Here is a 57,671-nt window from a genome sequence, read left to right on the forward strand (position 1 = left end):
TGATCTGGTGGATGAATTTGTCGATTTCGACAAGGTCGCGAATTGCCCGGATATGGGCCTGTATATTTCTGCCACCAATGTTGAAACGGGCCGGGCACGCGTCTTTCACCGAGAAGAGGTGTCATTGGATGTGGTTATGGCGTCCGCCTGTTTGCCCAACATGTTCAAAGCGGTTGAAATCGACGGCGTGCCTTATTGGGACGGCGGTTACATGGGCAACCCGGTGTTGTTTCCCTTTATCGATCACTCGACATCAGCGGATATTATGATTGTTCAGATCAACCCGCTGATGCGCCCGGGTACACCGAAAACTGCGCGTGATATTCAGAACCGGTTGAACGAGATCACTTTTAACGGCTCGCTTCTGCGTGATTTGCGCACGATTGACCTGATCCACCGCCTGATCGATGATGGCGCACTGAACGAAGAAGAATATCGTGTAATGAACATGCACATGATCGACGGCTGCGAAGACATGTTGGAACTGGATGCGTCGTCTAAAATGAATTCAGAATGGGCGTTTTTGGTGCATTTGCGCGATCTAGGCCGCGCGCATGCTGACAAGTGGCTCACGGCCAACTTTGACAAGATCGAGGTCGAAAGCACGCTGGATCTGAGCGCATTGTTTGGCGGCGTTAGTGCTGTTCACGGGGCTAACATGGTCGAACTGCGCGCGCGCAAAGGCTGAGGATCAAAAGCAAAAACCACGGCGATTCAAACGTCCGGCCGTGCACTCGATTAGGGTGTTGGATCTATGCGCGTGCGTTGCCCATTCGTATGCCCAACTTCGACGTCACCTAAACAACCGCGCAAACAGCGGCGCGCCAAGGATCACCACAAAGATGCGCAACACGTGGTGGGCAATGACAAAGGCCACATCAGCCCCCACGATCAACGCAAGCACGGTCAATTCGGCCTGACCACCCGGCGCAAAGGCCAACAGCGCGTCCATACCGGGCGCAAGGCCAAAGCCATAGACGGCCTCGACAAAGATCAGCGTCAGGACGATTAGAATGACGCAAAACCCAAGGCCCGCTGCGATATCGCGGCGCACCTCTGTCATGGTGATGCCCGAATATTTTACGCCTACTGTCATCCCAATAAAGAACTGCGCCGCCCAAATCGCCTCGGCGGGGGCGCGGTGTTGCAACAGGCCCAAAACGGCAAACAAAGCCGCCATGATAAGTGGCCCAAGGATCGACGCGCCAAACATGCCAATCCGTTTTGCGCCTTGCCATCCGACAAGCGCGCAACCGACCATCAACAGCAGTTGCGTAACAGGCACATCCCGTGCAGGCGCGCCGGGGGGCTTGGATAGATCCGCATCCCAAAACCCTTGCAAGATAAAGGGTAAGGCCACCACGATTACCATCACGCGCGTCGCATGGATCAGCGACAGCGTGCGGGGATTGCCGCCTGCTTCTTCTCCGAAGACCAGCATGTCCTGCAAACCGCCGGGCATGGTAGAATAATAACTGGTGGCAAAATCATACCTCCAGATGCGCATGAAATAAGGGACGCCGATCAAGCCAATGCTTAAAACCATCAGCGGGATCAGCAAAAGCGTGGGCCACATGCCCGCCATTGACCCAAGCAAGACAGGCGTAAAGGTTGCCCCAACAGCGACGCCCAGAATGGTGCGCATGCCTTCGTTCAGCGGCTTGATGCCTTTCATCTTTACGCCCGCAAGTGCGGCAATCAGGCAGGCGGTGATGGGCCCAAGCAGCCAAGGTAAGGGCAAGCCGGTAAGGTGAAACAGCGCCACACCAAAGGCCGCAATCCCAAAAGTCAGCGCGATGCGCATCATTGGCCAAGCACCTTAAGGCGGTGGATCAGTGATGTTTGCAAATGGGTTTCGGCGGCTTGGTCCGCAGCTGCGGGGGCTGCGGCCTCGATGGCGTCTAGAATGGCGGTGTGCTGGTCGCTGAGAATTGCTATGTGGTCGGCCTCTAGGCGGTGCAGGGCCTCACGTACAGGGGGGCTGGACAAGTTTAGCGTTTCAGCCACATCGGTTTCGCACAACCGCGCGCAGGGCGCGTAAGCGCCAGTGTGAATGGCGTCTCGCCGTTTGGCATAGGCGGTTTCGCTTTGGCTCATGTCTGGGGTGGTCATGGCGTACCTTTGGTGGTGTGTCCCCTTGGATACGACGCACAATCTACGCCGTTGCCCCTTTGCTGTCAAAGTTCCAAACGGGGCGGCTGTTAGTAATCTTTTTCGATAAAGATACCGACGCCTGTGTTGCTGTCCGCCGAAACCGAACCGCGCACGGTGACGTTAGGCGTGAGGTCAATGTTCAAGGACACTTCTGCGCCATTTTCAGCCCCCACAGTCACATCTGTATAGACATTGTCGGATAGGTATTTACCTGCGCGTAGGGCTGCGCTGCCGTCATCGCTGGTGGTGACATCTAGATCGTCTAGGCCGAATGATCCGCGCAGTTGCGACACCAAGCCTTCGCCTCCGCGTCCGGCCAATTGGGCGACAGCGTTCGCCAGTTGCAGAGCCTGAAAGGCGGATAATTGCGAAATGTCGCGCCCAAAAAAGATCTGCGCCAGCACTTGATCCTGCGGCGCTTCGGGCGAGGATTCAAACGACACTGTCGGATCAGCCACTGGTCCGTCGACGACGATTTCAGCCGTGCCGATCGTGGTTGTTGTGGCGGCGACGAACCGGACGATGGGTTCAAAACGTCCTTGCAGTTGTACGCGGCCTTCGGTCAGGTCAAAGCGCTTGGTTAAGATGTTTAAGCGCCCACGGATCAGGTCTATTTGTCCGGTCGAAATGGTATCCGCCGTGCTGCCGGTAATTCGCAAAGTGCCGCCCAATTCGGCGTCCAAGCCGCGCCCGCGTATAAAAATGCGCGCGGGGGCGTTGATGGTGACATCAAGCGGGAAGGGCGTGCTTGTGCCACTGCTTTCTGCGGCGGCTTCTTTGATCAGCCCGGCACGCCGTCGTGTGCTCATTTGCGGGCGGGTTTCGCCGATGTGGGTGATGTCAGGGATCGTTCCAAGGGTTGAAACGGTGCTGTTTGGCACCTGCACATTGGTTTCGCCAACGTTGATTGTGCCGGCAATGCGCGCGCCGCCCGTCAGGGGGCCGTTCAGGGTCACGCCGCCGTTCAGCAGACTAGTGTAAAGCACCTTGTCACTGACGACCACATTGTCGAGCGCAATGGCTAGTTGCGCCGGGAAATTTCCTGCAAGCGTCAGAGGGCCGCTTACCTGCACTGCGCCGCCGTCGGTGAATTGGCCACTAAAGTCGAGCGTTGCGCGTTCACCATTCAGATCAACTGCACCGCTAAGACCACCAAGGGTTATGGGCAAGTTCGGCGTGACGACGCGGGTGCCTTGGGTTGAGATGCGCCCCCGGACAGAAGACAGGGCAGCGGGGCCATCTATCGTCAGATCAAAACCCGCAAGGCCCGCGATGCTGCGCGGCGAGATGAATGGGTTGATCAGGCCAAGTTGCGCCTGTCCCGTTGCATCGAGTTCCAGACGGCCCGAAGTGCCAACCAACCCTTGGACCTGCGCCGTGGTGCCCGAGGGGCCATTCAGGTTTGCATCAACGTCAAATCCGCGTGCCACTTGTGTGGCTGTGCCGTTTACGGTGGCTACCCCTGACAGGCGCGGCACAAGCGCGCCGATATTGGGCATGCGTAGGGCATAGTTGGCTGTGTTACCGATGTCTCCGAAGGTGCCGTTGATGGTGCCTGTACTGGAATAGGGGCCGTTCAGATCGGTTGCCACCTGCCAGCCTTGGTCGATTTGCGCCAATGTGCCGTTAATCGCCAAAGGCCCGGACACGCCGGGGGCCAGTGGGGCCACGTTTGGAACCGCGAGTTGGAATGCAGTGGCAAGGCGTGATGCCAAATAGGTGCCGGACACGGTCGCTGTGCTGGAATAGGGGCCATTGATGTCGTTGGCAAAGCGCCAGCCATCGCCTTCTTGTTGCACATTGCCAGTCAGTGAGGCGGCACCATTAATACCGGGCGCAAGGGCTGACACGTCAGGCAGGTTGGCCGCATAATCAGCGCTTAGCGTGCCATCGATATACCGCCCATCCGCCGTGATATCAGCGTTATAAGGGCCAGAGGCCGCAGTGGTGAATTCCCAACCGTTCGGCACTTGTTGCACTCTGCCACCAACCGTTGCAGCGCCCGCTATGCCGGGAACAACGCTGGACACATCAGGCAGACGCGCGGCATAGTTTGCCGCCAAAACACCGTTGATCAGGCGCCCGTCTGCATTCACCTGCGCTGCGTAAGGGCCGGATAGGGTGGTGGCAAATTGCCAACCATTGGGCAACTGCGCGACATCGCCGTTTAACGTGAGAGCGCCGGGAATGCCTTTGACGATCGGATCAAGCGAGGGCAAAATCGCCGTGTATTGCGCATTCAACGCCGCATCCGCAAAGCGCCCAGAGGCGGTGACGGTGCTGGAAAACGGACCTTGGATATCGCTGTCAAAGGTCCACGCGCCATCCCTTTGCGCTGCTTGCGCGGTGAACTGCGCGCCGCCCGTGACTTGTGGCACGATGGGGTTCAGGTCGGGCACATCCGCGTTCAGATCAATGTCGATTTTGTCGCCGTCGATGTTGGCCGTAAAGTCCGCCGTGGCATCCAGTGGCCCAGCCGCGTGCGCCGCCACGTCCCAGATTTCGCCAACCTGTTGCGCGGTGCCGTTCAGGGTCAAGGGGCCCGTCAGCGTGTCCACAACCCGACTTGCATCATCAAGGGCAAGGTCAAAACGCGCTTGGGACGCACCGGTTTGCAACTGCGCAGCTATGTCGGCAGCAAGGGCCGGATTGTTCAGGGTTAAACGGTCGACGAATGTGCCGGTTTCATCACGGCGTGCGGCCAGATTGACCGCCGTTTCGCCTGCCAACACAGCATCGGCTTGTGGGATGCCAATGGCCAAATCCTGCGTGGTGCCTGACAATGACAGCTCAAAAAAACCTCCAAGGGCGGCACTGCCGCTGGCCACGATATCGCCCGCACCTGTCAAACCCAAACCTGCCAGATCGGCAAAGGCCGACAGATCGGGCGTGTCGATGTTCACATCAAATGTGGATGCAAAATCTTCGGACAGGCTTTGGACCTCAACATTGCCAACTAGCGTGCCTGCCGTTCCTGTCAGGGACAGGTTTTCAAGCTGCAAGGGCGCGTCATCGCCGTAGGTCACGTTCAAACCACCGCTGATCACCGACCCGACGGCGCGGGCGATGGCCGGATCGGTGAAATCAAGGCCCGAGGCATTCAGATCGACGCGTGCCGCCAATTCGCCGATGCTATTGACCTCGCCCATCAAGGTGCCATCCACGCCGAAGGTCATGCTGCGGACTTGTACGTCGGTTTGGTCCAGCCCCAAAATCGCAACCGATGCCATCAGCGCTTCGCCTTGATCGGCGTCATAGCTGACAACTAGATCGGCCTGATCGATGCGAGTTTCGTCGCCCCCGGCCGGTAAAAGAACCGGGTCGCCATCGGGGTCAGAAATCTGCCCCTGAATGTCCAACAAGGTCGGCCAGCCATCGCGGTTTAGGGCGGCTTGCCCATTCAGGCGCAGCGCGCGTGTGTCCAGCGCAAATTGCTTAAGGGTCAACGCGCCATTTTCGTCTTGGCTGCCTTGGGCGTTCAAGCGGACATCGGGGCCAAAGAACGCGGCGTATTGCGGCAAAAACAACGCGGTGACATCGCCGGCCAAATCGGCGTCAAAGGCCAATGGGCCGTCTTCTTCGGATTGCAGGGCCAGCGTACCGGACAAACGGGGCGCATCATCTGTACGTAAATCAAGGGTAGCTGCGAAATCACTCAGCAGCCCCTCGCCTAGGACTTTTAGGTCAAGGCTTGGGCGACCGGGCACATCTATCAAACCAGAGAGCAGGCCGTTTTCATCTTCGGACACGTCCAAATCAAGCGACAATGCGCGGGTGTCGTTGGCATAGCTTGCATTGACTGTGAAACGAGCGCGCGTTCCATCAATGCGCTTTGCCACCAGATTGGCGTCGCCTGCGCCGTCGGCCAGCGTTGCAGCGCCTGTCAGCGACATCTCGACCGCTTCGCCCAAAATCGGCGCGCCCAAAGCCACCACATCAATGGACAATGCGCCAAGTTGTAGGGACGCAGGCAGATCAGGCAAGGAAAAGGGCGTGGCCTCGGCGTCGGGCACGTCGATACCCGGTTCTGTGATGGGCAGGCGGGGCAGGTCGACCCGGGCGGCGCGCAGCAATTCAACGTCGATTGCGCCGCGCAGCAAGGCGCTGCGGTTCCACGTCAGCGCCACATCGTCAAGCGTCAGCCAAATGCCTTCGCTGTCGGCAATGGTGATCTGGGTAATGCGCGCCGTGCTTGATAGGGCCCCTGAAAAGCCATTGATGCGCACAGTGCGCCCATCCCCGCCCAAGGCGTTTTCCAGCAGCCCTGCGATGACACCGCGATCTTCGTTGTCGTCTTGCGCATGGGCTGCGAACGGAAGCATCAAGCATAGGGCGAGGGCAAGAATGTAACGCATCAAAAAGCCTGTCCTATGCCGATGTAAATCTCTAGTCCTGAACTGGTGTCCGACCCTGAACCGGGCAGGGCCGCATCAAATCGGATCGGGCCGATGGGCGTATCATAGCGCACGCCTGCGCCATATCCTGTGTGCCATTCGCCAGAGCTGTCATAGAAGGCTTCGGGGCCGATATAGCCCACATCGTAAAAGCCGACGATGGATAGGTTCTTGTTGCTGGTCTTGACGCGAACTTCGCTTTGTAGCCCGACAAAGGACCGCCCGCCGATGGTGACGCCGGGGCTGAATTCGACGCCAAGGGATTGGTATTCCTGACCACGTACAGAACCCGAACCACCTGAAAAGAATAGTAAATCAGCGGGCGCATTGGTCAGGCTTGGCCCGGCGACGGACCCAAGTTGACCGCGCAAAGCTAGGGTGACGCGACTGCCAATCTGACGGTACGTGCGCAGGTCAAGCTTTGTCACCACCCCGTTGTCCGTGCCGCTAAGATTGACAAATGGCGTCACGCTGGCCTGCGCGTAATAGCCCGCAGTCGCATCCAATTTGTTGTCGCGTCGATCAAAGGTTGCGGTCACAGGGAACGTTAAAATCGTGTAATCCCGATCGCCCAGATCGTCGCGGGTTGTCGAGCGCCGCAGGCCGATCCCGTAGTTGTATTCGCGATCCTCTGAGGCGAAATAATTGGCTCCCAGTTCCAGCCGGATGGTGCGGGAAAACAAATTTGGATCGTCACGTTGTTCGATTTCGCCCAGCAAGAACGCCTCGAGGTCGGTGCGAAACGTGGCTGGACGGCTCAGAATGCCGGTCAGACGGAAATCGACGCCATCGGTGTCGCCGCCACTTAGGCCTTCGATTTCGCCATCAATCTGTAACCGTTCGGCCCCGCCAAAAATATTGCGGTGCAGCCAAAGTGCACTAAGGCTTAACCCATCCAGCGTGCTGAATTCAGCCCCAAAGCTATAGCGCCGCGGCAGTTGGTCGGTGATGGTGGCAATGGCATCCAAAGTGCCGTCGGGATTGGCGGTTTCAGCCTCGCTTAGGGAGGCGGCGGCGAACGTGCCGGTGCGACGCAGGCGGGTTTCAACCTTGGTGATGACGTCGGGGTCAAAGACATCGCCTTCGGGCCAGCCCATGATTTCTCGGATGCGTTTTTCGCGCACCGTGCTGCCGCCTTCGATCGTGATTTTACCAAACTGCAATTTGGGGCCGGGATCGATCGTGACAGACGCGCTGAGCGTTTTTTCAGGGTTGTTTGCAGTGATTTGCTGGCTGGCAACGCTGGCCTTGGCGTGTCCGACGTGTCGCCAACCTTCGATCTGCGCAGAGGTGCCTGCGCGTAAGGCGGTGACGCTTGCGACTTGGCCTGAATTCAACCCTTCCGTTGGCTCAACATCGGGGGCCTGCGGCGTGATTGAAACCGTGCCAAAGGTAAAGACCGCGCCGGGTTTCACATTTATGACGACGTTTGAAATGACAGCAGGGGCGTCAATAGGCGGGATCGAAGCCGCCTCGCGGCCATCCACAAGAATGTTGATTTCAGGGGCAAAGTATCCTTGATTGTAAAGCACCCCGATCAGGGTGCTGTAATCCGCCTGCGCCGCCCCAAGGATATCAATGGATTGAGGCGGGTCGGTTTCGTCATCATTCGTGTTCAGCAACCCGGCCGTCAAGCTTGCGCCGCGCAATTGATCCGCCACCGCATCCGGGGCATTCACAGCAACATCAAAGGCCAAAGCCTGCGTGACGCCGCCTGTCACAAGCAGCAGCGATATCACTCCACGACCAATTCCAAGAAACATCTAGCAGCACCCCACTGCGTGTGTTCCGCAGCTTTCGGCAGACAATGCCAAAATCTGCCAAAATGTTCCAGCGAATAACTACATATAGTGGATAAATCGCGGTATTTTGCCTGTAGCTAGGTTTTGATGTAACCCGCCACCACTTGCAAAAGCCGATAGGCCGTGGCGGCGTCATTTTCGACCACGGCTATGAAGTCTTCTTCGCTGATGCGCAGGCAGGTCAAGTCAGACCGTGCGCGCATGTCCAGTGCGCGCGGTTCGCGCCGGATCAGGCCCAATTCGCCCACCAACGCGCCTGCGCCGACTGTGGCAATCAGCTTGTCCTCGACACCGGGGCGGGGCAGCAGCAAATCCGCTTCGCCGTCGATGACCATATAGGCGCCATCTGACGGGTCGTCGCGCTTGCGGAACACATATTCGCCGGGCTGTGCGCTATACCAGCGCGCGCCAAAGGCTAGCAGGCGCAACTGTTTGCGTTTGAGGCCCGCAAACAAAGGCGCGCGGCTAAGTGCGTCCAACTTACGTGCAAGGTCAGCCCCGACCTCAGAGTCAGCCCCGGTTTGCTGCGTTTCAGCCCCGACCAAGTGGCCCTGTTGGACTTCGATGTGCAAATCGAACACGCCTTCGTCTTCGAACCCGTCATTCAAAAAGACCAGCGTCGCGTCGGGCAGCAGTTTGCGCAGATTGGCAATCAAGGCTTCGCGGGTGTCGGTGTCGTAACTGGCCATCGCGCGATCAAGGATCAATAGATCGGGGCGTTTGATGGTGGCACGGCTGATCGACAACGGTTCAGCAAAAAGCGCGGGTAGATTGGCGCCACCAAGGGCGATCGGCACGTCAAAAACCAGTTCCAGCACCAATGGGCTGACGCCTTCGTCGGCCAAAACTTGCACGACCACGCGGCGCAGCTCTTCTCCGCGTGTGCCTGCCTCTTCGGACACTTTGCCGAACAACACGTTTTCCAGAACCGACAGGCCCTGCACATATGAATGGGCTTCGATGGGGACGAACAAGTCGTCCATTTGGGCACGCAAGGTGTCGGCATGTTGGGTGCGCATTTCAAGGATACGGTCCATCACTTCCTGTGGAAAAGATGGGCCAACCTGTTCGGCCGTCACGCTGGCAGGGACGGACAACAATAGGGCTAAATCCGTGTCGGTGATGTCCGATCCGGGCGGTTTGCGGTTCACTAGATCAAGGGCGGCGTCATAAACGTCGACCTCAAGGCCGACTTTGCGAAACAACGGGTGATCGGTACCATTTGCGCCAAAAATCTGGCGCAGCATTTCGATGATATTGCGGGCAAGCAATTCCAGATTATCTGCCAAATCCAATGCATGCAGTTGGCGCAGGAAATCCAGTTTGGCTGCGATGATCTGTGGCGTGATCTTTTCGCGCGGGGTGGCATACAGCAGGTTTTCTGCAATCGGCAGGGCTGGGTTATAGGTGTTGGCATCGAAAGGATGCACAAATTGCGCCAACCCGGCGTCTTTGATGGCGGCGTTCACTTTTGGGCGCAGGGCGATCAGTGCTTTGGTCAGCTCTTGGTGCTTGTCCGCGTTATAGGCTTGATCAAGGGTGCGCCGCGTCAACACATCACCGCTGCCAGTGCCGTCAATAAGCGTGTACCACCACGCCAGCAGCGATTTACGGTCTTCGACACCCGCCAATGTTGGGTCCAGCCACTTGGCCTTGAGCATATCGGCGCTGTTGCCTGCTCTGATCGCTTCGCGGGCAAAACTGTTTTCTTCGCCTTCGCCTATTGGGGAAAAGCGCACCGGCATCATAACGTTCTGCCCATAGCTGCCCTTGAACAGAACGGGGCGTGAATTGGCGTGGCCGATGCGCTTGGCGATGCTGGCTTGATGCAGGGTTTTGATGTCGTGGCCCGATAGGGTGACGGAACCGCTGGTGGGTAGGGTTTCGCGAGTTAGGACTTCGGCCAGTGCGCGGCGGTCTTCGTCATTGTCGGCGCTGATGCCCACGACAGAACCGGCGGGCAAAGTGACGCTGATGTCTTCGATCACAGGGTTGCCGTCGCCGTCGCGCACGGTGACCTGATCTAGGACGATATCGCCATTCAGGCGGGGGGCATCAGGGGCCGGGCCGTAAAACAAATCGTCCGCGATCATGTTGTCGGGCGCGAAACGTTCCGTGATCGTTTCCCAGCGCAACGACATGTCGGCAGATTGGTTGTAGTAGGCCAACAGCTCTTTCCACGGGCTCGACAAATCCTTGTAAGCGGCCAATGCGGCGACCAATGCGCCGATGGTGACTTGCCCTTGGATGACCAGGTAACCGCCGATGGAAAAGAAGAAAAAAGGCGTCAGCTGTGTGATGAAGTTGTTGAGAAACTTCATAAAAAATTTCTTTTGGTAGATCTGGAAACGGATGTCGAACAGCCGGCCCAAACGGTCCCCGATCATCGCCATCCGATACCGCCAACCCCCGTTGACCCGTAAGGTCGATGCGCCTACCGCGCCTTCGCCAATTTCGGCCGCAAGCGCGCGCACCTGAACCACACGGGCTTTGTTCAGCAGGTTGATCTGCTTTTGCAGCTTTGGGATTAACCATGCCTGAACCGGGATCAGCGCAATAGCGGCCAAGCCAAAAGCAAAGGATTGCAAAAACAAGAACCCAAGGATGGTTAGCATCTGCCCGGCCTGCAACACAGGCTGCGCGACGGCGTCGCCCATCAGCCCCCCCATGGGTTCGCTTTCGGCCGTAACCATGCTGACCAACTCGCCTTGGCTGGTGCGTTCGAAATAAGGCTGGGGAAAACGCAAAATACGCGCGATCAAGGTGTAGCGGAAGCGGCGCAAGAGACGTTCGGCCAGAACGCCTTTCATCGTGTTGATGCGCATTTTCATCAGGCCATGGAACATAACAGCCAGCAAAAAGGCGCCGCACAGGATCATAAGATAGTTGATCTGAGTAAACTGCATGCCAAAGGCTGTGATTGTCGAACCGCCTGCACCGATCGCGTCATTGATGATCCGTTTGGGCAATTCCAGCGTCAAATAAAGCAGCGGAAACAGCGTAAGGGTGACCACCAAAAGGATCAGCTGATCCCGCTTTGAATATTTCCAGATAAAGGCAAAAAGGGAGGGTTCGATGGCTTATGTCCCGAAACTGGCAACGGGCGGCGCGCCCGCACACAATCTAACCGTGGCGCTCGGAGTAAATCAATGCCTTGTGAAGTGCCGTTCACTTTAACCCGCACATGGATTGCCCCGAACGCATTGCCATCCTAGGATGCCTTTGATCCGCTAGCCAAAGGACGATCCTTGACTGACCCTGTGCTTTTAACCCTCGTTCTGCTTTTTCTGTTGCAGATCAAGCATATGTTCGCGGATTTTTATCTGCAAACACCGCGCATGCTGCGTGATCGAGGGGTGTATTTGCACGTAGGTCGATTGCAGCATGCAGGTCTGCATGGGGTCGGATCTTTGGTCGCGATGGTGTTGGTGGGGGTGCCTGTCAGGCTGGCCTTGGCGGTCAGTGTGATCGAATGGGCGGTGCATTTTCATATCGATTGGGTCAAGGGATTGTGGTCTGATCACACCGGTCACGGACCGGACGAGGCCGGGTATTGGCGCGCTTTTGGTGTGGATCAAACGGCGCATCATTTGACGTATCTGGTGATGGTTTGGGCTGTGCTGCTTTAGAGCCAAAACTCTGCGACAAAAACGTATGGCCGATACAGTGTCGGCACTCATGGAAAACTTCGCGCAAACCTTGAAGCGGAAACCGACGTTGCCCTATCATCTGCGTGGAAGACGCTTGATGAAAGTGCGGCTGGCGATCATTCCTGTCTGGCCCCATTGACACGACCACCCGCGCTGGCCTTCATGGCAAAAAATCAAAGAAAGAGACCCGAACGATGCGAACACGTGCCGCCGTAGCCTTGGAAGCTGGCAAACCATTGCAAATCATGGAAGTGAACCTTGACGCGCCGCGCGCCGGGGAAGTCTTGGTTGAGATCAAAGCCACCGGGCTGTGCCACACGGATGAATTCACCCGGTCTGGTGACGACCCCGAAGGCATCTTTCCCGCGATTTTGGGCCATGAGGGTGCAGGCGTTGTGATCGAAGTGGGGGAAGGTGTGACCAGCCTTGAAGTGGGTGATCACGTCATCCCGCTTTACACGCCCGAGTGCCGCGAGTGCGAGTACTGCCTGAACCCAAAAACCAACCTGTGCCAAAAAGTGCGCGCGACCCAAGGTCAAGGGTTGTTGCCCGACGGTTCGACGCGGTTTTCGATGCTCGATGGGACGCCGATTCATCACTATATGGGCTGCTCGACCTTTGCCAATCATACTGTCGTGCCCGAAATTGCGCTGGCCAAAGTCCGCAAAGACGCGCCGTTTGACAAGATTTGCTACATCGGGTGCGGCGTGACCACAGGCATAGGTGCGGTGATCAACACCGCCAAAGTTGAGATCGGGTCGCGGGGCATTGTGTTCGGGCTTGGGGGCATCGGTTTGAACGTGATCCAAGGGCTTCGTCTGGCCGGAGCGGATCAGATCGTTGGGGTGGATTTGAATGAAGGCAAAGTCGAGATGGCTAAGCGCTTTGGCATGACGGACTTTGTGAATCCGTCAAAAGTTGACGGTGATTTGGTGGCGCATTTGGTTGAGCTGACCAAAGGTGGTGCGGATTACACCTTTGATGCGACCGGTAATGTCGACGTGATGCGCACGGCACTTGAAGCGTCACACAAAGGGTGGGGCGAAAGCATCATCATTGGTGTTGCGCCTGCGGGGGCCGAAATCTCGACCCGCCCGTTTCAGTTGGTGACGGGGCGCAGCTGGCGTGGGACCGCGTTTGGCGGTGCGAAGGGACGCACAGATGTGCCCAAGATCGTGGATTGGTACATGGACGGCAAAATCGAAATCGACCCGATGATCACTCACAAGCTGACGCTGGATCAGATCAACGAAGGGTTTGATTTGATGCATGCCGGCAAATCGATCAGGGCCGTGGTCGAGTTTTAAGGTAAGGCGTACCTGTGGTGCGCCATCGCAGGGCGGAGGACACCTCCGCCTTACAAAGTTCACGCCACGTTATTTAAACTTCATGTGTTTCCCGTGCAGCCTGCTTGTTAGGCTGCGCGCACCGGCGTGCCTTAGGAGGGCGATATGAAGCTTGTTGTGAATGGCGCAGAATACGATGTGGATGTCGAAGACGACATGCCCCTGTTGTGGGTTTTGCGGGACGAGCTGAACTTCAAAGGCGTGAAATACGGATGTGGTGTTGCAGCTTGCGGAGCTTGCACCGTGCACATCGACGGGGTTGCTGTGCGATCTTGTCAGGCTTTGGCAGCAGACGTCGATGGCGAGGTCACGACAATCGAAGGTCTTGGAACCCCTGACGCGTTGCACCCACTTCAAGCCGCTTGGATTTCGCATCAGGTGGCACAATGCGGTTACTGTCAGTCCGGGCAAATCATGCAGGCAGCGTCGCTATTGACTGATATTCCTGATCCTTCGGACGCCGACATTGACGGCGCAATGAGCGGAAACTTGTGCCGTTGTGGCACGTACACCCGCATCCGCGCGGCTGTCAAAACCGCCGCTCTGACCCTAAAGGAAAACTAAGCGATGAGCCGCTTTGGAAAAATCGCCCGTCGTAGTTTTTTGGTTGGTTCGGCAGCTGTCGTCGGTGGGGTCGCTTTTGGCTATTTTATGTACAAACGCCCTGTGGCGAACCCGCTGTTGGATGATTTGGCCGAAGGCGCAGCAGGGCTGACGCCTTACGTGCGCATCGACGCAACTGGTGTCACGTTGATCACGCCGCGTGCAGACAGTGGGCAGGGGGCGTACTCTGTGCAAGCGGCCTTGATTGCTGAAGAACTCGACGTTGATTTGGATCAGGTTCGCGTCGATCCCGGTCTGCCAAGCCCTGCCTATTACAACACCGCCTTAAGTGCCGAGGCAGCCCCGTTTCGTGCAACGGATGACAGTGTCATGGCCAATTCTGCACGCGGCGTGATGGATGCGTTGATGAAGTTCTTGGGTCTGCAAATTACCGGTGGTTCGACCACCGTGCCTGACAGCTTTGACAAGCTGCGCATGGCCGGTGCCGTGGCCCGCGAAACGTTGAAGGCGGCAGCGGCTCAGACGGCGGGGGTTGAGGTTAGTACCCTAAAGACAGCGCGTGGGCAGGTGGAATTACCCGACGGAAAAACGCTCAGCTATGCAGAGCTGGCCCCGATTGCCGCGACCTTAAACCCAGTAAATGACGTGACCTTGCGCGACCCAAAAACGTGGCGCTTGATCGGAAAACCGATGCAGCGTGTTGATATTGTGGCGAAATCCACCGGCACACAGACCTATGGTATCGATTTTGAACCTGACGGCGTGATGCACGCAACTGTGCGCACCAATCCGCGCCGTGGTGGGGGCATAAACAGCCATGATGCGCGCACTGCGCTGGGCATGCGGGGCGTTGCGCAAGTGGTTGAAATCACTAGCGGGATCGCCGTTGTCGCAGACAACACGTGGCGCGCAATCCAAGCGGTCAACGCGATCGAAATAGATTGGGGCACAGCACCCTATCCGCCAGAGATGGACGCACATTGGCAGGTACTGTCGGACAGTTTTGTGCCCGACCGTGTCGACAGCACGCGTCGCGATGATGGTGATGTTGACGCTGCGTTGAATGGGGCCGCTGTGATCGAGGCCGAGTACCGCGCGCCCTATCTGGCCCATGCGCCGCTAGAACCGATTACGGCCACGGTGCAGGTGAACGCCGACCGTGTGGATGTCTGGACCGGCACGCAAATCCCGCGCTTTGTGCAGAAGACAGTCGCCAAAATGACGGGCATGGATATGGACGATGTCTATGTCCACGTACTGATGATGGGTGGCAGTTTTGGGCATCGTCTTGAAGATCGGGTTGTCAAGGAAGCTGTTGAAATTGCACTGCAACTGCCGGGCGTCCCGATTAAGCTGACCTATTCCCGAGAAGAAGACATGACCCACGACGACACCCGTCAAATCGCCATGGCGCGTGGGCGCGGCGTGGTGCGCGATGGGCAGGTGGACGCGTTTGATCTGGGCATCGCCATGCCCTCGGTTGTTGCCAGTCAGATGGGGCGGCAGGGGTTGCCCGTACCGGGGCCGGACATGCAGATCGTGGCTGGGGCTTGGGAACAACCTTTTGAGATCCCGAACTACCGTGTGACCGGCTACCGCGCGCCAGAGTTAGCGCCGATATCGTCATGGCGATCTGTGGGCGCGTCCACAAACGGATTTTTCCATGACGTGTTTTTGGATGAGTTGATCCACGCTGCTGTCGCTGATCCGATGCAGGAACGCATGCGATTGTGTTGGCATGATCCATCGCGCAAGACCCTCGAAGCCGTGGCCGAAATGTCCAATTGGGGCGGTGCTTTGGGGCCCAATCAGGGGCGCGGCGTTGCGTTTTGCATGTCCTTCGGCGTGTCCACCGCCGAGGTGATCGAAGTGACCAACACCGACGACGGTATTCGTATCGACAAAGTTTGGGTCGCGGCCGAGGTGGGCAAAGTGGTGGACCCCGTGGCGTTTGAAAACATGGTGCAAGGCGGCATTGTTTGGGCGCTTGGGCACGCGATGAATTCAGAAATCACCTATAATGACGGGATGGTCGAACAGCAAAACTTTTGGGATTCCGAAGGTCTGCGCATGTATCAAATGCCCAAGATTGAAGTCCGCGGGTTGGAAAACGGTGAACACGTGCGTGGCATGGGCGAACCAATGGTGCCACCCGCCGCTGCCGCCTTGTCCAACGCGATCTTTGCGGCGACCGGGCAACGCATTCGCGAGATGCCGATGAATAAATTCATCGACTTTGTCTGAGGGATGTACATCAGTTGCACACTGCAGGCGGTGACCACGCAAAGCGTATGGCTTCACAAACATCTGTGGGATCAGACGGGCGTGGTGGCCAAACTTCGCCGGCTTGCGTTTCCAAAGATGCGCATTGCTGCAAGTTTTTGTGCCAATCAGACAAGGTTCAAACTTACCCATCTCAAAGATCTATTGAAGATGACCTCTTTATTCTTAGTGAACTCGTGAATTTGGAAACCGTTCTTGGCCAACCTGTCATTGAGTGCTGCGCAATCAACTGCGGATCAGCGAAACTAGGTCGATTGTGGTAACCTGTATTGGGTGGCTTCATTTAACAGTAGATGTGGATATCTGCGGTATGGCGCATTTTGACGCCGGTTGGAGCAGGGACCATCCAGCCTATCAGCTTTTGGTAATTTGAATGACATCCGATCCAGCGGCGATGGCGGCGGACACGCCTTCTTGGGAGTCTTCAAAGACCAAGGTCTTGGTAGCCGAGAACCCCAATCGCTGTGCGGCATGAACAAAAATGTCCGGTGCTGGCTTTGCCGGGAGGCCATCAGAGATTGAAACAATGGTGGCGAAGTAATTCAGCAATTTCACGGCTTGCAATGAGGCCGTTGCGACTTCGGTCTCCGCGTTGGTTCCGACCGCCATGGGATAGGCTCCGGCCAAAGTACGAACAAGTCGACCCGTTTCGGCAATCGGCGACACCCCAGTCGTCGCGTTGATAAACGCGTCAATGCTTTGCTGGGCTGCCAAGGCAATGTCTAACGGCCCGGAATTCTCTGAACCCAAGGCGGACAAGGTCGAGTAGCGATCAAGGCCTGTCCGCTGGTCGTACCAATCGCGGTCCAAATCATGACCCTGCGCGCGCACGGCAGTTCTAAGGGACTGGAAATGCGCCTCGCCACTATCGACAAGGGTGCCATCGCAGTCGAAAATTACCGCGCGGTAGCCGCCTTTGATGATTTCAGAATGCCAATCTTGCGATGCGACGTGTCGCTGGGTTCCAGCGGAAAACAAGATGCTATCCATAACGGTTACATGTTCCAACTTTATGCAGCCACGAGACGCGCAAGATCTGCATTGAATTGAACCGCGACAGTATCACCTTGCGCAAAGGGTTTTTCCGTCACACCACTGATCACAAAAAGCGACCCGATCGCGCTTTCGACGGTGTATTGGATTTCTTTCCCAAGATAGGCCGCATAGCTGACCTCGCCCTTGATCCCCGGTTGGTTGGGCGTAGCAAGACGCAGATTGTGCGGACGCAGTACCATTTTAGCGGGGCCTTTTTGCAAACCGCCGTCGCGGACTTTGTATTTTAGATTGTCCATGATGACGGTGGCTTCGCCGCTTGCCACGCTTTCGATGTTACAATCGGCAAGATTGGCGTCGCCGATGAAGTCAGCGATGAATGCCGACTGTGGGGCCTCATAAAGGTCGCTTGGCGATCCTTCCTGCGCGATCTCTGCGTTCTTCATTACGATGATGCGGTCCGAGACGGCCATCGCCTCTTCTTGGTCGTGGGTCACGTAGACGGCCGTAAGGCCAAGGCGTTGTTGGATTTGGCGAATTTCTTCGCGCACGTGACGGCGCAGTTTCGCGTCTAGGTTTGACAGCGGTTCGTCTAACAGCAGAACTTCGGGTTCCAACACAATTGCACGCGCCACTGCGACGCGCTGTTGCTGACCGCCCGACAACTCACTTGGCAAGCGGTCGCCAAAACCAGCTAGGCCGACCAATTCTAGCCCATGTTCTGCTTTTTCAGCGGCTTCCGCCTTGGGTACGGATTTGACTGTGAGGCCGTAAGCCACGTTCTGACGGACGGTCATATGAGGGAACAAGGCGTAGGATTGAAACACCATCGACACTTTGCGGTAGGTTGCTGTCAGATGCGTGACGTCTTCGCCGCCGATGTGGATTTTACCAGCGCTGGCCATTTCGAGGCCCGCAATCAGGCGCAACGTGGTGGTCTTGCCGCATCCCGATGGGCCAAGCAGGGTCACAAGCTTGCCGGGGTCAATGGTCAGATCAAGGCTTTTGAGGGCCGTGACATCACCAAATTTTTTGACGACGCTCTCAAAGCGGACGGAACCAGGGGTGGATATTGTCATAAGTTTCTCCGGGTGTTTGGCCTGGTTTCAAGCCGCTGATTGGACGCGATCGGTGCGGCGCAGACGGCGCGATCCGACAAGAAGTTGTAGCAGCAGGATCACTGCAAGCATGGTGATGATCAGGACGGCTGAATAGGCAATCGCAAGGCCAAATTCGCCGTTCTCAACCCGGCCCACGATGAACGAAGTCGCCATGTTGTGCTTGGCACTGACCAAGAAGATGACAGCACTGACAGACGTGATCGCACGCACAAAGCTGTAGGTGAGTGCTGCCAAAATGGCAGGCCCCATCAACGGTAGGATCACGCGTCGCACTGTTGTAAAGCTGTTGGCCCCAAGGGTGATCGACGCTTCATCAAGGCTTTTGTCCAGCTGCGACATCGCCGCGATACCGCCACGCACACCAACCGGCATATTACGGAAAACAAACACGATAATCAGGATGATGCCTGTGCCCGTTAGCTCAACCGGAGGGAAGTTGAACGCCATGATGTAGCTGACGCCAATCACGGTGCCGGGGATGGCAAAGCTTAACATGGTTGAAAACTCAAACACATCTTTGCCCGCAAACTGTTGACGCACAAGAAGGTAGGCTGTCGACAGTCCAACAAGGGCAGTCAATGGCGCCGCGATGGACGAAATTGTCAGCGTGGTAAAGTAACTGTCCCACGCCACGCCAGTAAAGCGCCCCGTTGTGAAATCGATCCCGAATGCGCGGATATAATGATCGAAAGTGAAACTATGATTGTAGCCCCAAAGCTTCACGAAGCTACCAAACACAATCATCGAATAGACGACGGCTGTCAGCGCGGCCCATGGTAAGGCGGTTGCGTAACAAAGGTTTTTGACCATAGGGCTGAGCGAAGCGTTCTGGCCTGAATCTGCTTTGCCCGTGATCGTCGCATAGGATTTTTGACCCAGCCACATGCGCTGCAACAAGAATGCAGAAAGCGTCAGAGTGAGCAAGGCAATCGCAAGGATCGCCGCCTTGGCTGGATCGGCGACGGTACCAACGATCGCAAAAAATATGTCCGTCGACAGCACCGAATAGCCGCTGCCCAAGACCAGAGGGTTGCCAAAATCGGCAAGGCTTTCGATGAACCCAAGCAAGAACGCATTTGCCAGACCGGGGCGCATCAGCGGCAGTGATACATAGCGGAAGGTTTGCCAACGATCCGCGTCAAGCGTTTGTGACGCTTCCTCCATCGAGGGGCTGACACCTTGTACGACGCCGATCAAGACAAGGAATGCAATCGGAGTAAAAGACAAAAGCTGCGCAATGTAGACACCCCAAAACCCATAGAGCCAACGGGTTTTTTCCATTCCGAACAGTTCGGCGGCAAAGGCCGTGACCGTGCCGTTTCGCCCAAACAACAAGATCAACGCAAGGCCGATGACGAAAGGTGGAGTGATGATGGGGATGACCGTAAGGACGCGCAGCAATTTCTTGGCGCGAAAATCTGTACGCGTGAAGATCAGCGCAAAGGAAAGGCCAAGCAACGTTGTGCCGAGACCGGTAAGGGTGGCAAGGAACACCGAATTGATCGCGACACCACACGAGCGATCCGAGACAAGACAGCGCAGCCCCCAGATATCACTGCTGAAGAAGCGCGGGAAAAAGCTTGTCAGGCTGTAGCCATCTTTAACTTCAAAGGCCTGAATAAGAATGTGCATCACTGGGAAAAACACAAAGACACCGACAAGCGCGATGATCAGCCCGATCGTACTGACGACAAAAGCGTCGCCGCGTCCTTTGCCCGTTTGTGACATGGAAACCGTCAGCGCGAACAAAAGACCCGTAATACATATGGCAGCACCGACGCCCATCCCCGGTTGACCTGCGGTGATGGTTTCACCGGTCAAAATGCCCTCGAACAGGCGCGGGCCTGCACGCACAATAATAAGGCCTTGCAAGGCCGTCCAAGCGAGGCCGAGGGCGGCGAGGCCTAATGTTGTCTTGGCACGTTGCACCGGGCTTTTCATGGCCAGAACGGCGGCAATCGCTGCAATCAAAAGCATACCGATCGGCGCCAGCCACCAGTGGCCGGACATCACAAGCCAAAGCCCGCTAGAAGGCGCACCATCCGTTAGCCATTCAAATGAGAGAAAGCCTGCGTCCGTCATATGCCAAGGCAGCACAGCAAAGCCGACGAGCCCGGTGACGAGCCAGAACAAAACCGTTCGTTTCATATTTAAGTCCAGTGAAGTGAGGGAGAGGATGCCCCCGAGTTAGAGGGCACCCAATGGTCAGCGTTACGAAGAATTTGAACGCCGACAGCGAGACTTATTACTGTGGATTGGGATCACCCACATCAGAGTCCCAGCGTGCCAACAACCGCGCCCGAGTATCGCTTGAACCGTACGTCGCGAAATCATAGTCGATCAGTTTGATCGAGGCGAGATCAGGCGATTCAGGTGCAACTTCTGCATTAGAATTTGAAGGAACTTGGAACGATCCTGTCTCTGGCGCACGGGACTGAATGTCAGCGCGCAGCGCAAATTCAACCCAAGCTTTTGCGCCTTCTAAGTTGCGTGCCCCTTGGATGATGCTAACAGCGCCGACCTCATAACCAGTGCCTTCACATGGTGCGACTGCCACAAGTGGAAAGCCCTGTGCCGCTAGGTTGACCATGTCATGCATAAACCCAATGGACACACCGGTTTCACCGCGCGCCGCTGCCTTAGATGGCGCCGAGCCTGACTTCGTATATGAGTTCACATTCTGGCCAATAGCGGCAAGTTTCGTGTAGGCTTCGTCTTCGCCAAACAACTGCACGAACGTCGCAAGTTCTGTATAGGCCGTGCCTGAACTGTTCGGGTTGGCCACTTGAATTTCACCGACAAAACGTGGGTCTTCCAGATCGGCCCAACATGCTGGGGGTGCGATGCCTTTTTCAGCTAAAATCTCAGAATTATAAGCCATGGCCAAAGCACCGGCATAAATGCCGATTGACCGACCTTTTGAAATTGTGGCCATGTTCTGTGCCCAACCAAGCAAGTCAGACGTGTCGGCGCCGGACGCTTGGGTCAGGCCTTCTTCAGCTGCGATCAAGTGTGGATCACCCGTACCGCCCCACCAAACGTCAATCTTTGGGTTACCCGCTTCGGCGCGGATTTGTGCCAATGTCTCGCCTGTGGATTTGCGCACCATCAGGACGTCGGTATCAGCGTTTTCAGCTTCAAAAGCTGCGACCATCAAATCGCACCAATCTTGCTCAGCACTACATACAACGCTAATTTCATCCGCAGATGCAGCAGTTGCGCCCGCCATCATCAAGACGGCGGATGAGACCATACCAAATTTCTTCATGTCTTCCTCCCAGAAGTGTTTCTTGCCACAACGGATATTTTTCCGATCGGCAAGGTCAGCCTAAAGGGCGACCGCGCAAACGCAGACTCTGCGTACATTAACAATGCTACAGGACCGACGGTTTACCGTTAACAATATTACAACGGGCAGTTGTTCTGTAATATTTGAAACGAACAAAACTGAGACGAAAGGATAGATTGTCAGTAGGCTCAACATCAGACCGAGAGAAAGCTGGCCAATGAATCGCGCGAAAATTGGAATTGTGGACGACGAAGTTGGGATGCGCGACGCACTGGTAGCTTTGCTCATTGAAAACCACTTTGATCCAGTCCCCATGGAAAGCAGCGCTGACTTCTTGGTAATCCGTAAATCCGTCGACCTTGATTTGGTCTTGATCGATTTGCAGCTCAACGGCGAAAGCGGGCTCGAACTGGCCATGGACATTCGCAGCAAAGGCGACCTCCCCATTGTGATGCTCTCTGGTCATGGCGATGAGACTGACAAGATTGTCGGGTTAGAGGTTGGCGCGGATGATTATTTGCTTAAACCCTTCAATCCGCGCGAACTGATTGCCCGTATCCGCGCCGTTCTGCGCAGGTATGGCAAAGGGGCAAGCGTGCCGATGGCTTCGGGTGAAAATGACCAGAATATTGCGTTAGGCGCGTTGGTCGTTGATCGCATCAACAAGATCGTCAGCACAACAGACGGCGATGAAGTGCCATTGACCAATGCTGAATATCGATTGCTTGATTTCTTTCTTGATCGGCCGAACGAGATCATTCCGCGTGTGGATCTGCTTGCGGAAATTGGCAGTGATTTAACCCGTTACATGGACCGCACGATAGACGTTCTGATCTTGCGATTGCGCCGCAAGATCGAGGAAAACCCCTCCAAACCGGTCCACCTTCAGACACGCCGGGGCCAAGGTTATATCTTTGTCACCGAGAATTCAGGGCCAAACCATTGAGTTTTTTCAGCCTGCGGACCGTGCGCGGCAGACTGTGGGCGGCGCTCACGCTTTTGTCGGTTGCTGTGTTGTCGGCAAGTGCAGTGACGTGGATTGCATTGCAACGGGTTGACGCGCGTTTGCAGGATTTGCACCAAGAAACGCTTAGTCAGGTGGCCCAAGCGCTGGATTTGTCGAAACGGTCTTCTGATCTGGCGACATCTGCCCCCTATCTTCTGAACCAGCGTTCCAATTTCCTGATCGAACAAGAGGGTGCAAAACTGCTGACGGTTCTGGATCGTGTCCGCACTGATTGGCCAGAGACCCGTTTTGATAATGCACAAGACCCTCAACCACCTGTTTCAGATATTCTGGATAGTATGGCTGCGGGCGTTGCTGATCTTGTGACGGCGTCGCGCAGCCTTGATGCGTTACAAGCGCAATTGCGCGAACACACGGCGGTTCTTGGGATCCTCAGGAATACAGCAACGACTGCGACGGCTGCCCCCGTTGGTGATGACCAATCACGCCTAATCTGGTGGTCGCTTCAAAGTATGAACGCAGATGCATTGAATGCGGCTTATGCTGGAAATCTGATCGGTGTTGGCGAAGAACAACGGCATTATTTACGCCAGCGCGAAACGCTTGGTGGGGTTCCGTTAAATGCCCGACACGAGGTTTTCCTTCAGCAACTTGAAGACGTGGTCTGGGGCAGCGTGGGCCTTTTTGAATTGCGGCGGTTTGAGCTATCCAGCAATCTTGACGCCCAAAACGCGCTGTTTCGCATTCGCCATGACGCAAACCGTATCAACGAGCTTGCGGGAGAATACGCAGATCAAGCCGAGGCGTTTCTGGCCGTCGAAAGGGCTGCTTCGTCGCGTACAATCTGGGGGGCCCGCATGACAGTCGCGGCCATTAGCGCCGTCAGTCTAGTTTTGGCCATGACTGCGGCCATTTACGTATCACAATACGTCACATTCAACATCACACGGGTCTCAGCGGCGATGGTCCGGCTTGCAAACGGAGACCGCGCGAGCGTCCTCCCACGCCGCCTTGGCGGTAAAGACGAGATCGGAGACCTCTTTCGGTCCTTCCGCAGCTTTCGGGCAATTGCCTTGCGGTTCGATCGGTCCAACAGACAATTGGATCAGCGCAATGCGCTTTTTGAAAAGGTGTTCACAAATATTTCGGACGGCATCGCCATTGCCGACGCATCAGGTCGGGTAACAGCACGCAATCCTGCCTTCCTTAGAATTTTGCAGCTAACGGATGGCGCGCCAGAGGCCACATCGTTTGTGGATTGGCTGCACCAAGGACGTTTTGCCAAGGCTGCACAACACATTGGCCTAAGGCACGATCATCGCGGCCATTGTGAGTTGGTGTCGTCAGATGGGCAGGTGTTAGACATACGTGCCAGTAAATTGCCCGACGATGGCCGCGTCTGGCTCTTGGCTGACGTCACAGAACGCCGAAAAATGTCAGATCGTCTGCAACAAATCGATCGCATCGAAACGTTAGGCAAGGTTGCAGGGGACACCGCCCATGATTTTGCTAATATCCTGTCGACCATTCGCACCCATGCGCACTTGCTTGAAACGCAAAGTCACGACGGTACGAGCGAAAGCCTGGATGCTATTGGAAATGCTGTTGATTTCGGCGCCTCGCTGACGGACCGCCTGTTGGCATTTGCCCGCAAACAAAGTTTGATACCTGAGGTGGTAGATCTAAATGCTTTGATCGATGGAATGATTGACCTGGTTGAGATCGGTCTCAAACCGAATGTGCAGTTAGATGTTTCAATTCCTGCAACCCCTTTGCATGTGACGGCTGATCCGGGGCAACTGGAATCCGCCTTGTTGAACCTGCTTTTGAACGCAAATAACGCCATCGTTGACGCAGGGAACATCAAAGTCACGCTCGATCGAAACGGGACTGATCAAGCCCGGATTTTGATCGCAGACGACGGACAAGGGATGCCGTTAGACGTTCTTGATCGCGCGATAGAACCCTTCTTCACAACGCGAGAATCCGAGGGCGGAACAGGGCTTGGTTTGTCCATTGTTTATGGGTTCATCAGACAAACTGGTGGGCATCTGAATATCGACAGCAAACCCGAACGTGGCACGCAAATTGAAGTTTTGTTGCCTCTGGTGGTGACTGAGAACGTGCAACAATGCAATGTTTCCTCCCCTGCATGCCTGCTTGTGGAAGATGATCCAAGAACGCGTGCAGCCGTTAAAAAGCTGCTCGTTGATCTCGGATATGATGTCACGATGTGTGACACGGGCCAGAAAGCGCTGACATTGCTTCAGCAGCACCGATTTGACCTGCTACTCAGTGATCTTGATCTTGGCGGGGTGATCGATGGTCTTGATCTGGTTGAGGCAACTTGGCGCGGGCCGCACAACGTTAAGACCATCATTATGTCCGGCAAATCATCCGCGAAAAAGGTTATGCCTGATCATACGGCGTTTATCGAAAAACCGGTCACAGGTGATGAGCTTGCTGTTATTCTTGAACGGAAAGAGCGCACCCGAAATCTCTAGACTCGGACATTGGGCTGATTGCAGCGAAAGCACACTTTGTCCCGCATAGTACCCTTCGTGGGTTGTGGGCAGAAAGTCGGGCCGTGTCACAAGGTCTGTAGTTTAGGCCGAAATTGCGTGACGTTTCGCAGACGTATGCTGCGGAACGATCGGAATACTTCCGTGTCCCGCAAACCGTTTTCGCATCATGCCGCCGTCATCCCCAATCCGGACAAGGCGCGAATATGTGTGACGATGTCCGCGACCCCTTGGCCATGGCGCAATGCTGCAAACACAAAGGGGCGGCCGGCGCGCATGCGTGTGGCGTCCCGCTCCATCACCTCAAGCGATGCACCCACATGAGGAGCAAGATCGGTTTTGTTGATGATCAACAGGTCCGAGCGCGTGATTGCTGGGCCACCTTTGCGCGGGATCTCTTCGCCTGCTGCTGTGTCGATCACATAAAGCGTAATATCGGCCAGTTCGGGGGAAAATGTGGCTGACAGGTTGTCGCCGCCGGATTCGATCAGGATCGCCTCGATCTCTGGGTGGCGCGTGCGCATTTCGGCCACAGCGGCGAGGTTGATCGATGCGTCTTCGCGGATCGCTGTATGTGGACAGCCGCCGGTTTCGACACCGATGATGCGGTCTTGGGGCAGGATTTGGCGGCGCATCAGTTCTTCGGCATCTTCTTGGGTATAGATGTCGTTGGTGATCACACCGATCGAATGCTGATCCTTGAGCGCTGTGGCTAGCGCGGCAGTTAGCGTGGTTTTACCAGCGCCGACAGGGCCGCCGATGCCGATGCGCAGGGGGCCGTTCAGTTGGGTCATGTGCGAAATATCCTAGGTTGCAGGGTTTCGTGGCGCATCGCTGCGATATCAGCGGCAAAGCTGGCGGCGCTCAGATCGTCCAGCGTTGTGGATGCGGCCATAGTTGCTGTGATGTTGATCGCGTCGCCAAGCCTGGCAAGCACTTGCTGTGCCGCGGTTTGGCCCAGTGGCATCAAGCGTTGCGCAGCGGAGGTTAGGTTTGAGGCAAAGGCGTGCAGATACAGCGGCAGCGTTTGCGTCAGCGGCACATCCATGGCGCGGGCTGCGGCGCCAACGGCGACGGGGTAGGTGAGGGCGGTGATCTCGATATTCCAGACCGCTCGCGCGGTGTCGCAAAAGGCGGCCCCTTGCAGGTCGCTTTCGCGCAGTCGTTCCGCCCAGGAAGCAAAGGCGCGCGCGGTGGCGTCGGCTTGCGCGGGGTCTGTGGCGTTATATGCCGCAGCCAACAGGATGGCGTCAGCGCGGGCAGAGCCGCCGGTGATCAACGTTTCGATCCAGTCATGCAGCGTGTCTGCGTCATGCACCTGCCCATCCGCGATGGCCTGTTCCAGCCCGTGGCTATAGGCAAAGGCCCCGACCGGAAAGGCGGGCGACAGCCACTGCATCAAGGTGAGGGCCGGATCGCTCATGTGTGGCTGTGGCTGTGGTCATGCCCGTGGGTGCGCCCATGGCCATAAGCGCCGCCTTCGGGGGTGAACGGTTCTGTGACGTCGCGCGTTGCCGCTCCGATTTTTGACAGCATGTCGGCCATCACGTGATCGCGTTGGATCAGCAGGCGGTTGGGTCCAATCTGGCAAGGGGTGTGACGATTGCCGATGTGCCACGCGATGCGGTGCAGCGCGTCGCCCGTGACCTCAAGCAGAGGTTCGGGGGCGGCATCGACGCGGATTTCATGTTTGTCTGTCGTGATCAACGCGCCGCCATGATCCAGCGACGTAGTTTGGGGGAGGTCCACGAGCAGTTGTTGGCCCGAGGCAAGGGTCAGGACTTTGCGCCGCAAAAAGCGGTCCTCATAGGTGAGGGACACGTGGTCAGACGCGTCTGTGTGCAGGTGGTTGTGATAGGTTTGTGCAGTTTGCATGATATTTCAGAGTTAAGGGCGGGCCCCGGCCGCCGGGTGGGGGAGAAGCCCCCGCCCGGGGCGGCGGTCGGGGGCTGCCCGGCCTTGGGGCCGGGCGGGGTAATCAATCTCAAATGAGTTCTACTTTTAGACGCTTTATTTGATCGCTCCACCAATTGATCGCCATTTCATACACGTCGCGTGCGTCTTCATTGAAAAAATACCCGCTTACTATGGGACGAAAAAGATCTGGGGTGATTTTGAATTGCTCCTTACCAGTAAGGACAACCAAACTGATCGATTCTTGCTTAGAGACTGTTGACGAAGAACTGTGGACTACCATGTCCCGCTCTCCCTTAATGAAGTCGGTGAACATGGGGTCACTTTTCCAGTGTTCTCTAAAGAAGGGTTCTTGGACGAGTCCTAACGAATTTCTTAAACCGTCCTCGTTTCTACCATCAGTCTTGTCGAGGGTTTCCCCCACTGAACGGATGAGCGCCATTGCACCGATCCAGATGATTGACCATTTCGTTTCGTCGCCTTCATCCTCAAGCATCTCGTAAGCGACGACGCACTTTTCTAGGGCTGTTTCCGCTGCAAGCTTCCTCAAAACAGAAAATACCGCTGCGCCATCGGCAACACTTCGGCGGGCTCGCAGGTCAACAACTCGCCATCCGCGCGCACTTCGTAGGTCTCGGGATGCACTTCGACATGGGGCGTCGCGTCGTTCAGCTTCAAATCCTTTTTGCCGATCTTGCGCGTGTTGCGCACAGCCACAGTATCTTTGTGCAGGCCCAATGTCGCGCCAATCCCTTCGGACTGCGCAGCCTCTGACACAAACGTCACGGCAGAGCGTTCGACTGACCGCCCATAGGCCCCGAACATGGGGCGCGAATACACCGGTTGCGGCGTTGGGATCGACGCATTTGGGTCGCCCATTTGCGCGCAGGCGATAGTGCCACCAAGCAGAACCATTTCAGGCTTCACGCCAAAGAACGCAGGATTCCACAGCACCAGATCGGCGCGTTTGCCCGGCTCAATGGACCCAATTTCGTGGGAAAGACCATGCGCAATCGCCGGGTTGATCGTGTATTTCGCGATGTAACGGCGTACGCGGAAATTGTCGTTGTCGCCAGTTTCTTCGGGCAAACGCCCGCGCTGTTTCTTCATCTTATCAGCGGTTTGCCAGGTGCGGATCAGCACTTCGCCGACACGGCCCATGGCTTGGCTGTCGCTCGCGATGATCGAAAATGCGCCCATGTCGTGCAGGATATCTTCGGCCGCAATCGTCTCGCGCCGGATGCGGCTTTCTGCAAATGCCACGTCCTCGGGGATGGATTTATCAAGGTGGTGACAGACCATCAGCATGTCGAGGTGTTCTTCGAGTGTGTTGACCGTAAAGGGGCGCGTGGGGTTGGTGGAGGAGGGCAACACGTGCTCTTCGCCGCAGATTTTGATGATGTCGGGGGCATGGCCGCCACCCGCACCTTCGGTGTGAAAGGCGTGGATGGTGCGCCCCTTCATGGCGGCCACTGTGTTTTCGACAAAGCCGGATTCGTTCAAAGTGTCGGTGTGGATCATCACCTGCACGTCCAAGTCGTCGGCCACCGACAGGCAGCAATCGATGGCGGCGGGGGTGGTGCCCCAGTCTTCGTGCAGCTTCAAAGCGCACGCGCCGCCTTTGATCTGTTCCTCAAGTGCTGCAGGCAGGGACGCGTTGCCCTTGCCCGCAAAGGCAAGGTTCATCGGGAAGGCGTCGGCGGCTTGCAACATGCGGCCCAAATGCCAAGGGCCGGGGGTGACGGTGGTGGCCAATGTGCCGTGCGCGGGGCCCGTGCCGCCGCCCAGCATGGTGGTTAGGCCAGAATGCAACGCGTCCTCGATTTGTTGCGGGCAGATGAAATGGATGTGGCTGTCAAACCCACCGGCTGTCAGGATACGCCCTTCGCCCGCGATCACTTCGGTGCCGGGGCCGATGATGATGCTAACGCCGGGCTGAGTGTCGGGGTTGCCCGCCTTGCCAACGGCAGCAATGCGCCCGTCCTTGAGGCCCACGTCCGCCTTGATGATGCCCGTCCAGTCGACGATCAGCGCGTTGGTGATGACGGTGTCGACGGCCCCCGCGGCGCGTGTCACTTGGCTTTGGCCCATGCCGTCGCGGATGACTTTGCCGCCGCCAAACTTGACCTCTTCGCCATATAGCATCGCGTTGTCGCCCGTTCCCCCGGTCGAGGCCGCACCTGCTGCTTCGGCGGTCAGGTCACGCTCGACTTCGATAAACAGTTCGGTGTCGGCAAGGCGCACCTTGTCGCCCACAGTGGGGCCAAACATGGCGGCATAATCGCGGCGGGAGATGGATGTGGGCATAAGTGTTACAGTTCCTTCACATTTTCGTGATACTCTACCAAAGTGAGCTCTGAAAAGTTGTTTAATTTCAAAGATGCGCAACGGACGCGCTCAGAATTTACCGCTTTATAAATTCACTTTTCGTCTTATTGGAAAGGACGTCTTGCCGGAGGAATTCGGCTTCTCAACAAGAGGCATCACATGTCGAGCACTGCATTCTGGCTTCAAGCCATCGCTTATACCATTTTTTTGATAGTCATTCTCGGCCAGTATCGGGGATGGTTCTGACTTATTTTTCCATGCAATCACCATCACACTAAAAACGCCTCATCTACAGGCACCTGCATCGCCGTCACCAACCCATTGGTCTGCATGGCCATGCCGATCACACTCATTAGCTCTCCGTGTTGCTCGGGCGTCATGCCTTTGGCCTTTGCGCCAGCCGTATGGGAATGCGCGCAATACGAACACCCGTTGGCCACGGACACGGCGATATAGATCATCTCTTTGACCAATGGGTCCAAATCGCCGGGCCCCATCACGACCTTTAAGCGATCCCACGTCGCCTTGAGCAGCGCGGGGTCATTGGCCAAAGCGCGCCAGAAATTGTTGATAAAGTCCGTGCCGCGCGTGGCCCGGATATCGGCGTAAACGGCCAGCACCTCTGCGCTGGCCGCTTCGTCACTTATGAGGGGTACAGTTCCCATTCAGACCATCGCAAAGATACGCGCAGGACCGCCCGTACCACCCACATGGTTTGGTGCGCCAACAACCAGCGTGGCCCCGGCCGCCGGCACTTGGTCAAGCCCGGCTAGGTTTTCGATGCCATAACGTCCGGCAGGCAACCACGCATAATGGGTCGCGAAATCTGGCGATGGGCCATGATCCAGCGACAGCGTATCCACTGCCATTGCGGCGGCGGTGGTTTCCTCTAGCAACATTTGCGTGGCCTCAACATGGAAACCGGGGAAGTGTTTGACGTTGTCCGCATCGTTGCCAACATAGGCCGCCGCATCGCCAGATTTGGCCGCCCAGCCCGAATGCATTGCGATGCAGGCTTTGTCTGGGATGGCTCCATGGGCCGCGATCCACGCCTTAAGGTCATCAGGCGTCACTTGCGCGTCGGGGTTTCCTGCCGCTTTGGCCGCGATGTCGATCACGCAAAGCGGGATCACCAGATCGCTCACTGGAATCTCGTCCACAGAAGTGCCATCCGCGGAAAAGTGCAGCGGTGCATCGATATGGGTGGCCGTATGTTCATTGATGGTCAGATTGAGCAGGTTGAACCCATGTTCAGCAAAGTTGAACTGCTGTTCCGTGGAAATGCCGGGTACCCCAAAGAACGTTGGGAAATCAGGGCTCAGTTTGTGGGTCATGTCAAATACGCCAGCATGGCCCGCCGCCATCGCGGCAGGGGCCGACGCCACACCAATGGTCGCTGCCGCACCGGCAGCCACGGCAGTTGTCTTGAAAAAATCGCGACGGGAAAGCATCCGCTCTTTCACCGCGTTCATCACACATGCATCACACATCTTGTATTCCTCCCTTAGGTTTCGAATACATTCAGAGTGGACCCATCACTTTTTTATTGAAACCATAAATTGTGCGCGCACCACTTATGGCGATCAATTGTACGTCACGTTCTTGGCCGGGTTCAAAGCGCACAGCCGTGCCTGCCGCAATATCCAACCGCATACCGCGCGCTGCATCGCGATCAAATTCCAGCGCGGCATTCGCCTCGCCAAAATGGTAATGAGACCCCACCTGAACAGGCCGATCCCCGGTATTGGCCACACGCAGGGTGATCGCTTGCGCATCCGAGTTCAGATTGATCGCGCCTTCGCCCGTTATCACTTCTCCTGGGATCATCGCGCATTCTCCTGCTTCATTGTTCTTAAAATACTCATCTTCAACGGATCGGATTGTGGACAGTCACCAGTTTGGTGCCATCCGGAAACGTCGCTTCGACCTGCACATCGTGGATCATCTCAGGCACGCCCTCCATGCATTGATCGCGGGTGATGACCTGCGCGCCAGCCTCCATCATGTGGGCAACGGAATGGCCGTCGCGCGCGCCCTCAACCACAGCGTCGGTGATCAATGCAATCGCCTCGGGATGATTCAGCTTGACCCCACGGGCAAGGCGTTTGCGGGCCACTTCGGCAGCCACAGAAATCAGCAATTTGTCTTTTTCACGCGGGGTAAGCTGCATGTCTATAGTCTCCAGCACAGCGGCATTTCGCTGCTCGTCAAATGGTCAAGAATGGGCAAAAGATGCTTGCGCAAAGCATAGCCCGAAGGGGCCAACAGGCGCATCACCAAAACGTCCGTAGCCAATAGGCTGGCCCCGCCTGTGGTGGGCAGAAGGGCACGCAACGGGGCCAGGTGCGTCTCAGCGTCGGTGCCGGCATAGGTCAAAGATACCATGGCTGATGCACCACTTGCACAGGCCGCGCGCTGCATGTGGGCCGTGATGTCACCGCTCATCCGCCAAGCATCGCGCACCAATGGCGCGCCTTCACGGGTTATATCAATCCGGTCGGCCATGAGGCCCGACACAGTGTCTTCGCCCATGGCCAAACGACCCACACAAAGCGGTTCCACGATCAAGGCCCGCCCAGAGCCTTCGATGTCACAAGACAATCGTCGCTCAAACGCGCAGCCATCAAAGACCAGTGTTTCTTGGGGCAACCACCATAAGGTCGCGCCATCTTGCACGTGTAAATTGGTCGAAACGCGGCCAATTTCGCCCGGTTGCGCACGATAGGCGCGCTCGCAGGCCTGCGTGGTCAAGGTCAGGTGCGTGCCTTCACCCGCTTGGGCAGTGTTGGTGAAACTGTCACCGCCCGTCACGCCGCCAGAGGTGTTCAGCAAAACCGCCGTCAGCCCGCGATTGGCGCGTGGAAAAACGGCCTTGGCTGCACCTTGCTGGTAAAGATCACCCAGTACAGTGCGCGTGCCCAAGCGTTTGGTGGACAAGCGCACCACGCCAACCGCGCGCGGCTGCTTTGCCGGCGCAGGTTGCATCTGGGTCAAAGGCATATGTGCGGTCATCATGTTTCGCTTACGGCAGGCTGACGCAATAAAAGCACTCTGGGCACCTAAGGGCCAGAGTTGACGGCCTTATGGGTAGTCTCAGTTTTGAAAGTGCTGAAAATTTAGGCGCGACGGCGCAATAAATAGGTATCCATGATCCAACCATGGGCCGCACGCGCTTCGGCGCGACGTGCGATGATGCGCGCAGAGGCGTCGCTCAGGCGACCTGCCTCAAGGATTTGTTCAGGCATCCCCAGATAGGCTCCCCACCAGATGTCAAAGTCGTCACCATCAAGGTTGTGAAAAGTGCAGTCCGCATCCAACATGACCACAAGCGTCTCGCACCCGTCTGGCCAGCCGTGGTCGCGCAAGCGCCGCCCGGTTGAAATCGTCACAGGTGCATTCAGGGTATTGAGCGGGATCGCATGGGCAGCCGTCAGGGCTTGGATCGACGTGATGCCTGCGACCACATGCAAACGCGGCGACGGGTTTAGGCGCGCGGCAATGCGCAAAGTGCTATCGTAAAGCGACGGATCACCCCAAACGAGCAGCGCAATTTTTTGGGCCTCAGGGTGCGCGGCCATCGTTGCCGCCCAAATGCGAGCGATTTCATCGTGCCAAGCATCAACCCGCGTCAGATAGGGCAGGGTGTCATCGCGCACGGGCATATCAAACAGTGCGATAAGAGCATCATCGCGTACCTCGGCGATGATCCGAGTACGCAGGTCTGCCAAGTCAGATTTACCCGGTTTGTGGGGCACAAGGATCAGGTCAGCCTGTGTAATTGCGCGCCGCGCCTCACCGGTTAGGTGATCGGGGTTGCCAGTGCCAATGCCAATCAGATGCAGGTCAATCATGGGGGGCTTTCATGAAAAAGGGCCGCGCAGGTGGCGCAGCCCTTGGGATCGTTTCTAGGGTTCGGATCAGGCTGCAGTGAACAAACGGTGCGTGAACAGGTTGCCCGTTTTCCAGTTACGCGCACCTTTGGCGGCAGCAAGGATCGCCAGATCAGCAAGGGGCTCGATCACGACGACAAAGGCATAGGCCGCCCCAAATGTCAGCACAGACTGAAGGTTGGCCGCACCAAAGCCTTGGCCGTAAATGGCCCAGAACGCGACCCAAGCAATGATGCCGCCTTGATAAACAGCGGACATTTTCAAAACCTGAGAATAGTCCAGATCCACATAGGCGCGTCCATCCGGCACAATGCGTTTGGCCAGCGTGTGCAAGGCAAACAGCGGGAACAACAGCGTGGTCACGTTGACAAAGAACATGGGCAGATCGCTTGGGGCAAAAAAGGTGCCCTGAAGGAGCAGACCTAGGACAAGGCCAGCCGCAGCGGCCCCGGCGCCAAGCAGTAAGAACAGCGATGTGCCAAGGATAAAGTGGACCTCGGAAATACCAGCCGAGAAATGCGGCAACACTTCGAAGAACACAAAGGTGCCAACGGTAGCCAAGGCTGCGCGCAGCACAAAGGCAGGCACATTGGCGAATTTCAAATCATTGGCGGCCAGTTTCAGCGAATAGCCGGCGGCCGCAGCTGCGGACCCATAGGCAAACACCATTTTTGCGCCATCTACGACGCCCGGTTCGATATGCATTTTTCTCTCTCCTCGCCACCCACCCGGCAGCATGTTGACCGGTTGCCCGGCGTGTTTCGTTTTGATGGCAGGTCTCCTGACTTCCGGGTCGCTGCGGGGCCGAACCTTCCCGACCTTTTTCAAGGCCAGTGGTGTGTGCCGGGCCACTCTCCGGTTACAGTTGCGGGGGCAGTCCGGGCGTTGAACCCGGTTCCCTTTTCAGACCTCTAACGAGGTCACCATCGCTGCCACGTTTACATTGATTCCGCAGCCCGACAAGTCTGTTCGCGGCATTTTGGGATGCTGTTTTGCCAAGGACGCGTCATCACGCACCTTGCGTGTGTTTGGATGTGTCTGATTTTGCATATTTTTGGAACAATGAAGCGAAAGGATAACGCTCCATTTCATTGTTCATCAAATATGCAAATGCGGATCAAGACTCCGCAAGCGCACCGTAAAGGATCAACGCAGGCGCGTCGCTTATACTTGTTTCCAGTTTTGCGGCGAGTTCTGCAATATTCATGCGGTGCAAGGCCTGCGCGGGCGTACTGACACCCTCGGCCAGTAAGGCGGGCGTGTCGCCCGCCAACCCGGCGTCCATCAGCATTTTGGCGAAAGCCGGAAAAGTGCGTTGCCCCATGAACACTACTGTGGTGGCTTGGGCATCTGCGAGTGCCGCGAGGTTTAGATCATCGGGCAGTGCACCGCGCACGTCGTGGCCAGTTACGAATTGTACGCGCCGTGCTGTCAGTCGTCGTGTAAGTGGGATGCCTGCGGCGGCGGCGGCGGCACAAGCCGAGGGTACACCGGGGATGATTTCGTAAGCGATATCAGCTGCTTTAAGCGCATCTATTTCCTCTTCGAGCCGACCAAACGTACCGCCATCGCCCGACTTCAACCGTACGACGCGCCCGCCGGTGCGTGCATAGTCTACAAGTAATTGGCTAACGTGGTTTTGTTTTGGCGAAGGACGTCCTGCGCGTTTGCCAACTCCGACAAGATCAGCGCCGTTGCGGGCATGGGTCAGGATGGGGCCCGAACTCAGGTCATCAAACAGCACTGCATCCGCGTGTTTTAAGCGATCGACGGCTTTGAGCGTCAGCAGTTCTGGATCACCGGGGCCTGAACCGACAAAACTGACAAATCCGCTCATGGGGTTTCACCTGTGATCAGGTGGAAAAAGGTGCCCGTGACGTGGTTTTTTCGTGAGCCCGTTTCCGGCACAGGGTTGCCATCAGCGTCAAACACATTCGCCAACGGGGCATCAGGTTCGTCCAAAATGGTCGAGTAATGGAATTCGTGACCACGCAGAGCGGCACCTGTGTCAAATCCGGGCAGGGGGGCTTGCAGCACAGCCCGGCGATAGCCGAGGTGGAATTTGCGTTTTTCATAGCTGGTCACGAGGTTAAGCAGCCCAGCCATTTCGTGGCGAACGCCTTCTTTGTCAATCAAGGAGGCACCAAGTGCCATGTAGCCTCCGCATTCGCCGTGCACAGGTTTTGTTTCAGCAAATACACGCAGGCCGGATTTGAAGGTCTGCGCTGCGGCCAGCGCGCCGCCGTGCAATTCGGGGTAGCCTCCGGGGAGCCATGCTAGATCGGCGCTTGGATCGGGAGCCTGATCTGCAAGCGGTGAGAAGGGTAGAATTTCAGCGCCCGCAGCGCGCCAGCCTTCCAGAAGGTGAGGATATGTAAAAGAAAATGCCGCATCGCGGGCCAATGCAATCCGCTGGGCGGGGGGTGTTGGCAGTGGGGCGGGAGCCATCGTGGCCCCTGCACGAGCGGCCTGTTTCAGGGCGTCTAGGTTCACGTTTTCGCGTAGGAATTCGGCGTATCCAGAAATTGCTGCCTCTAAGTCGGGGTGTTCTACGGCTTGGATTAAACCAAGGTGACGTTCCGGCAGTTTGAGGTCGCCGCGTCTTGGCAATGCGCCCAGAACTTTGACCCCTGCGCGTTCCATGCCCAAACGGGTCAGCCGTTCGTGGCGCGGGCTGGCGACACGGTTCAGGATCACACCTGCAAAGGGCAGATCGGGGTTGTACATTTTGAATCCCAGCGCCGTGGCCGCCGCCGATTGTGCCTGCCCGCCAACGTCGATCACCAGCACCACGGGCCAACCCATTTTCAGGGCCGTTTCTGCGCTGGAGCCAAACCCGGATTGTCCACGTGTGGCGACGCCGTCGAACAGGCCCATCGACCCTTCGCCCACACAGATATCTGCGCCATTTTGTTGTGCCGCGATGCCGCCCAACAGCGCTTCGTCCATCGCCCATGTGTCAAAGTTGAACGACGGGCGTCCGGCGGCGGCAAGGTGAAAGGCCGGGTCGATATAATCGGGGCCGGATTTGTAGGGTTGCACGGTCAACCCATCGTCGCGCAAAGCGCGCAGCAGGCCCAGCATCACCGTGGTTTTACCAGTGCCCGACGCGGGGGCCGAAATCATAAGTCCGGGAGGATTAGTCATCATTATGGCTCCAACTGGCCCAAGGGCTGTCTGCACTTTGTGGCCGGTAGCGGCGGTCGTAATCGGTTGAATAGAGGCAACTTTCGTCGAAATCTGTCGCTTCAATGGCGTGCCCGACAAGGATGAGCGCCGTGCGCGAGATATCTTCGCTCATTGCGTCCTTGAGTGTGGCAAGCGTCGCGCGGATGATACGTTGATCAGGCCAACTGGCGCGGTACACAACCGCGACGGGGCAATCGGCACCATAGGCGGGCGACAGGTCGGTGATCACCTGATCAAGGTTGCCAATCGAAAGGTGGATCGCCAGCGTGGCGCCAGTGGCGGCAAAGTTGGTCAGCGTTTCGCCTGCAGGCATCGACGACGCACGGCCGGGGGTGCGTGTTAGCACCACAGATTGCGCAACGCCGGGCAGGGTCAATTCGGCCCCCAAGGCCGCGGCGGCCGCGCTGAACGACGGCACGCCGGGCGTGACCGTAAAGGGGATGCCGGCGGATTTCAGGCGTCGCAATTGTTCGCCCATGGCCGACCAAACCGATAGATCGCCCGAATGCAGGCGCACGATGTCTTGGCCCTTGGTGTGGGCTGCGTTGATTTCTTCCATGATCTGATCAAGGTCCATGGCGGCGGTATTGACCACGCGTGCATCAGGTGGACAGTGCCCCAAGATCGCCTCTGGCACCAATGATCCGGCATACAGGCAAACGGGGCTGGCGGCGATCAGGTCGCGCCCGCGCAGGGTCAACAAGTCAGGCGCGCCGGGGCCTGCGCCGATAAAGTGAACGGTCATGCGTCGGCTCCTTTGGCGATGGCGCAGGTGGCCATGCGGTCGTTTGAAATTTGGCGGGTAACAATCAGGGTTGAGCCTGGGCCCGCGGCGGCAAGGGCGGCGGCTTCGGCCACTGACCCGGTGCGGCGCATGAGGCGGCTGAGGAACGATTGCGTTTTGGTTTCGGCAGCTTCCAGCGCATTGCGCGTGACGGCGTTGGCGATCAGACGCTGTGCGCGGCCAAAATCAAGGAAGGCAGGTTGCAGCGCTTTGTCTGATGGAGTTGCTAGCAAGTCAATTTTATCTTTGTAACCCGTGGCCTTTAACGCTTGTGCGAAGCTTTCAGGGGTCGCGTTGCTGGTGAAACCAAATCCGGCGACAACGATTTGTTTGGGCGTTTGATCGTTCATCGGTTCAGGCTCCATTGAACAACGGGATAGGACGCGGACCAGCCACGTTTTGCGCCCAAAGGTTTGGTGTTTGCGATCTCGATCCGCATCAATTCGCCGCCGTATTGCGTTTGGGCGTTGGCCAAAAACGCTTCGCCCTCCAGAGTGACCGCGTTGACCACAAGGCGGGTGTTCAGTGCGATGACCGCCTCCAACAGATCGGTGCTTAGTCCGCCACCTACAAAAATCGCATCGGGCGTGTCTATGCCTGTCAGGGTCTCGGGTGCGTTGCCGTTTATGATGGTCAGGCGGTGGTCTACCCCCAAGTCGTCCGCGTTTTGGCGGATGCGGGCAGCGCGATCCGCGCGTGGTTCGATGCAGGTGGCCCGCGTGGTGGGATGCGCCAACAACCATTCCAGCGCGATCGAGCCGGAACCCGCGCCCACGTCCCAAAGGTGTTCATGCGGTTTCGGTGCGAGGGTCGATAGCGTTATGGCACGGATGGGGCGTTTGGTCATTTGTCCGTCGCTTTTGAATGTGGAGTCGGTTTGGCCGGTGGCTGTTGTCAGGGACGGTCCGTCGCCCGCGACTGTTATCGCAGCACAAACCGGGTGGTCGTAGGCACCTGTTAGGGTGGCGGCCTTTGCGGTTGTGATGCGTTCTTGCGGTCCGCCCAGATGTTCAAAGATCGTCAAGGTGCTGTCGCCAAACCCCGCACCGTTCAAATAGGCGGCAAGGTCGTGTACGCCGTTGCCGTCGCGCAGTGTCGCAATGATCTGCGTCCCCGGTGCAAGGTGGCGGCGCAGGCGCGCCATCGGCGCTGCGTGCAGACCAACGCAATGGGTCTTATCCAGCGCCCAGCCCAGTTGAGATGCGGCCAGTGCAAAACAGGATGCGGTTGGAAACGCGCGCCATTCGTCGGGTCCAAAGCTACGCGCAATCACAGACCCCGTTCCAAACCAAAACGGGTCACCCGAGGCCAAAACGGCCACCTGTTTGCCCCTGAGGGACGCCAGGATCGCGATGCCGTTCGCAAATGGTACGGGCCATTCGATACGTTCTGCGCTGCCTTCTGGGATCATCGACAGATGGCGCGGCGGGGCCATGATGATATCGGCGGCGCGCAGGGCGGCTTGACTTGCGGCGCTCAGGCCTGCAACTCCGTCCTCGCCTATACCGATGATGGTCAACCAAGGGGTCTCAGACATGGCAATCAACCTTCTGATCCTTGGTGGCACGACTGAGGCGACGGCTTTGGGCGCGGCAGTCGCCAGCGCAGGTCTGTCCGGCACAGTCAGTTTCGCGGGGCGGGTGGAACGGCCCAAGCGGCAGCCCTTGCCACAACGTGTCGGTGGATTTGGTGGCGTTGAGGGGTTGCGTACCTATCTGCGCGACAATGACATCACGCATGTGGTTGACGCCACGCATCCTTTTGCCGCGCAAATGAGCAGCAATGCTGTGCGGGCCTGCGCGGCGGAGAACGTTCCGCTGATCGCCCTGACCCGTGCGCCATGGCGCGCACAAGCGGGCGACAACTGGACCCATGTGCCCGACATTGCAGACGCTGTGGCCGCGCTTGATCGCACTGCGGCCCGCGTCATGCTGGCTGTTGGGCGTATGCATCTGGATGATTTTGCACCCAATCCGCAACATTTCTATTTGCTGCGTTTGGTTGATGCGCCCAGCACCCCGCCGGCCTTTCCAGAACACCATGTGTTGGTGTCGCGTGGACCGTTCACTGCGCAGGACGATCTGGCCTTGATGCGGGACCATCGCATTGACCTTGTTGTTTCGAAAAATTCCGGTGGCACAGGCGCTTATGCTAAGATTGAGGCCGCGCGCGCCTTGGGCGTCCCCGTCATTATGATCGACAGGCCCACCATTCCAGACGGCGCAACGGTCTATAGCGTCGCTGATGTGATGGCATGGCTGCGTCATGACGAAAACCGTGGCGTATAGACGATTGGGGCAGCGCCCGTTTCGATGATCCGGGTCTGGCTTGATCCCACAATCACCACTGTGCGCATGTCGGCCATATCGGCCTGCGTGTCTTGCAAAGGGACAACGTTGATCGTTTCGTCCGCGCGGCTGACATTGCGCGCAAAGATCACCGGGCGGTTGTCGGCGCAGGCCTCTTTCAGCACCTCAAGGGTGCGCACAAACCCTTCGGGGCGGGATTTTGAGCGCGGATTGTAAAACGCCATGGCAAAGTCCGCCTGAACCGCAAGCCGCAAGCGGTTTTCGATCACGGTCCATGGTTTGAGGTTGTCGCTTAGGTTGATGGTGCAAAAGTCATGACCCAAAGGGGCACCGGCACGTGCGGCTGCGGCCAGCATCGCTGTGATGCCGGGCAACACGCGGATATCAAGGGTGCGCCATTCATTCGGCCCGGCCTCGACCGCCTCGAACACGGCCGCGGCCATGGCAAACACGCCGGGATCGCCGGAGGAAACCACAACCACTTGACGCCCCTCACTTGCCATTTCAAGCGCATGGCGCGAGCGATCAAGTTCGACGCGGTTGTCTGTCGGGTGCAGCGTCAGACCGGGGCGCGCAGGGATGCGGGCCACATAAGGGATATAGCCAACGATGTCCGTGGCGTGTGCAAGGGCGGCTGTGACCTCGGGGGTCACCAGCGCGTCGTCGCCGGGGCCAAGCCCTGCAATGACCAGTGAACCCGTCATGGTCTGCGCCCGTGCCCGTGTACGATGATGATCGAGAAGTAGGGGGTCACTTTGCCCTCGGTGTCCGAGAGCTTTTGCACCGTTTGGTTGGGCATTGTGGCGTATTCCACCAACCATGCGGCATCGTATTTTCCAGCAGTGCGCAGGGCGCTGCGGACCTTGTCGATGTTGCGCCCGATTTTCATCACAACAAGTGCGTCGGCCGATGCCATGTTGCGCGCAAGGATGTCTTCGTCCAGCGTGCCCATCAGCACCGTCAGGATGTCATCGCCCCATGTGATCGGCGCGCCCGTCGCTGTCCACGCGCCCGACATGCCGGTGATGGCAGGCACAACCTGCACAGGGATATCATCCTTGAGGCGGGTATAAAGGTGCATAAACGAACCATAGAAAAACGGATCCCCCTCGCACAGCACAACCACGTCATGGCCCGCATCGGTCAACGCACGCAGGCGTTTGGTGCACTCGGCGTAAAACGTTGAAAGCGCTTGGTTATAGGCCGGGTCCGTCAGCGGGATTTCGGTGGTGACCGGGTATTCCAAAGCGTGTTCGATCGTATCAGCGGGCAACAGATCATTCGCCAATGTGCGCGCTTGGCCGGGGCGGCCTGCTTTGCGGAAAAACGCGACATGCGTGGCATTGCGCACCAGACGGTCAGCGCGCACGCTTAGCAAGTCAGGATCGCCGGGGCCAAGGCCGACGCCATAGACTGTGCCGGGTGTGACGGGGCTGTTCATTCTTTGCGGCTCGCGATGGCGTTGACGGCCGCGACGGTGATGGCACTGCCGCCCAAGCGTCCTTGGACGATGCAGCAAGGCACGGGTTGATCCGCCCAAAGCGCGTCTTTGGATTCGACCGCGCCGACAAAGCCAACGGGGCAACCAATGATGGCCGCAGGGCGCGGGCAGGCGGGGTCCTCTAGCATATTGAGCAGGTGGAACAAGGCAGTGGGCGCGTTGCCGATGGCCACCACGGCACCTGCCAAATGTGGTCGCCAAAGTTCAAGCGCTGCGGCAGAACGGGTGTTGCCCATTTTGGCGGCTAAGGGGCGTACGGCCTCGTCATGGAGCGTGCAAATCGCTGCATTATCGGCAGGCATGCGGGGGCGGGTGATGCCTTCAGACACCATGCGCGCATCGCATAGGATCGGCGCGCCTGCTTCGAGTGCTGCGCGGGCTGCGGGAACAAAACCGGGCGAAAAGCGACAGTGCTGTTCCAGCCCCACCATGCCGGCCGCGTGGATCATGCGCACGGCGACTTGTTCTTCGTCCGCATCGAACCGGGCTAGGTCGGCCTCGGCCCGAATGGTGGCAAAGGATTGCAGGTAAATGGCCGCGCCATCGGTTTGGTATTCATAGGGCATCTGATTGGGCCTTGAGGTCTGATGCGGAGAGCCCGCGCTGGCAGGGCTGATCCCATGGATGGCCCTGTTTCACAAGGTCATACGTGCCGTCGTGTCCGACCAAAGTGGTGGCAGCGGCGTGGCGGTACGCGCACCCTTTAGAACAGCCCGAGACATGCAAGTCGCGATGCGCAGGCGCAAGCGCGCGGGCCAGTTGGCGGGTGTCGACGGTTGCAGCGGCACAGGCCGGTGCGCCGGGGCAGGCATGGGCGGTCAACAACGGATCGTTCGGGGCGGTGATAAAGCCGTGCGCGTCTGCAAGGATCGCGTTTTCAAGCTGAAACAATCGCCAAGGGGTGACGCGGAAAGCGGTGGCATCGCTGTCGTGAATGAGGGCGGACAGGCTTGCGGCCTCAAGACTGCCAAAGGCAACGCCCAAAGTGACGGTGCCGTTCCGGTTGCTTGGTGACAAAGGCAGAATAGCGGCGGCTGGTAAGGCGGACATCCAGTCCGCCGGCGGTGGTTTCATCGCGACATGCCCTGCCATGCGGCGCGCTGTGGTCTGCGTGTCGGCGAACCACTGCGCCATCTCGCACAAAGCGTCGATGGCCGTGTCTTCGTTGGTCAACCGCCCTCGGCTGAGGCCATTAAGGCGCAGCAACAGCGCGCCATCCGCTGTGCGTTCAAATCGGAAATCCGCAGAGGTTTTAGGCAAGATCGGCGATGGCCCTGCATCAATCGCTATACCCATCTTGGCGGGCAGGTCCGGTAAGTCATCAAGGCGATCACAGACAGCATCGTACAAGCGCGTATTCAGATCGTCGGCTTGCCACAAAGGCGTGGTCACAATATTGCGCCGCGTCTCGCGTTCGGGGGTGTCATCGAGCACTCCCAGCGCCAATAACGCAGACAAAACAGCCTCGTGGCCTGTTTCTTTGATGCCGCGCAATTGCAAATTCGCACGGCTGGTAAGGTCGATGATCCCATTGCCTTCGGCCTGCGCAATGGCGCAAAGCCCAAGGGCCTGATCCGATGTTAAACGCCCCAGACGGGGGCGTATACGCACGATCAACCCATCGCCCGACATCATCGGTGTGTAAGCGCCGGGACACCAACCTTTGATTTGGCCTTTGATTTTGCTCGGTCCACTCATTGCGCGGCCTCTAGGGCGGCGCGGATCGAATTGCGCCGCGTCTGCCACAGGCCTGCGGCGTCGAGGGCGGCGAACTGGTCAAGCATCGCTTGATACGCACCGGGATTGGCATCCTGCAAAAAGGCGCTGACTTGTGGGTCGCCCAATGTGGCCTCGTGATAGGCGTCAAACAGGTGTGGCTGCACGACGCCTGCCAGATGGGCGAATGCGGCCATGTGATCAAGAGTTGCCGCGATTTCGGCCCCACCACGAAAGCCGTGACGCATCATGCCCGCCAGCCATCCTGGTTGTGTCGCGCGGGCTTGGACGACGCGGGCGATTTCTTCGGGCAGGGCGCGGGCACGGGGTCGGTTAGGGTCGGTGGAATCAAGGTGGTAAAGCGCAGCCTGACCGCCCGTGATGGCTTGGGCGGCAGCAAAGCCTGCTTCGTGCGCGGCATAGTCTGACGCAAGAAGGATATCGGTTTCAGGCAGGTCTTGCAGGTGCACAAAGCTATCTGCGGCGGCGACGCGTGCGCGAATGCCACTCGTGTCCTTGATCGCCGCGTCCCCATCAAGGGCATAAGCGCTGGCGGTCAGCCAAGCTTGCCCTGCGGCGGCGCGGCTTTCCTCGGTAAAGGTTTCAAGATCTGCTCCCATGCCAAGGCCAAAGCTGCCCGGCGCTGGGCCATAGACGCGGGCAATATCGGTGCGGCCTGCGTATGGGTTCCAGTCGGGGGCCTCATCACGCTGGCTTAGCGCGCGCACGGCTTGGGCAAAAAGGGCGGAAAGCGTGGGAAAGACATCGCGAAACAGGCCAGAGACGCGCAAAGTGACGTCAAGGCGCGGGCGATCAAGGTCGGTGATCGGCAATACCTCGATGCCAGACACCCGTTCGGACCCTTTGTCCCAGATAGGGCGCACGCCCAGTAGGTGCAGCGCCATGGCAAATTCTTCGCCTGCGGTGCGCATGGTGGCAGAGCCCCAAAGATCCACGATCAACCCGCGTGGCCAGTCGCCATGGTCCTGAAGGTGACGGCGCACCAGTTCTTCGGCCAGTTTGACACCTTGGGCATAGGCCGCACGCGTGGGCACGCCGCGCGGGTCGGTGGTGAACAGATTGCGCCCAGTCGGCAACACATCACGCCGCCCGCGATAAGGCGACCCAGAAGGCCCACCTGCGATGCGCTTGCCGTTCAAAGCATCAACCAAGGATTGGCGTTCGCTGACAAGGCTGGCCGAGTCGTAGGGTGCGTCCTTGGACGCACCTTTGCCCCAAACGTGCAAACCGTCCCCGTATTGGCTTTCCTTGATGTCACAGACAAAACGGTCAATGCGGGTGATCGCCTCGGCGGTTGAAGTGGCGCGCGCAAGGCCAAGGTCGTCTTCAACCCCAAGGGCCTGCGCTTCGGCGCGAATGCCATCCTGAAGGCGATCGCGACGCTTTGGATCAAGCCCGTCGGCGGTAGAAAACTCATCAAGCAACGTTTCCAACCGCACAAGCCGGTCCGGTGTGTCCGAGGCTTTCAACGGCGGCGGCAGGTGGCCAAGGGTCATGGCGCCGATACGCCGCTTGGCTTGGGCTGCCTCGCCGGGGTCATTGACGATAAAGGGGTAAATGACGGGCATTGAGGCCGTCAGGGCTTCGGGCCAGCAGATGTCGGACAAGGCGACAGATTTGCCGGGCAACCATTCCAATGTGCCGTGCGCGCCGATGTGGATCAGGGCTTGGGTCTGGGTGCGCACCCACAGGTAAAACGCGACGTAGCCGTGGCGCGGGGTGCGCGCGAGATCGTGGTAGTCGTCATCGCGTGTCTCGGGCGTGCCACGTTCGGGTTGCAACGCGATGGTGACATTGCCCCAGCGAACAGCCGGAAAATGGAATTTTCCGTCCTGCGCTTCATTGCTGGGATCGCCCCAAGCCGCAAACAGGTCCTCGCGCAAGCATTGGGGCAGGGTGGCAAGGGCCGCGCGGTAATCGGCCAAGGGCCACGTGATGGTTTCGCTGCCAAGGGCATCGGTCAGCGGCGTCTCTGTTTGAATGACGTGGTGGCCTGCCTCTTTCAGGTCATCAAGGATCACCTCAGCAGAGGCCAGCGCATCCAGCCCGACTGCATGGGCCATGTTCCAGTCTTTGCCGGGATAAGTGCTGAGCACCAAGGCCAGTTTGCGATCAGCCGCCGGGGTGCCTGCAAGGTCCGTCCACGCTTTGACCTTGTCGGCGACCGCTTGCGTGCGGGCCACATCGGCCTTGTGCGCATAACGCGAGAATTGCAGATGGTCATCGCGCGGTTGGGGTTCTTTGAACGACGATACACCCGCAAACAGGCGCCCATCGACTTCGGGCAAGACCACATGCATGGCAAGGTCAGCGGGGGACAAGCCGCGTTCGGCTTCCTCCCACATGTCGCGGGTTGAGGTGGCAAGTGCCACTTGGAACACGGGCACGCCACCTGCGTCCAACGGCGATGTGCCGTCCTTGCCTTTGCCAGAAAACGCAGTGGCGTTGACGATGGCCGATGGGCCAAGATGCGCGATCTGACGGGCCATCCAGGCGCTTGCATCCGGGGCTTTGAGGGACGGCGCAAACAGGCCGATCACACGAAACCCGCGCGCATGCAGAGCGTCGAACAAAGCCTCAATAGGAGATAAGTCTGCGGCCGCAAGATAGGCGCGATAGAAGGTAATAATGACCAGCGGCTTGGGGTCATCGTCCACGATCAGCGGGCAACTCACCCCATGTTCCGGGGTCCAAGCGCCAACCAAGGGGAGGGCCTTTGTCCCCGCGACAGGTCCGGCATAAAGTCCCGAGGCCAGCGTCAATTGCGCAAGTGCAGCCTGTGCTGCCACAGCGCCCCCTGTGTCGCACAAATGCGCAAGCCTGCGCAGCGTAGACACGGGCAGCGTCGATAATTCATCCAATCGCGTGTCGATCCGCCCATCGGCGGACAACACGGCCAAAGCGATACCTTTGGCCTGCGCCAAGGCGTAAACTTGCTGCAAACCATAGGCCCAATAGGGCACGCCACCGATCAGACGGATCAGAATGCCGCGCGCCCCCGCGAGGGTCTGTTCCACATACGTATCGACCGACAGTGGATGTTTTAGGCCGACCAAATTTGCAAGCCGTAAGGTGGGCATTTTGCCCACCTCGCCCCCGCCGCGATGCCAGCCAGCCCCAAAGGCCCCCAAGTCGCTGTCCGAGAACGACAAAACCACCAGATCCGCAGGCGTCTGGCCCAGATCTGTTGGGGTCTCGGTTTCTTCGAGGCCATGGCTTTCGCGAAAGACGACGTGCATGGGGGGCTTTCTGGTTTATTCAGCGGCTTCGGACACCTGAACCAACGCCGCACGAATGGCGTCGCTGTTTACGTCATCATGTTCGGCAATCACGACCAAACGACCCTGACGGGGTTCATTCGGTCCCCACGGGCGATCAAACTGATGCCGCACGCGAGCGCCAACGGCTTGAACCAACAGGCGCATGGGTTTGCCCACAACGGCGGCGTATCCTTTGACGCGCAGGATGTTTTGCGACTTTGCCATGGCTTCGATCCGCGCGACCAGCTCGGCAGGGTCATTGATTTCGGGGATGTCGATGATGACCGACTCGAAATCGTCATGTTCGTGATCATCATGCCCATCGTGGTGGCTGGGGCGGGCGTCCATGTCGTCTTCGGCGGCGGCCTCAAGCCCAAGGATAATGCGGGGATCAACTGCGCCTTCGGCCACTTCGACCACAGGCAGCGGGCGGGGTGTTTCGGCGGCGATGATCTCTTTGGCCTTGGCGATACCTTCCGGGCCAGCCAGGTCAGGTTTGGTCAGCAGGATGATGTCAGCGCAACTGATCTGATCCTCAAACACCTCGGACAGCGGCGTTTCGTGATCAAGGCTATCATCTGCCAAACGTTGTGCATCGACGCGTGCAACATCGGGGGCAAAACGACCAGCGGCGACCGCTTCGGCATCGGCCAGTGCAATCACGCCATCCACAGTGATGCGCGAGCGAATATCAGGCCAATCAAACGCTTTAAGCAGCGGCTTGGGCAAGGCAAGACCCGAGGTTTCGATCAAGATATGTTCGGGCTGCGGATCGATGGCCATCAAGGCCTCGATTGTTGGAATAAAGTCATCCGCCACAGTGCAGCAGATGCAGCCATTGGCCAATTCCATGATGTTTTCAGCGGGGCAATCGGGGATGGCGCAGGATTTCAGGATCTCGCCGTCCACGCCAACATCGCCAAATTCGTTGACGATCACGGCCAGCCGTTTGCCTTGCGGGTTTTGCATCAGGTGGCGCACCAGCGTCGTTTTGCCCGAGCCAAGGAAGCCAGTGATCACAGTGACGGGGATTTTATTGAGGGTAGCCATGTTTAAAACTCCTGCGGGGGAATGCGGGCGATGCAGTTTTTGCGAAAGTGGTCCGAGCGTTCGCGCCAAGGCACAAGGCCATCGGCGGTGGCGGCGTATTTGGTGATGCCGTCGACAACCAGTTGGGCGTCGCGCCCTTCGATGAAGTTGCCATAGACATAGGTCCAGCGTTTGTCGCCGCCGCGCACAGCGACGGAACAACCCGACGAGCAGTTTGACAGGCATTCGACGGCCTTAAGGGTGACGTTGGCAGGCATCTTGTGCTTGGCAATCTCGGCATGCAGGGCGGTGCCGGGGCGGACGCCATTTTCGGGCATTTCGGCCTCGCGCAGGCATTTTACGCAAACCAACACCTCTACAGGGGCGAGGTTAGGGGGGGGCAAGTCGCTCATCTTTTATCCCATATGTTTTGGGCATTGGATGGCGGGCGGCACAGGTGCCAAAACGACCCGACACCCGGAACACCCCGTCCGGTTTCGTCATATCTTCTCGTGCTGGCAGGTCTCCCGGCTTGCGGATTTCAGGTCTCCCTGACGGTGGCCCTGCCTTCCCGACACATGCGCGTCAGTGGCTGTAGGCGACCTTCTCCGGTCACGGTCGCGGGGGCGGCTGCGTTTGGACCATAAGGTCCGCTGCATTCCCTTTTCACCCAAAGTGTTCGCTTAGGGCACCAGCAATTCCCTAGTGCGCGCGGCTTGAGCATGAGTCAAGCGCGAACAGGATGGAGCCGTCGGTTCTTGTGGTGTAGGGATTGGGTCGGAGGGTGCCATGCAGCAACCAATCATCGTGTGGGATTTTGACGGCGTCTTGAACGCCAATGTCATCGATGGACGGTTCGTTTGGGCGGACCGGTTGCAACAGGATTGGGGGATCGACCGGGCTGCGTTGGTGGCGCATCTGTTCCATCGCGACCGGATCGGCCGGATCATGCGCGGACAAATTGATTTGCGCGATGAACTGCAATTTTGGTTAACAGATGCGGGCCGTAATATCGATGCAGATACGTTTCTGGCCTATTGGTTCGCAAGAGACGCTTTGCCTGATGCAAAGGTTGTGCGTCACCTTGAACGCAGCGACGCGACCCACGTGATCGGCACCAACAACGAGGCCCGCCGCGCCGCCTTTATCGAACGTGATATGGGCTTTGGCAGCCTTGTTCGCCATATCTTTGCATCGGGCCGTATGGGGCATGCCAAACCTGACACCGCCTATTTCCGCCACATCGAAACATGGAGCGGGGCGCCCGCCCATGCCCATGTACTGATCGACGATACCCAAGCCAATGTGACCGCCGCCTGCGCACTTGGGTGGCAAGGCTTTCACTTTACAAATGAAACGCGCGGCGGATTGCCAGCGTTTCTGGATCAACTGGGATGAGGCCACAAACGCCTCTGGCCCCCGCGCAAAAATGATGGCACGAAACCCATCAGAAACTTCAGGAGCCTGCCATGGACGACGCCACCGAACGCCACAATGCCAAGATGAAAAAGATCAAGGCCGCCCGCGATAAGATGATGGCGACCAAGACCGAAGAAAAAGGTCTGATCATGGTCCACACGGGGCCGGGTAAAGGTAAATCATCCAGCGGATTTGGGATGATCATGCGCTGCATTTCACACGGTATGCCGTGTTCAGTCGTGCAGTTTATCAAGGGAAATTGGGAAACAGGCGAACGGACCTTTCTGCGCGATCGCTTTGCGGACGAGTGCCGGTTTTTTGTGTCGGGCGAAGGGTTTACGTGGGAAACGCAGGACCGCGAGCGCGACATTGCCGCCGCCCAAAACGGGTGGAAAATTGCGCAGGAACAGATTTTGGACCCTGAAATTTCGTTTGTTCTTCTGGACGAAATCAACATCGCGTTGCGCTATGATTATCTGGATATCGACGAAGTGGTCGATTTTCTGTTGGAGAAGAAACCGGCCATGACCCACGTGGTACTGACAGGGCGCAACGCCAAACCCGAGCTGATCGAGGCGGCGGATTTGGTAACCGAGATGACATTGATCAAACATCCGTTCAAGGATCTGGGTGTGAAGGCGCAAAAGGGTGTGGAATTTTAAAGCCAATGGCTGGCGCGCGCCCTTGTTGCGCGATGCGGCGTTGCTCGAACATCTGGTTTCAAGGCTTGGGTAAAAAAATAGACGGAGCCGCGTAGTGTGCTACGCTCGCTGAAAATCGCAGCATAAAGGGAGGAAAAACATGCTCGATACTTCAGTTTCAGATCAAACTCAGACGTTTTTGGATGCATTTGGCGAGACGTTATCAAAAGGGGATATCGCCGCAGCCTGTGACATGTTCGAAGATGATTGTTATTGGCGCGATCTCGTCAGCTTTACTTGGAATATCAAGACTGCCGAAGGCAAAGATCAGATCTCAGATATGCTGTCCCATCAGCTTGCCGCCACGAAACCGAGTGGTTGGAAAATTGCTGAGGGCGAAGTTCCAACAGAAGACGGTGGTATTACGACAGCTTGGATTGAATTCGAAACAGAGGTCGCACGCGGGTATGGCTTGCTGCGTCTGAAGGGCGACAAAATTTGGACTCTGCTTACCACCATGACCGAGTTGAAAGGCCATGAAGAGCCTGCGGGCGACAATCGGCCTATGGGCGCAAAACACGGGGCGAGTAAGAATCGACCGAGCTGGGCGGAAGATCGTGCCACTGAAGAGGCCGAGCTTGGGTACGAAACGCAACCCTATTGCGTCATCATTGGCGGGGGACAAGGCGGCATCGCCATGGGCGCGCGGCTTCGCCAGTTGGGTGTGCCAACGATCGTCGTCGAACGTAACGCGCGTGCTGGTGATAGCTGGCGCAACCGATACAAATCGCTCTGCCTGCATGACCCGGTCTGGTACGACCATCTTCCTTACATGAAATTCCCGGAAAACTGGCCGGTCTTCTCGCCTAAAGACAAGATTGGCGACTGGCTCGAGATGTATACCAAAGTAATGGAATTGAATTACTGGACAAACACCACTGCCAAGTCCGCCAAGTTTGATGAGACCACAGGTGAATGGACAATCGTGGTGGACCGCGACGGTGCTGAGGTTGTGCTGAAACCAAAGCAGCTTGTCATGGCCACCGGCATGTCTGGCAAAAAACGGATGCCAGAATTTGCGGGGATGGATGTGTTCAAGGGCGTTCAGCAACACTCGTCAGAACATGACGGGCCGGATGCCTGGGGTGGCAAGAAGGTTGTTGTCGTTGGATCTAACAATTCGGCCCATGACATCTGCGCCGCACTTTGGGAACAGGACGCTGCTGTCACGATGGTGCAAAGGTCTTCGACGCATATCGTGCGATCTGAGACTTTGATGGAGGTCGCACTTGGCGACCTTTATTCCGAACGTGCAGTCACCGCAGGTATGACAACGGAAAAGGCGGACCTGATATTTGCGTCATTGCCGTATCGCATTTTGCACGAATTCCAGATTCCGGCCTATGCCGCGATGAAAGAGCAGGACAAAGAGTTCTACGACTGATTGGAAAAAGCTGGTTTCTGGCTGGATTGGGGCGATGACGAAAGTGGGCTATTTATGAAATACCTGCGACGGGGCTCGGGGTATTACATTGATGTGGGTGCAAGCCAGCTGATCATTGACGGCGACGTTAAGTTGAAGCGCGGTCAGGTCACCGCACTTGATGAAACTGGCGTGGTTCTGGATGACGGTACGCATCTCGATGCTGATCTGGTTGTCTATGCAACCGGCTATAACTCGATGAACGGATGGGTCGCGGATTTGATCGGTCAAGAGACGGCCGACCAGCTTGGCAAGGTTTGGGGGCTTGGGTCTGACACGACCAAAGATCCCGGACCGTGGGAAGGCGAACAACGCAATATGTGGAAACCAACCCAAATTTCCAACCTCTGGATGCATGGTGGAAATCTGCATCAGTCACGGCATTATTCGCAGTTTTTGTCCTTGCAGATCAAAGCGCGAATGGAAGGTATTCCGACGCCCGTCTATGGGTTGCAACAGGTCCATCACCTTTCCTAAGAACAATCACGGAACTTAGAAGCAGGCCTTCGTATTCTATCAATGAAGGTCCGCTTCGCCCCCGTAAAGTAGTCTCTCCAACAGTTATTTTTCTGCAGTACGCACCGATCAATCAGTGCGAGGTTTTCAACGATGCGATCAATATGGTGTGCCAAACCGCAAACCCGGCATCGCTTTTCCATCTGGTCCAATCGTGGAAACTAAATTACGTCCATATGATGCGCAAAGTGGAAGTGATCCTGAACAGGGTCAAGGCAGGTTGATGACCAAATCCCTCATGATCCAAGGCACCGGCTCGAATGTCGGTAAATCGATGTTGGTCGCGGGTTTGTGCCGCGCGGCTGTGCGGCGCGGGCTATCTGTTGCGCCTTTTAAGCCGCAAAACATGTCCAACAATGCCGCTGTGACCACTGACGGGGGCGAAATTGGCCGCGCGCAGGCTTTGCAGGCAAAGGCGTGTGGGTTGGATGCGCATACCGATATGAACCCGGTGTTGCTCAAGCCCGAAACCGACGTGGGGTCGCAAGTTGTGGTGCAGGGCAAACGGATGGCAACCGTGAAGGCGCGCGATTATGCGGTGATGAAGCCTACTTTGATGGCGTCGGTTTTAGACAGTTTTAACCGACTGAAGTCGCAATATGATTTGGTGTTGGTCGAGGGCGCGGGCAGCCCGGCCGAGGTTAATCTGCGAACCGGCGATATTGCCAACATGGGCTTTGCCCGCGCCGCTGATGTACCTGTTATTCTGGCAGGCGATATTGATCGGGGCGGTGTCATTGCGCAGCTGGTTGGCACGCAGGCGGTCATTGATGCGGATGATGCGGCGATGATCGCGGGCTTTGTCATTAACCGATTTCGGGGTGATCCAAGGTTGTTTGATGACGGGTATGCCATGATCGAACAGCATACGGGTTGGCGCGGTTTTGGGGTGGTGCCGTGGTTCAGCGATGCGTGGAAATTACCGGCTGAAGACGCGTTGGATATCGCGACGCCTGTGCGCAGCAAGGGGCTGCATATCGTCTGCTTCAAGCTGTCGCGGATTGCGAATTTCGATGATCTTGATCCCTTGGCGCAGGAACCGGGTGTGCGGTTGACCATGTTGCATGAAGGGCAGGCGTTGCCCGCTGATACTGATGTGGTGATCATTCCCGGCAGCAAATCCACGCGAGGGGATTTGGCGTTTTTGCGGGCACAAGGCTGGGACGAGGACGTGCGCGCGCATTATCGACGCGGCGGGCATGTGTTGGGCATTTGCGGTGGATTTCAAATGCTTGGGCATTTTGTGGATGATCCTGATGGGATCGAGGGGGCCGCTGGGCGGACGGATGGCCTTGGTCTGCTGGATGTCGAAACGGTAATGACTGGGGATAAACGTCTGAGCACGGTGGCCGCGGTGCACGCGCCAAGCGGGCAGCGCTTTGACGGCTATGAAATCCATATTGGGCGCAGCGAAGGGCCTGATCGTGCGCGCCCGTTTGCACAGGTTGCGGGACAAGACGAAGGCGCGATCAACGCCGATGGCCGGGTGAGCGGCAGTTATCTGCACGGTATGTTCGCGGATGACGGTTTTCGTCGGGCGTGGTTGGCGGGTTTGAATGTTACAGCAAGTCAGGGGTCTTATAGCACGACAGTAGAGGCCACCTTGGATAGCCTTGCCGATCACCTTGAGGCGCATCTGGACGTTAGCGCACTTTTGGCTTGCGCGCGTTAGGGGTGGCAGGCGAAGATCACGACTATGCCTCATATCGTTCTGGAATATTCTGCCAACCTCGAAGATCGTCTGGACATGCATGCGCTTTGCGTGGCTTTGAAGGATGCCGCTGCCGTCACAGGTGTTTTTCCGCCCGCAGGCATCCGGGTGCGGGCGCATGCGGTTGATCACGTGGTGATCGCGGATGGTGACCCGCAGCATAGCTTTATCGACATTTCCATTCGGCTTGCCGCTGGGCGCGAGACGGCGGCCAAGACGCAGGCGACGGATGCAGTATTTGAGGCGGCGCGTACCTTTACGGCGGACGTGATGGCTGAGAGTGCGTTTATGTTGTCGTTAGAATTGCGCGAGATCGATGCAGCGTTCAGTCGCAAGGCCAGTTCTATCCGTGATTACTTGCCGCTCGATATGCACTGACGGTGGATGGCGTAGGTGTCCTACGCCTTACTTCAGAACGTGGCGGGTAAGGCGCAGGTGTCCTGCGCCATAGGGCATCCGGTTCCGGACGCGCGCGATCCGTTCAGCAAGTTACGGGGCATACACGTCGATAGGCATAAGATGGCGGTTTTGATTATCCGTTCAAATATCGCATGGCTCGTGTGGGCAAAAGTATGCCGCGCGCCCTGTTCCTAGCGTAAACAGCCGGTTTTGAGTCGAGCCGACGCTGCCGAACTTTTGTGTTCACTCTTGCCATTTAATGCAAACAGCCCGCCGACGGAAAACGGCGGGCTGCTTCTTTTAGCGGATCGCGTGATTTACAGTTCCGGATATAGTGGGAAACGCGCGCACAGTTCGGCGACTTCGGCTTTTACCTTATTCTCGACGTCGGCATTCCCGTCTTCGCCATTGGCGGCCAGACCATCGACCACTTGGTTGATCCAAGTGCCGATTTGGCGGAACTCGGCCTCGCCGAAGCCACGCGTAGTGCCTGCAGGGCTGCCCAAACGGATGCCCGACGTAATCGTGGGCTTTTCATCGTCAAATGGCACACCGTTTTTATTGCAGGTAATGTGCGCGCGGCCCAGTGCCTTTTCGGTCGCGTTGCCTTTAACGCCTTTGGGGCGCAGATCGACCAGCATTACGTGTGTGTCAGTGCCGTGGGTGACCGTATCAAGCCCACCTTGGTGCAGTTGATCCGCAAGTGCTTGGGCGTTCTTGATGACCTGTTGTTGGTAGGTCTTGAACGACGGGTCAAGGGCCTCGCCAAATGCGACGGCTTTGGCTGCGATCACGTGCATCAGTGGTCCGCCTTGGATGCCGGGGAAGATGGCAGAATTGAATTTTTTGGCGAGTGCTTCGTCATTCGTCAGGATCATGCCGCCACGTGGGCCACGCAGGGTTTTGTGCGTGGTCGTGGTTGCCACGTGCACATGCGGGAACGGGTTGGGGTAGACGCCCGCGGCGATCAGCCCGGCAAAGTGGGCCACATCGGCCAGCACAACGGCGTCAACCTTGTCCGCGATTTCGCGAATGCGTGCAAAGTCGATGACGCGCGGGATGGCAGACCCACCTGCGATGATCATGGCTGGTTTGTGCTCAAGCGCGAGCGCTTCGATTTGGTCATAGTCGATATCAAGTGTGTCGCGGCGCACACCGTATTGCACGGCGTTGAACCATTTGCCCGACTGGTTGGGTTTGGCGCCGTGGGTCAGGTGCCCACCGGCATCAAGCGACATGCCAAGGATTGTATCGCCGGGTTTCAACAGGGCTTGAAACACACCTTGGTTGGCTTGCGAACCAGAGTTGGGTTGGACATTGGCAAAATCGCAACCAAACAGTTGTTTGGCGCGATCGATGGCGAGGTTTTCTGCGACGTCGACATATTGGCAACCGCCATAATAGCGACGGCCCGGATAGCCTTCGGCATATTTGTTGGTCATGACGCTGCCCTGTGCTTCGAGCACAGCGGCAGAGACAATGTTTTCAGACGCGATCAGTTCGATTTCGTCACGCTGGCGACCAAGTTCGCTGCGGATCGAGCCAAACAGTTCCGGGTCGCGGTCTGCGAGGGATTGGGTGAAAAAGCCATCGGTGCGTTGAGGGGCGGTCATTGGGTGCTCTCCTGAAGTCGAGTCGGGTCAATTTGGGTCGTTTCCTATCGGAAACGATGTAGAGAGCAAAGGTTGTAAAGCCATATATGTGCATGAAGCGACGGCAATGCTGGTAAGGGCCGAAATTATATGGTTCTTTTGGCGCAGGCCCGCCACCATAGGAAACTTTATATGTCGTTGAAAATCGCCTTTGCTGCCAGCCGCGCCCCGTTGGCTCAGACGGCACGGGCCGCGTTGGTGACGCGTTATGGGGATGTGTCTTTCGACGAGGCGGATGTGATTGTAGCCTTAGGGGGTGATGGGTTTATGCTGCAAACCCTGCACGGCTCGCAGCATTTTTCCGCGCCTGTCTACGGAATGAACCGGGGCACAATTGGCTTTTTGATGAACGAGTATTCCGAAAGCGATCTTGAGGCGCGCCTTGAAGCGGCGGAAGAGGCGCTGCTGAACCCCTTGAGTATGACGGTGAAGGACACACGAGGGCAGACGCATAAGGCACTGGCGATCAACGAAGTGTCGTTGCTGCGGGCAGGGCCGCAAGCCGCCAAGCTGCGCATCACGATTGACGGGCGCTTGCGCATGGAAGAATTGGTTTGCGATGGCGCTTTGGTGGCCACGCCTGCTGGGTCAACGGCCTACAACTATTCGGCGCACGGTCCAGTTTTGCCAATTGGATCGGATGTGCTGGCGTTGACGGCAGTTGCCGCGTTTCGGCCCCGCCGTTGGCGTGGCGCACTTTTGCCCAAAACGGCGCATGTGCAGTTTGATGTGTTAGAGGTGGAAAAGCGCCCTGTTATGGCGGAAGCGGATTCGCGTTCCATCCGCGATGTGGTCAGCGTTGAAATCCAATCTGAACCCACGGTGGTTCATCGCATCCTGTTTGATCCGGGGCACGGGCTAGAAGAACGGCTGATTTCAGAGCAATTCAACTAGGGTCGAGAAAAAAGGCGGAGGACACCTCCGCCTTACGTAAGGCGTATCTTGATACGCCTACCCGTCGACAGACACATAGGTGCGCGCAATGTTTGCCGCCTGTTCCACGTCTAAAATCGGCGGCAAAAGTGTCAGTGTTTCCCCATCCCCATCCAACAAGTGCACAAAGCTGCCATGGGAATAGATCCACCCATATTCCGGATCTTGGAACAACGGCTCAACCTCAACTGAAAACGCATCATAGGCGACTTGCAAAGCATCGGCGTCCCCAGTCAGCCCAATGAAGTCAGAATGGATTTCCGCCAAGGGTTCCCCCATCGTGTCCACCTGATCTTGATCGGGGGCCACGGTGATCATCACGGGGGTCACAGTGATACCTTCGGCCGCCAAAACGTCGACCACCTCAGCCATCAAAGGCAACGCTGCCGAACAGATGTTTAGGCAATTGGCGTAGCCAAAAAATACCAGCTGCGCGTGCCCCTCGGGGTCGGCTTGTGTCCTTGTGTCTCCGAATTGGTCGGTCAATTCATAGGGACCACCGATATCGACAGGAAAGGGGCTTTGCGCCGCTACAGGTAGGGCGGCGGCACAAAGGAGAGCAGTGAAAATGGAGCGCATAGCTTAGAAATTCTCGTCAATAAAAGTTTGGTCCACATCCAGCCCAAGGCCCAAGTAACCGTCTTGCGCGATGATGTCGTTGACGCGGGGATCGCGGCGGAACCATGGGCCTTTGCCCTTGGCCTCGGGGTGTTCGGCGGCCCAATTTTTGGTCCATTTGTTGGCTTTGATCGGGTCAGATCCGGCGACTTGAATGGTTTGCAGCAAATACACGTTGTTCGCGCCCAGTTCAGGGTCGTCCAGCATCAGACCATCCACAGTCACGGTTTGTCCACAAAACGGCGCCAGTTCAACGGCGGCCCCGGTAAAGGCGGCCTGACTGTTTTTCATCGCCAGTACCAAAACGCCGTCCGCGCTGCGCACAAGACCCATCTGGCGCTTTCCAGCACCACAGTCGTCCGGGCAATCACCAGTCAAAGTGCACAGCACATCCACCACTTCGGCATCAAACTTTGCGGGGACTTCGGCATAAAGGTTCCAGCTTTTGGCGTTGGAGCCTTCGGAAAAGTCTTGTGCCGCGAGCGGGCTGGCGATCAGGGCCAGAGATGCAATCAAATACTTCATTTCTTCGGCTTCGGAATGGAGAAAGAGGGGACATTGCCATAATCGTCGTGGTTCTGGTTGGTAATGTCGAAATCAGATGCCACGTTTGCAACGACAAGGTAATTTAAGCCATCTCGTTCATAGTGCATGCCATCAACGTCAACGGTGTGGGCTGCAAGGTTCAGCAGGGTATCGCCGCCAGCGGATTCTGCGTCTTGATCAACTTTAAGAACCATATAGACAGTGCCGTCTTCGGCCAACACACCCACCGGGATGCCGCCAGCACTGCACCATAGCGCGCAAGTATGGTGCGCCGAGCCAACAACCGCGTCAGGGCTGCCCATGACGCCCGAATAATAACACCAAGTGTCGATGATTTCGCCAGTTACTTGAAGGCGCGTGCCCTCGGCGGCGTGGGCCGATAGCGGCGCGCAAAGCAGTGCAAGAGCTGCGCCAACGGTTGATGGAATGCGTAATCTCACGGGTTTGGCCTTTTTTTGCATGGCGTTTGATCTTAACTTAACGAGATGACCGTTTCCGTCAATTCACGCTTTGTGTGTTCGAGGTTTTGTGATCGCTTGGCGGTCGGCACGTCGCGTGTTAACGTGGGCCTAATTAATCAGAGGCACAGAACGGGCCCGGCAAAACAGGTATGACGGCACTCAGCAAATATGACCGGCTAGAAGCGACGGGTCTGTGGCGCGCCACTGGTGATGCACAACGCCGCGAGGTGTTTGTTGCCATTGGTGATGCGACGCTGGTGATTTCC

General features: G+C 57.4%; 51 protein-coding genes, 1 pseudogene and 2 riboswitches (1 of these 54 running past the window's edge). Of the genes and pseudogenes, 15 read left to right on the forward strand and 37 right to left on the reverse strand.

What is annotated here, in order from left to right:
• Nucleotides 1-688, forward strand: a 688-nt coding sequence (locus tag ABJF76_RS11565; protein ID WP_413822571.1) for a patatin-like phospholipase family protein, incomplete at its 5' end; no start/stop codon positions are given.
• A gap of 105 nt (nucleotides 689-793) precedes the next feature.
• Here the strand turns inward: ABJF76_RS11565 and ABJF76_RS11570 are convergent.
• The 5 genes from ABJF76_RS11570 to ABJF76_RS11590 all read right to left on the reverse strand — a co-directional run bounded on the left by ABJF76_RS11570 (nucleotide 794) and on the right by ABJF76_RS11590 (nucleotide 11,373).
• Nucleotides 794-1,807, reverse strand: a complete 1,014-nt coding sequence (locus tag ABJF76_RS11570; protein ID WP_413819749.1) for an AbrB family transcriptional regulator — start codon at nucleotides 1,805-1,807, stop codon at nucleotides 794-796.
• Nucleotides 1,804-2,112: a GntR family transcriptional regulator gene (locus ABJF76_RS11575; protein WP_413819750.1), complete on the reverse strand. Its 309-nt coding sequence runs from the start codon at nucleotides 2,110-2,112 to the stop codon at nucleotides 1,804-1,806. The genes ABJF76_RS11570 and ABJF76_RS11575 overlap by 4 nt, the downstream gene beginning before the upstream one ends.
• A gap of 89 nt (nucleotides 2,113-2,201) precedes the next feature.
• Nucleotides 2,202-6,509 (reverse strand): translocation/assembly module TamB domain-containing protein, encoded by a 4,308-nt coding sequence (locus tag ABJF76_RS11580; RefSeq protein ID WP_413819751.1) that lies wholly within the window; start codon nucleotides 6,507-6,509, stop codon nucleotides 2,202-2,204.
• Nucleotides 6,509-8,311, reverse strand: coding sequence for an autotransporter assembly complex protein TamA (locus ABJF76_RS11585; protein WP_413819752.1), 1,803 nt, complete (start codon nucleotides 8,309-8,311; stop codon nucleotides 6,509-6,511). Before ABJF76_RS11585 ends, ABJF76_RS11580 begins: the two co-directional genes overlap by 1 nt.
• Before the next feature lie 116 nt (nucleotides 8,312-8,427).
• Nucleotides 8,428-11,373 (reverse strand): ABC transporter transmembrane domain-containing protein, encoded by a 2,946-nt coding sequence (locus ABJF76_RS11590; protein WP_413822577.1) that lies wholly within the window; start codon nucleotides 11,371-11,373, stop codon nucleotides 8,428-8,430.
• A 225-nt stretch (nucleotides 11,374-11,598) separates the two neighbouring features.
• Here ABJF76_RS11590 and ABJF76_RS11595 point away from each other — a divergent pair, with 225 nt between their 5' ends.
• From ABJF76_RS11595 to ABJF76_RS11610, 4 genes are all read left to right on the forward strand, one after another.
• Complete coding sequence (locus ABJF76_RS11595; RefSeq protein ID WP_413819753.1) at nucleotides 11,599-11,979, forward strand: DUF3307 domain-containing protein; 381 nt, start codon at nucleotides 11,599-11,601, stop codon at nucleotides 11,977-11,979.
• Nucleotides 11,980-12,194: 215 nt separating this feature from the next.
• A complete protein-coding gene (locus tag ABJF76_RS11600) occupies nucleotides 12,195-13,307 on the forward strand; it encodes an S-(hydroxymethyl)glutathione dehydrogenase/class III alcohol dehydrogenase (RefSeq protein WP_413819754.1) in 1,113 nt (370 codons plus the stop codon).
• A gap of 144 nt (nucleotides 13,308-13,451) precedes the next feature.
• The gene (locus ABJF76_RS11605) at nucleotides 13,452-13,910 is read left to right on the forward strand and encodes a (2Fe-2S)-binding protein (protein ID WP_413819755.1); all 459 of its coding nucleotides are present in this window, start codon (nucleotides 13,452-13,454) and stop codon (nucleotides 13,908-13,910) included.
• 3 nt (nucleotides 13,911-13,913) lie between these two features.
• Nucleotides 13,914-16,154, forward strand: coding sequence for a molybdopterin cofactor-binding domain-containing protein (locus ABJF76_RS11610; protein WP_413819756.1), 2,241 nt, complete (start codon nucleotides 13,914-13,916; stop codon nucleotides 16,152-16,154).
• A gap of 393 nt (nucleotides 16,155-16,547) precedes the next feature.
• Here ABJF76_RS11610 and ABJF76_RS11615 read toward each other — a convergent pair whose 3' ends face one another.
• The 4 genes from ABJF76_RS11615 to ABJF76_RS11630 form a co-directional block, all read right to left on the reverse strand.
• Nucleotides 16,548-17,183: an HAD family hydrolase gene (locus ABJF76_RS11615; protein WP_413819757.1), complete on the reverse strand. Its 636-nt coding sequence runs from the start codon at nucleotides 17,181-17,183 to the stop codon at nucleotides 16,548-16,550.
• Between the two features lie 20 nt (nucleotides 17,184-17,203).
• Nucleotides 17,204-18,265 carry an ABC transporter ATP-binding protein gene (locus ABJF76_RS11620; RefSeq protein ID WP_413819758.1) on the reverse strand — a complete coding sequence of 354 codons (1,062 nt, stop codon included), beginning with the start codon at nucleotides 18,263-18,265 and terminating at the stop codon, nucleotides 17,204-17,206.
• Nucleotides 18,266-18,292: 27 nt separating this feature from the next.
• Entirely contained in the window at nucleotides 18,293-20,455 is a 2,163-nt protein-coding gene (locus ABJF76_RS11625; RefSeq protein WP_413819759.1) for an ABC transporter permease, read from the reverse strand.
• A 97-nt stretch (nucleotides 20,456-20,552) separates the two neighbouring features.
• On the reverse strand, nucleotides 20,553-21,575 hold the full coding sequence (locus tag ABJF76_RS11630) for an ABC transporter substrate-binding protein (RefSeq protein ID WP_413819760.1): 1,023 nt from the start codon (nucleotides 21,573-21,575) through the stop codon (nucleotides 20,553-20,555).
• A gap of 238 nt (nucleotides 21,576-21,813) precedes the next feature.
• Between ABJF76_RS11630 and ABJF76_RS11635 the strand changes: the two genes are divergently transcribed.
• Together ABJF76_RS11635 and ABJF76_RS11640 are read left to right on the forward strand one after the other, a co-directional pair.
• Entirely contained in the window at nucleotides 21,814-22,542 is a 729-nt protein-coding gene (locus tag ABJF76_RS11635) for a response regulator (RefSeq protein WP_413819761.1), read from the forward strand.
• On the forward strand, nucleotides 22,539-25,067 hold the full coding sequence (locus tag ABJF76_RS11640; protein ID WP_413819762.1) for an ATP-binding protein: 2,529 nt from the start codon (nucleotides 22,539-22,541) through the stop codon (nucleotides 25,065-25,067). Before ABJF76_RS11635 ends, ABJF76_RS11640 begins: the two co-directional genes overlap by 4 nt.
• A 185-nt stretch (nucleotides 25,068-25,252) precedes the next feature.
• Here the strand turns inward: ABJF76_RS11640 and ureG are convergent, their stop codons facing one another.
• The 17 genes from ureG to cbiE all read right to left on the reverse strand — a co-directional run bounded on the left by ureG (nucleotide 25,253) and on the right by cbiE (nucleotide 38,727).
• A complete protein-coding gene (ureG, locus tag ABJF76_RS11645) occupies nucleotides 25,253-25,879 on the reverse strand; it encodes an urease accessory protein UreG (RefSeq protein ID WP_413819763.1) in 627 nt (208 codons plus the stop codon).
• Nucleotides 25,876-26,508 (reverse strand): urease accessory protein UreF, encoded by a 633-nt coding sequence (locus ABJF76_RS11650; RefSeq protein WP_413822572.1) that lies wholly within the window; start codon nucleotides 26,506-26,508, stop codon nucleotides 25,876-25,878. The genes ureG and ABJF76_RS11650 overlap by 4 nt, the downstream gene beginning before the upstream one ends.
• A complete protein-coding gene (locus tag ABJF76_RS11655) occupies nucleotides 26,505-26,960 on the reverse strand; it encodes an urease accessory protein UreE (protein ID WP_413822573.1) in 456 nt (151 codons plus the stop codon). The genes ABJF76_RS11650 and ABJF76_RS11655 overlap by 4 nt, the downstream gene beginning before the upstream one ends.
• Before the next feature lie 109 nt (nucleotides 26,961-27,069).
• Nucleotides 27,070-27,549 (reverse strand): hypothetical protein, encoded by a 480-nt coding sequence (locus ABJF76_RS11660; RefSeq protein WP_413819766.1) that lies wholly within the window; start codon nucleotides 27,547-27,549, stop codon nucleotides 27,070-27,072.
• Nucleotides 27,546-29,306, reverse strand: coding sequence for an urease subunit alpha (gene ureC, locus ABJF76_RS11665; protein ID WP_413819767.1), 1,761 nt, complete (start codon nucleotides 29,304-29,306; stop codon nucleotides 27,546-27,548). The genes ABJF76_RS11660 and ureC overlap by 4 nt, the downstream gene beginning before the upstream one ends.
• A 290-nt stretch (nucleotides 29,307-29,596) precedes the next feature.
• Nucleotides 29,597-29,992, reverse strand: coding sequence for a carboxymuconolactone decarboxylase family protein (locus tag ABJF76_RS11670; protein ID WP_413819768.1), 396 nt, complete (start codon nucleotides 29,990-29,992; stop codon nucleotides 29,597-29,599).
• Complete coding sequence (locus ABJF76_RS11675) at nucleotides 29,993-30,817, reverse strand: cyclase family protein (RefSeq protein ID WP_413819769.1); 825 nt, start codon at nucleotides 30,815-30,817, stop codon at nucleotides 29,993-29,995. It abuts the gene before it with no gap.
• A gap of 31 nt (nucleotides 30,818-30,848) precedes the next feature.
• Nucleotides 30,849-31,154 carry an urease subunit beta gene (locus ABJF76_RS11680; protein ID WP_413819770.1) on the reverse strand — a complete coding sequence of 102 codons (306 nt, stop codon included), beginning with the start codon at nucleotides 31,152-31,154 and terminating at the stop codon, nucleotides 30,849-30,851.
• 40 nt (nucleotides 31,155-31,194) lie between these two features.
• Entirely contained in the window at nucleotides 31,195-31,497 is a 303-nt protein-coding gene (locus ABJF76_RS11685; RefSeq protein WP_413819771.1) for an urease subunit gamma, read from the reverse strand.
• 2 nt (nucleotides 31,498-31,499) lie between these two features.
• The gene (locus ABJF76_RS11690; RefSeq protein ID WP_413819772.1) at nucleotides 31,500-32,339 is read right to left on the reverse strand and encodes an urease accessory protein UreD; all 840 of its coding nucleotides are present in this window, start codon (nucleotides 32,337-32,339) and stop codon (nucleotides 31,500-31,502) included.
• Nucleotides 32,340-32,443: 104 nt separating this feature from the next.
• Nucleotides 32,444-33,178 (reverse strand): precorrin-6A synthase (deacetylating), encoded by a 735-nt coding sequence (cobF, locus tag ABJF76_RS11695; protein WP_413819773.1) that lies wholly within the window; start codon nucleotides 33,176-33,178, stop codon nucleotides 32,444-32,446.
• 66 nt (nucleotides 33,179-33,244) lie between these two features.
• Nucleotides 33,245-33,922 (reverse strand): energy-coupling factor ABC transporter permease, encoded by a 678-nt coding sequence (locus ABJF76_RS11700; protein WP_413819774.1) that lies wholly within the window; start codon nucleotides 33,920-33,922, stop codon nucleotides 33,245-33,247.
• A gap of 48 nt (nucleotides 33,923-33,970) precedes the next feature.
• Nucleotides 33,971-34,160: riboswitch (cobalamin riboswitch) on the reverse strand.
• 174 nt (nucleotides 34,161-34,334) lie between these two features.
• Entirely contained in the window at nucleotides 34,335-35,054 is a 720-nt protein-coding gene (gene cobA / locus ABJF76_RS11705; RefSeq protein WP_413819775.1) for a uroporphyrinogen-III C-methyltransferase, read from the reverse strand.
• Complete coding sequence (locus ABJF76_RS11710; RefSeq protein ID WP_413819776.1) at nucleotides 35,051-36,367, reverse strand: cobyrinate a,c-diamide synthase; 1,317 nt, start codon at nucleotides 36,365-36,367, stop codon at nucleotides 35,051-35,053. Before ABJF76_RS11710 ends, cobA begins: the two co-directional genes overlap by 4 nt.
• Nucleotides 36,357-37,151 (reverse strand): precorrin-4 C(11)-methyltransferase, encoded by a 795-nt coding sequence (cobM, locus tag ABJF76_RS11715; protein WP_413819777.1) that lies wholly within the window; start codon nucleotides 37,149-37,151, stop codon nucleotides 36,357-36,359. The genes ABJF76_RS11710 and cobM overlap by 11 nt, the downstream gene beginning before the upstream one ends.
• Nucleotides 37,148-37,540 (reverse strand): cobalamin biosynthesis protein, encoded by a 393-nt coding sequence (locus ABJF76_RS11720; RefSeq protein WP_413819778.1) that lies wholly within the window; start codon nucleotides 37,538-37,540, stop codon nucleotides 37,148-37,150. The genes cobM and ABJF76_RS11720 overlap by 4 nt, the downstream gene beginning before the upstream one ends.
• On the reverse strand, nucleotides 37,537-38,727 hold the full coding sequence (cbiE, locus tag ABJF76_RS11725; RefSeq protein ID WP_413819779.1) for a precorrin-6y C5,15-methyltransferase (decarboxylating) subunit CbiE: 1,191 nt from the start codon (nucleotides 38,725-38,727) through the stop codon (nucleotides 37,537-37,539). Before cbiE ends, ABJF76_RS11720 begins: the two co-directional genes overlap by 4 nt.
• On the opposite strand from cbiE, the gene ABJF76_RS11730 reads away from it, so the two are divergent.
• Entirely contained in the window at nucleotides 38,726-39,478 is a 753-nt protein-coding gene (locus ABJF76_RS11730; RefSeq protein ID WP_413819780.1) for a cobalt-precorrin-6A reductase, read from the forward strand. The genes cbiE and ABJF76_RS11730 overlap by 2 nt on opposite strands.
• Here ABJF76_RS11730 and cobJ read toward each other — a convergent pair.
• From cobJ to ABJF76_RS11765, 7 genes are read right to left on the reverse strand one after another with little or no spacing between them, the layout of a single operon-like run.
• Nucleotides 39,454-40,203 (reverse strand): precorrin-3B C(17)-methyltransferase, encoded by a 750-nt coding sequence (gene cobJ, locus ABJF76_RS11735; RefSeq protein WP_413819781.1) that lies wholly within the window; start codon nucleotides 40,201-40,203, stop codon nucleotides 39,454-39,456. The two genes, ABJF76_RS11730 and cobJ, sit on opposite strands and share 25 nt — an antisense overlap.
• Nucleotides 40,200-40,940: a precorrin-2 C(20)-methyltransferase gene (locus tag ABJF76_RS11740; protein ID WP_413819782.1), complete on the reverse strand. Its 741-nt coding sequence runs from the start codon at nucleotides 40,938-40,940 to the stop codon at nucleotides 40,200-40,202. The genes cobJ and ABJF76_RS11740 overlap by 4 nt, the downstream gene beginning before the upstream one ends.
• Nucleotides 40,937-41,566 (reverse strand): precorrin-8X methylmutase, encoded by a 630-nt coding sequence (locus ABJF76_RS11745; protein ID WP_413819783.1) that lies wholly within the window; start codon nucleotides 41,564-41,566, stop codon nucleotides 40,937-40,939. The genes ABJF76_RS11740 and ABJF76_RS11745 overlap by 4 nt, the downstream gene beginning before the upstream one ends.
• Entirely contained in the window at nucleotides 41,556-42,698 is a 1,143-nt protein-coding gene (locus ABJF76_RS11750) for a cobalamin biosynthesis protein CobG (protein WP_413819784.1), read from the reverse strand. Before ABJF76_RS11750 ends, ABJF76_RS11745 begins: the two co-directional genes overlap by 11 nt.
• Nucleotides 42,695-45,976, reverse strand: coding sequence for a cobaltochelatase subunit CobN (cobN, locus tag ABJF76_RS11755; RefSeq protein ID WP_413819785.1), 3,282 nt, complete (start codon nucleotides 45,974-45,976; stop codon nucleotides 42,695-42,697). The genes ABJF76_RS11750 and cobN overlap by 4 nt, the downstream gene beginning before the upstream one ends.
• A 15-nt stretch (nucleotides 45,977-45,991) precedes the next feature.
• A complete protein-coding gene (gene cobW, locus ABJF76_RS11760) occupies nucleotides 45,992-47,047 on the reverse strand; it encodes a cobalamin biosynthesis protein CobW (protein ID WP_413819786.1) in 1,056 nt (351 codons plus the stop codon).
• Nucleotides 47,048-47,049: 2 nt separating this feature from the next.
• On the reverse strand, nucleotides 47,050-47,439 hold the full coding sequence (locus ABJF76_RS11765) for a DUF1636 family protein (RefSeq protein WP_413819787.1): 390 nt from the start codon (nucleotides 47,437-47,439) through the stop codon (nucleotides 47,050-47,052).
• Between the two features lie 86 nt (nucleotides 47,440-47,525).
• A riboswitch (cobalamin riboswitch) is annotated at nucleotides 47,526-47,737 on the reverse strand.
• A 78-nt stretch (nucleotides 47,738-47,815) separates the two neighbouring features.
• Here ABJF76_RS11765 and ABJF76_RS11770 point away from each other — a divergent pair.
• The 5 genes and pseudogenes from ABJF76_RS11770 to ABJF76_RS11790 all read left to right on the forward strand — a co-directional run bounded on the left by ABJF76_RS11770 (nucleotide 47,816) and on the right by ABJF76_RS11790 (nucleotide 53,174).
• Nucleotides 47,816-48,424: an HAD family hydrolase gene (locus ABJF76_RS11770; protein ID WP_413819788.1), complete on the forward strand. Its 609-nt coding sequence runs from the start codon at nucleotides 47,816-47,818 to the stop codon at nucleotides 48,422-48,424.
• Nucleotides 48,425-48,495: 71 nt separating this feature from the next.
• Nucleotides 48,496-49,107 carry a cob(I)yrinic acid a,c-diamide adenosyltransferase gene (gene cobO / locus ABJF76_RS11775; protein WP_413819789.1) on the forward strand — a complete coding sequence of 204 codons (612 nt, stop codon included), beginning with the start codon at nucleotides 48,496-48,498 and terminating at the stop codon, nucleotides 49,105-49,107.
• Between the two features lie 139 nt (nucleotides 49,108-49,246).
• Nucleotides 49,247-51,046 (forward strand): annotated as a pseudogene (locus tag ABJF76_RS11780) (NAD(P)-binding domain-containing protein).
• Nucleotides 51,047-51,308: 262 nt separating this feature from the next.
• A complete protein-coding gene (locus ABJF76_RS11785) occupies nucleotides 51,309-52,757 on the forward strand; it encodes a cobyric acid synthase (protein WP_413819791.1) in 1,449 nt (482 codons plus the stop codon).
• 24 nt (nucleotides 52,758-52,781) lie between these two features.
• Nucleotides 52,782-53,174, forward strand: a complete 393-nt coding sequence (locus ABJF76_RS11790; RefSeq protein ID WP_413819792.1) for a 5-carboxymethyl-2-hydroxymuconate isomerase — start codon at nucleotides 52,782-52,784, stop codon at nucleotides 53,172-53,174.
• A 338-nt stretch (nucleotides 53,175-53,512) separates the two neighbouring features.
• Here ABJF76_RS11790 and glyA read toward each other — a convergent pair whose 3' ends face one another.
• Nucleotides 53,513-54,808 (reverse strand): serine hydroxymethyltransferase, encoded by a 1,296-nt coding sequence (gene glyA, locus ABJF76_RS11795; RefSeq protein WP_413819793.1) that lies wholly within the window; start codon nucleotides 54,806-54,808, stop codon nucleotides 53,513-53,515.
• 171 nt (nucleotides 54,809-54,979) lie between these two features.
• On the opposite strand from glyA, the gene ABJF76_RS11800 reads away from it, so the two are divergent.
• Nucleotides 54,980-55,741 (forward strand): NAD kinase, encoded by a 762-nt coding sequence (locus tag ABJF76_RS11800; RefSeq protein WP_413819794.1) that lies wholly within the window; start codon nucleotides 54,980-54,982, stop codon nucleotides 55,739-55,741.
• Between the two features lie 57 nt (nucleotides 55,742-55,798).
• On the opposite strand, the gene ABJF76_RS11805 is transcribed toward ABJF76_RS11800, so the two are convergent.
• From ABJF76_RS11805 to ABJF76_RS11815, 3 genes are read right to left on the reverse strand one after another with little or no spacing between them, the layout of a single operon-like run.
• Entirely contained in the window at nucleotides 55,799-56,359 is a 561-nt protein-coding gene (locus ABJF76_RS11805; protein WP_413819795.1) for an SCO family protein, read from the reverse strand.
• Nucleotides 56,360-56,362: 3 nt separating this feature from the next.
• The gene (locus ABJF76_RS11810) at nucleotides 56,363-56,923 is read right to left on the reverse strand and encodes a hypothetical protein (protein ID WP_413819796.1); all 561 of its coding nucleotides are present in this window, start codon (nucleotides 56,921-56,923) and stop codon (nucleotides 56,363-56,365) included.
• The gene (locus tag ABJF76_RS11815; protein ID WP_413819797.1) at nucleotides 56,920-57,384 is read right to left on the reverse strand and encodes a hypothetical protein; all 465 of its coding nucleotides are present in this window, start codon (nucleotides 57,382-57,384) and stop codon (nucleotides 56,920-56,922) included. The genes ABJF76_RS11810 and ABJF76_RS11815 overlap by 4 nt, the downstream gene beginning before the upstream one ends.
• Nucleotides 57,385-57,554: 170 nt before the next feature.
• Between ABJF76_RS11815 and ABJF76_RS11820 the strand changes: the two genes are divergently transcribed.
• Nucleotides 57,555-57,671 carry the start of a hypothetical protein gene (locus tag ABJF76_RS11820; RefSeq protein ID WP_413819798.1) on the forward strand. The gene runs 897 nt beyond the window's last position, so only the first 117 of its 1,014 coding nucleotides appear in the window; the start codon lies at nucleotides 57,555-57,557; its stop codon lies off the right edge, out of view.

Origin of the sequence: Tateyamaria sp. (assembly GCF_039940735.1) — a bacterium.
GTDB lineage: Bacteria > Pseudomonadota > Alphaproteobacteria > Rhodobacterales > Rhodobacteraceae > Tateyamaria.

Coding starts and splice junctions, on each gene's coding strand:
- ABJF76_RS11570 (WP_413819749.1), bottom strand. CDS start 1,807: ATGATGCGCATCGCGCTGACTTTTGGGATTGCGGCCTTTGGTGTGGCG.
- ABJF76_RS11575 (WP_413819750.1), bottom strand. CDS start 2,112: ATGACCACCCCAGACATGAGCCAAAGCGAAACCGCCTATGCCAAACGG.
- ABJF76_RS11580 (WP_413819751.1), bottom strand. CDS start 6,509: ATGCGTTACATTCTTGCCCTCGCCCTATGCTTGATGCTTCCGTTCGCA.
- ABJF76_RS11585 (WP_413819752.1), bottom strand. CDS start 8,311: ATGTTTCTTGGAATTGGTCGTGGAGTGATATCGCTGCTGCTTGTGACA.
- ABJF76_RS11600 (WP_413819754.1), top strand. CDS start 12,195: ATGCGAACACGTGCCGCCGTAGCCTTGGAAGCTGGCAAACCATTGCAA.
- ABJF76_RS11605 (WP_413819755.1), top strand. CDS start 13,452: ATGAAGCTTGTTGTGAATGGCGCAGAATACGATGTGGATGTCGAAGAC.
- ABJF76_RS11610 (WP_413819756.1), top strand. CDS start 13,914: ATGAGCCGCTTTGGAAAAATCGCCCGTCGTAGTTTTTTGGTTGGTTCG.
- ABJF76_RS11615 (WP_413819757.1), bottom strand. CDS start 17,183: ATGGATAGCATCTTGTTTTCCGCTGGAACCCAGCGACACGTCGCATCG.
- ABJF76_RS11620 (WP_413819758.1), bottom strand. CDS start 18,265: ATGACAATATCCACCCCTGGTTCCGTCCGCTTTGAGAGCGTCGTCAAA.
- ABJF76_RS11625 (WP_413819759.1), bottom strand. CDS start 20,455: ATGAAACGAACGGTTTTGTTCTGGCTCGTCACCGGGCTCGTCGGCTTT.
- ABJF76_RS11630 (WP_413819760.1), bottom strand. CDS start 21,575: ATGAAGAAATTTGGTATGGTCTCATCCGCCGTCTTGATGATGGCGGGC.
- ABJF76_RS11635 (WP_413819761.1), top strand. CDS start 21,814: ATGAATCGCGCGAAAATTGGAATTGTGGACGACGAAGTTGGGATGCGC.
- ureG (WP_413819763.1), bottom strand. CDS start 25,879: ATGACCCAACTGAACGGCCCCCTGCGCATCGGCATCGGCGGCCCTGTC.
- ABJF76_RS11650 (WP_413822572.1), bottom strand. CDS start 26,508: ATGAGCGATCCGGCCCTCACCTTGATGCAGTGGCTGTCGCCCGCCTTT.
- ABJF76_RS11655 (WP_413822573.1), bottom strand. CDS start 26,960: ATGCAAACTGCACAAACCTATCACAACCACCTGCACACAGACGCGTCT.
- ureC (WP_413819767.1), bottom strand. CDS start 29,306: ATGCCCACATCCATCTCCCGCCGCGATTATGCCGCCATGTTTGGCCCC.
- ABJF76_RS11670 (WP_413819768.1), bottom strand. CDS start 29,992: ATGGGAACTGTACCCCTCATAAGTGACGAAGCGGCCAGCGCAGAGGTG.
- ABJF76_RS11675 (WP_413819769.1), bottom strand. CDS start 30,817: ATGTGTGATGCATGTGTGATGAACGCGGTGAAAGAGCGGATGCTTTCC.
- ABJF76_RS11680 (WP_413819770.1), bottom strand. CDS start 31,154: ATGATCCCAGGAGAAGTGATAACGGGCGAAGGCGCGATCAATCTGAAC.
- ABJF76_RS11685 (WP_413819771.1), bottom strand. CDS start 31,497: ATGCAGCTTACCCCGCGTGAAAAAGACAAATTGCTGATTTCTGTGGCT.
- ABJF76_RS11690 (WP_413819772.1), bottom strand. CDS start 32,339: ATGACCGCACATATGCCTTTGACCCAGATGCAACCTGCGCCGGCAAAG.
- cobF (WP_413819773.1), bottom strand. CDS start 33,178: ATGATTGACCTGCATCTGATTGGCATTGGCACTGGCAACCCCGATCAC.
- ABJF76_RS11700 (WP_413819774.1), bottom strand. CDS start 33,922: ATGCATATCGAACCGGGCGTCGTAGATGGCGCAAAAATGGTGTTTGCC.
- cobA (WP_413819775.1), bottom strand. CDS start 35,054: ATGAGCGGATTTGTCAGTTTTGTCGGTTCAGGCCCCGGTGATCCAGAA.
- ABJF76_RS11710 (WP_413819776.1), bottom strand. CDS start 36,367: ATGATGACTAATCCTCCCGGACTTATGATTTCGGCCCCCGCGTCGGGC.
- cobM (WP_413819777.1), bottom strand. CDS start 37,151: ATGACCGTTCACTTTATCGGCGCAGGCCCCGGCGCGCCTGACTTGTTG.
- ABJF76_RS11720 (WP_413819778.1), bottom strand. CDS start 37,540: ATGAACGATCAAACGCCCAAACAAATCGTTGTCGCCGGATTTGGTTTC.
- ABJF76_RS11730 (WP_413819780.1), top strand. CDS start 38,726: ATGGCAATCAACCTTCTGATCCTTGGTGGCACGACTGAGGCGACGGCT.
- cbiE (WP_413819779.1), bottom strand. CDS start 38,727: ATGTCTGAGACCCCTTGGTTGACCATCATCGGTATAGGCGAGGACGGA.
- cobJ (WP_413819781.1), bottom strand. CDS start 40,203: ATGACGGGTTCACTGGTCATTGCAGGGCTTGGCCCCGGCGACGACGCG.
- ABJF76_RS11740 (WP_413819782.1), bottom strand. CDS start 40,940: ATGAACAGCCCCGTCACACCCGGCACAGTCTATGGCGTCGGCCTTGGC.
- ABJF76_RS11745 (WP_413819783.1), bottom strand. CDS start 41,566: ATGCCCTATGAATACCAAACCGATGGCGCGGCCATTTACCTGCAATCC.
- ABJF76_RS11750 (WP_413819784.1), bottom strand. CDS start 42,698: ATGAGTGGACCGAGCAAAATCAAAGGCCAAATCAAAGGTTGGTGTCCC.
- cobN (WP_413819785.1), bottom strand. CDS start 45,976: ATGCACGTCGTCTTTCGCGAAAGCCATGGCCTCGAAGAAACCGAGACC.
- cobW (WP_413819786.1), bottom strand. CDS start 47,047: ATGGCTACCCTCAATAAAATCCCCGTCACTGTGATCACTGGCTTCCTT.
- ABJF76_RS11765 (WP_413819787.1), bottom strand. CDS start 47,439: ATGAGCGACTTGCCCCCCCCTAACCTCGCCCCTGTAGAGGTGTTGGTT.
- ABJF76_RS11770 (WP_413819788.1), top strand. CDS start 47,816: ATGCAGCAACCAATCATCGTGTGGGATTTTGACGGCGTCTTGAACGCC.
- cobO (WP_413819789.1), top strand. CDS start 48,496: ATGGACGACGCCACCGAACGCCACAATGCCAAGATGAAAAAGATCAAG.
- ABJF76_RS11785 (WP_413819791.1), top strand. CDS start 51,309: ATGACCAAATCCCTCATGATCCAAGGCACCGGCTCGAATGTCGGTAAA.
- ABJF76_RS11790 (WP_413819792.1), top strand. CDS start 52,782: ATGCCTCATATCGTTCTGGAATATTCTGCCAACCTCGAAGATCGTCTG.
- glyA (WP_413819793.1), bottom strand. CDS start 54,808: ATGACCGCCCCTCAACGCACCGATGGCTTTTTCACCCAATCCCTCGCA.
- ABJF76_RS11800 (WP_413819794.1), top strand. CDS start 54,980: ATGTCGTTGAAAATCGCCTTTGCTGCCAGCCGCGCCCCGTTGGCTCAG.
- ABJF76_RS11805 (WP_413819795.1), bottom strand. CDS start 56,359: ATGCGCTCCATTTTCACTGCTCTCCTTTGTGCCGCCGCCCTACCTGTA.
- ABJF76_RS11810 (WP_413819796.1), bottom strand. CDS start 56,923: ATGAAGTATTTGATTGCATCTCTGGCCCTGATCGCCAGCCCGCTCGCG.